General features: G+C 72.1%; 54 protein-coding genes, 1 tRNA gene and 3 pseudogenes (1 of these 58 only partly in view). 22 read left to right on the top strand and 36 right to left on the bottom strand.

The features are described 5' to 3' along the window. Window positions 1-115 precede the first annotated feature (115 nt). From ABZX85_RS43675 to ABZX85_RS43695, 5 genes are read right to left on the bottom strand one after another with little or no spacing between them, the layout of a single operon-like run. Window positions 116-1,072 carry a hypothetical protein gene (locus tag ABZX85_RS43675; RefSeq protein ID WP_355882592.1) on the bottom strand — a complete coding sequence of 319 codons (957 nt, stop codon included), beginning with the start codon at window positions 1,070-1,072 and terminating at the stop codon, window positions 116-118. After that, window positions 1,072-1,386 (bottom strand): WXG100 family type VII secretion target, encoded by a 315-nt coding sequence (locus ABZX85_RS43680; RefSeq protein ID WP_355882595.1) that lies wholly within the window; start codon window positions 1,384-1,386, stop codon window positions 1,072-1,074. The genes ABZX85_RS43675 and ABZX85_RS43680 overlap by 1 nt, the downstream gene beginning before the upstream one ends. A 31-nt stretch (window positions 1,387-1,417) precedes the next feature. Then, window positions 1,418-1,813 carry a WXG100 family type VII secretion target gene (locus tag ABZX85_RS43685; protein WP_355882598.1) on the bottom strand — a complete coding sequence of 132 codons (396 nt, stop codon included), beginning with the start codon at window positions 1,811-1,813 and terminating at the stop codon, window positions 1,418-1,420. 25 nt (window positions 1,814-1,838) lie between these two features. Beyond that, the gene (locus ABZX85_RS43690) at window positions 1,839-2,018 is read right to left on the bottom strand and encodes a DUF397 domain-containing protein (RefSeq protein WP_355882601.1); all 180 of its coding nucleotides are present in this window, start codon (window positions 2,016-2,018) and stop codon (window positions 1,839-1,841) included. Window positions 2,019-2,023: 5 nt separating this feature from the next. Then, window positions 2,024-2,902, bottom strand: a complete 879-nt coding sequence (locus ABZX85_RS43695) for a helix-turn-helix transcriptional regulator (protein ID WP_355882604.1) — start codon at window positions 2,900-2,902, stop codon at window positions 2,024-2,026. A gap of 156 nt (window positions 2,903-3,058) precedes the next feature. On the opposite strand from ABZX85_RS43695, the gene ABZX85_RS43700 reads away from it, so the two are divergent. Next, the gene (locus ABZX85_RS43700) at window positions 3,059-3,463 is read left to right on the top strand and encodes an ATP-binding protein (protein WP_355882607.1); all 405 of its coding nucleotides are present in this window, start codon (window positions 3,059-3,061) and stop codon (window positions 3,461-3,463) included. Here ABZX85_RS43700 and ABZX85_RS43705 read toward each other — a convergent pair. Continuing rightward, window positions 3,460-3,975, bottom strand: coding sequence for a hypothetical protein (locus tag ABZX85_RS43705; protein ID WP_355882609.1), 516 nt, complete (start codon window positions 3,973-3,975; stop codon window positions 3,460-3,462). The two genes, ABZX85_RS43700 and ABZX85_RS43705, sit on opposite strands and share 4 nt — an antisense overlap. Before the next feature lie 155 nt (window positions 3,976-4,130). On the opposite strand from ABZX85_RS43705, the gene ABZX85_RS43710 reads away from it, so the two are divergent. Continuing rightward, the gene (locus tag ABZX85_RS43710; RefSeq protein WP_355882612.1) at window positions 4,131-4,988 is read left to right on the top strand and encodes a hypothetical protein; all 858 of its coding nucleotides are present in this window, start codon (window positions 4,131-4,133) and stop codon (window positions 4,986-4,988) included. Between the two features lie 63 nt (window positions 4,989-5,051). On the opposite strand, the gene ABZX85_RS43715 is transcribed toward ABZX85_RS43710, so the two are convergent. From ABZX85_RS43715 to pdhA (ABZX85_RS43725), 3 genes are read right to left on the bottom strand one after another with little or no spacing between them, the layout of a single operon-like run. Continuing rightward, window positions 5,052-6,464 (bottom strand): dihydrolipoamide acetyltransferase family protein, encoded by a 1,413-nt coding sequence (locus ABZX85_RS43715; protein WP_355882615.1) that lies wholly within the window; start codon window positions 6,462-6,464, stop codon window positions 5,052-5,054. 10 nt (window positions 6,465-6,474) lie between these two features. Continuing rightward, window positions 6,475-7,455 carry an alpha-ketoacid dehydrogenase subunit beta gene (locus tag ABZX85_RS43720; protein ID WP_355882618.1) on the bottom strand — a complete coding sequence of 327 codons (981 nt, stop codon included), beginning with the start codon at window positions 7,453-7,455 and terminating at the stop codon, window positions 6,475-6,477. 3 nt (window positions 7,456-7,458) lie between these two features. Then, window positions 7,459-8,667: a pyruvate dehydrogenase (acetyl-transferring) E1 component subunit alpha gene (gene pdhA, locus ABZX85_RS43725; protein ID WP_355882621.1), complete on the bottom strand. Its 1,209-nt coding sequence runs from the start codon at window positions 8,665-8,667 to the stop codon at window positions 7,459-7,461. A 322-nt stretch (window positions 8,668-8,989) separates the two neighbouring features. Here pdhA (ABZX85_RS43725) and ABZX85_RS43730 point away from each other — a divergent pair, with 322 nt between their 5' ends. Both ABZX85_RS43730 and ABZX85_RS43735 read left to right on the top strand, forming a co-directional pair. Beyond that, the gene (locus ABZX85_RS43730) at window positions 8,990-9,649 is read left to right on the top strand and encodes a response regulator transcription factor (protein WP_355882624.1); all 660 of its coding nucleotides are present in this window, start codon (window positions 8,990-8,992) and stop codon (window positions 9,647-9,649) included. A 136-nt stretch (window positions 9,650-9,785) separates the two neighbouring features. Then, window positions 9,786-10,133 (top strand): pyridoxamine 5'-phosphate oxidase family protein, encoded by a 348-nt coding sequence (locus ABZX85_RS43735; protein WP_355882626.1) that lies wholly within the window; start codon window positions 9,786-9,788, stop codon window positions 10,131-10,133. Between the two features lie 7 nt (window positions 10,134-10,140). Here ABZX85_RS43735 and ABZX85_RS43740 read toward each other — a convergent pair whose 3' ends face one another. Then, window positions 10,141-11,760, bottom strand: a complete 1,620-nt coding sequence (locus tag ABZX85_RS43740; RefSeq protein ID WP_355882629.1) for a protein kinase — start codon at window positions 11,758-11,760, stop codon at window positions 10,141-10,143. A gap of 345 nt (window positions 11,761-12,105) precedes the next feature. Between ABZX85_RS43740 and ABZX85_RS43745 the strand changes: the two genes are divergently transcribed. Both ABZX85_RS43745 and ABZX85_RS43750 read left to right on the top strand, forming a co-directional pair. Next, a complete protein-coding gene (locus ABZX85_RS43745) occupies window positions 12,106-13,731 on the top strand; it encodes a protein kinase (RefSeq protein ID WP_355882632.1) in 1,626 nt (541 codons plus the stop codon). 49 nt (window positions 13,732-13,780) lie between these two features. Further along, window positions 13,781-14,200 (top strand): hypothetical protein, encoded by a 420-nt coding sequence (locus ABZX85_RS43750; RefSeq protein ID WP_355882635.1) that lies wholly within the window; start codon window positions 13,781-13,783, stop codon window positions 14,198-14,200. Between the two features lie 81 nt (window positions 14,201-14,281). Here the strand turns inward: ABZX85_RS43750 and ABZX85_RS43755 are convergent, their stop codons facing one another. The 3 genes and pseudogenes from ABZX85_RS43755 to ABZX85_RS43765 form a co-directional block, all read right to left on the bottom strand. After that, window positions 14,282-14,827, bottom strand: coding sequence for a bacterial proteasome activator family protein (locus ABZX85_RS43755; RefSeq protein WP_355882638.1), 546 nt, complete (start codon window positions 14,825-14,827; stop codon window positions 14,282-14,284). 519 nt (window positions 14,828-15,346) lie between these two features. Then, complete coding sequence (locus ABZX85_RS43760; RefSeq protein ID WP_355882641.1) at window positions 15,347-16,330, bottom strand: NAD(P)H-quinone oxidoreductase; 984 nt, start codon at window positions 16,328-16,330, stop codon at window positions 15,347-15,349. Window positions 16,331-16,369: 39 nt separating this feature from the next. Further along, window positions 16,370-17,011 (bottom strand): annotated as a pseudogene (locus tag ABZX85_RS43765) (NAD(P)-binding protein); the annotation flags it as partial. Window positions 17,012-17,088: 77 nt separating this feature from the next. On the opposite strand from ABZX85_RS43765, the gene ABZX85_RS43770 reads away from it, so the two are divergent. Next, on the top strand, window positions 17,089-18,204 hold the full coding sequence (locus ABZX85_RS43770; RefSeq protein WP_355882883.1) for a potassium channel family protein: 1,116 nt from the start codon (window positions 17,089-17,091) through the stop codon (window positions 18,202-18,204). A gap of 114 nt (window positions 18,205-18,318) precedes the next feature. Here ABZX85_RS43770 and ABZX85_RS43775 read toward each other — a convergent pair whose 3' ends face one another. The 5 genes from ABZX85_RS43775 to pdhA (ABZX85_RS43795) all read right to left on the bottom strand — a co-directional run bounded on the left by ABZX85_RS43775 (window position 18,319) and on the right by pdhA (ABZX85_RS43795) (window position 24,365). Continuing rightward, window positions 18,319-19,725 carry a molybdopterin molybdotransferase MoeA gene (locus ABZX85_RS43775; RefSeq protein ID WP_355882643.1) on the bottom strand — a complete coding sequence of 469 codons (1,407 nt, stop codon included), beginning with the start codon at window positions 19,723-19,725 and terminating at the stop codon, window positions 18,319-18,321. Further along, window positions 19,722-20,609 carry an NTP transferase domain-containing protein gene (locus tag ABZX85_RS43780; protein WP_355882646.1) on the bottom strand — a complete coding sequence of 296 codons (888 nt, stop codon included), beginning with the start codon at window positions 20,607-20,609 and terminating at the stop codon, window positions 19,722-19,724. The genes ABZX85_RS43775 and ABZX85_RS43780 overlap by 4 nt, the downstream gene beginning before the upstream one ends. Before the next feature lie 221 nt (window positions 20,610-20,830). Beyond that, complete coding sequence (locus ABZX85_RS43785; RefSeq protein ID WP_355882649.1) at window positions 20,831-22,222, bottom strand: dihydrolipoamide acetyltransferase family protein; 1,392 nt, start codon at window positions 22,220-22,222, stop codon at window positions 20,831-20,833. After that, entirely contained in the window at window positions 22,222-23,226 is a 1,005-nt protein-coding gene (locus ABZX85_RS43790) for an alpha-ketoacid dehydrogenase subunit beta (RefSeq protein ID WP_355882652.1), read from the bottom strand. The genes ABZX85_RS43785 and ABZX85_RS43790 overlap by 1 nt, the downstream gene beginning before the upstream one ends. Further along, on the bottom strand, window positions 23,223-24,365 hold the full coding sequence (gene pdhA, locus ABZX85_RS43795) for a pyruvate dehydrogenase (acetyl-transferring) E1 component subunit alpha (RefSeq protein ID WP_355882655.1): 1,143 nt from the start codon (window positions 24,363-24,365) through the stop codon (window positions 23,223-23,225). The genes ABZX85_RS43790 and pdhA (ABZX85_RS43795) overlap by 4 nt, the downstream gene beginning before the upstream one ends. 175 nt (window positions 24,366-24,540) lie before the next feature. On the opposite strand from pdhA (ABZX85_RS43795), the gene ABZX85_RS43800 reads away from it, so the two are divergent. Then, entirely contained in the window at window positions 24,541-25,113 is a 573-nt protein-coding gene (locus tag ABZX85_RS43800) for an Lrp/AsnC family transcriptional regulator (RefSeq protein WP_355882658.1), read from the top strand. A gap of 2 nt (window positions 25,114-25,115) precedes the next feature. Here ABZX85_RS43800 and ABZX85_RS43805 read toward each other — a convergent pair whose 3' ends face one another. Further along, entirely contained in the window at window positions 25,116-25,421 is a 306-nt protein-coding gene (locus ABZX85_RS43805; protein WP_355882661.1) for a hypothetical protein, read from the bottom strand. Between the two features lie 180 nt (window positions 25,422-25,601). On the opposite strand from ABZX85_RS43805, the gene ABZX85_RS43810 reads away from it, so the two are divergent. From ABZX85_RS43810 to ABZX85_RS43820, 3 genes are read left to right on the top strand one after another with little or no spacing between them, the layout of a single operon-like run. Beyond that, window positions 25,602-25,871, top strand: coding sequence for a hypothetical protein (locus ABZX85_RS43810; protein ID WP_355882664.1), 270 nt, complete (start codon window positions 25,602-25,604; stop codon window positions 25,869-25,871). Next, window positions 25,864-26,484 (top strand): DUF6879 family protein, encoded by a 621-nt coding sequence (locus ABZX85_RS43815; RefSeq protein ID WP_355882667.1) that lies wholly within the window; start codon window positions 25,864-25,866, stop codon window positions 26,482-26,484. The genes ABZX85_RS43810 and ABZX85_RS43815 overlap by 8 nt, the downstream gene beginning before the upstream one ends. Continuing rightward, window positions 26,481-28,751, top strand: coding sequence for a tetratricopeptide repeat protein (locus ABZX85_RS43820; RefSeq protein ID WP_355882670.1), 2,271 nt, complete (start codon window positions 26,481-26,483; stop codon window positions 28,749-28,751). The genes ABZX85_RS43815 and ABZX85_RS43820 overlap by 4 nt, the downstream gene beginning before the upstream one ends. Window positions 28,752-28,761: 10 nt before the next feature. Here the strand turns inward: ABZX85_RS43820 and ABZX85_RS43825 are convergent, their stop codons facing one another. Beyond that, a complete protein-coding gene (locus ABZX85_RS43825) occupies window positions 28,762-29,682 on the bottom strand; it encodes a formyltransferase family protein (protein WP_355882673.1) in 921 nt (306 codons plus the stop codon). Between the two features lie 25 nt (window positions 29,683-29,707). After that, a complete protein-coding gene (locus ABZX85_RS43830) occupies window positions 29,708-30,010 on the bottom strand; it encodes a hypothetical protein (protein WP_355882676.1) in 303 nt (100 codons plus the stop codon). A gap of 268 nt (window positions 30,011-30,278) precedes the next feature. On the opposite strand from ABZX85_RS43830, the pseudogene ABZX85_RS43835 reads away from it, so the two are divergent. Continuing rightward, window positions 30,279-30,542: pseudogene (locus ABZX85_RS43835) on the top strand (Scr1 family TA system antitoxin-like transcriptional regulator); the annotation flags it as partial. A gap of 88 nt (window positions 30,543-30,630) precedes the next feature. Here ABZX85_RS43835 and ABZX85_RS43840 read toward each other — a convergent pair. From ABZX85_RS43840 to ABZX85_RS43850, 3 genes and pseudogenes are all read right to left on the bottom strand, one after another. Continuing rightward, window positions 30,631-30,924, bottom strand: a pseudogene (locus tag ABZX85_RS43840) (hypothetical protein); the annotation flags it as partial. 19 nt (window positions 30,925-30,943) lie between these two features. Further along, window positions 30,944-31,276, bottom strand: coding sequence for an SH3 domain-containing protein (locus tag ABZX85_RS43845; RefSeq protein WP_355882679.1), 333 nt, complete (start codon window positions 31,274-31,276; stop codon window positions 30,944-30,946). An 862-nt stretch (window positions 31,277-32,138) separates the two neighbouring features. Then, window positions 32,139-32,732, bottom strand: a complete 594-nt coding sequence (locus tag ABZX85_RS43850) for a hypothetical protein (protein WP_355882681.1) — start codon at window positions 32,730-32,732, stop codon at window positions 32,139-32,141. A gap of 440 nt (window positions 32,733-33,172) precedes the next feature. On the opposite strand from ABZX85_RS43850, the gene ABZX85_RS43855 reads away from it, so the two are divergent. After that, window positions 33,173-33,535 carry a hypothetical protein gene (locus ABZX85_RS43855; protein ID WP_355882684.1) on the top strand — a complete coding sequence of 121 codons (363 nt, stop codon included), beginning with the start codon at window positions 33,173-33,175 and terminating at the stop codon, window positions 33,533-33,535. Between the two features lie 13 nt (window positions 33,536-33,548). Here ABZX85_RS43855 and ABZX85_RS43860 read toward each other — a convergent pair whose 3' ends face one another. From ABZX85_RS43860 to ABZX85_RS43875, 4 genes are all read right to left on the bottom strand, one after another. Further along, the gene (locus tag ABZX85_RS43860) at window positions 33,549-34,091 is read right to left on the bottom strand and encodes a Uma2 family endonuclease (protein ID WP_355882687.1); all 543 of its coding nucleotides are present in this window, start codon (window positions 34,089-34,091) and stop codon (window positions 33,549-33,551) included. Window positions 34,092-34,195: 104 nt separating this feature from the next. Continuing rightward, window positions 34,196-34,978 carry a VOC family protein gene (locus tag ABZX85_RS43865; protein WP_355882690.1) on the bottom strand — a complete coding sequence of 261 codons (783 nt, stop codon included), beginning with the start codon at window positions 34,976-34,978 and terminating at the stop codon, window positions 34,196-34,198. Window positions 34,979-35,116: 138 nt separating this feature from the next. Further along, window positions 35,117-35,716 carry a TetR/AcrR family transcriptional regulator gene (locus ABZX85_RS43870; RefSeq protein ID WP_355882693.1) on the bottom strand — a complete coding sequence of 200 codons (600 nt, stop codon included), beginning with the start codon at window positions 35,714-35,716 and terminating at the stop codon, window positions 35,117-35,119. Further along, the gene (locus ABZX85_RS43875) at window positions 35,713-37,230 is read right to left on the bottom strand and encodes a 3-hydroxyacyl-CoA dehydrogenase (RefSeq protein ID WP_355882696.1); all 1,518 of its coding nucleotides are present in this window, start codon (window positions 37,228-37,230) and stop codon (window positions 35,713-35,715) included. The genes ABZX85_RS43870 and ABZX85_RS43875 overlap by 4 nt, the downstream gene beginning before the upstream one ends. Before the next feature lie 138 nt (window positions 37,231-37,368). On the opposite strand from ABZX85_RS43875, the gene paaN reads away from it, so the two are divergent. Next, window positions 37,369-39,060 carry a phenylacetic acid degradation protein PaaN gene (paaN, locus tag ABZX85_RS43880; RefSeq protein ID WP_355882699.1) on the top strand — a complete coding sequence of 564 codons (1,692 nt, stop codon included), beginning with the start codon at window positions 37,369-37,371 and terminating at the stop codon, window positions 39,058-39,060. On the opposite strand, the gene ABZX85_RS43885 is transcribed toward paaN, so the two are convergent. The 3 genes from ABZX85_RS43885 to ABZX85_RS43895 are packed head-to-tail and all read right to left on the bottom strand — an operon-like array spanning window position 39,057 to window position 41,763. Continuing rightward, a complete protein-coding gene (locus tag ABZX85_RS43885; protein ID WP_355882702.1) occupies window positions 39,057-39,794 on the bottom strand; it encodes a TrmH family RNA methyltransferase in 738 nt (245 codons plus the stop codon). The two genes, paaN and ABZX85_RS43885, sit on opposite strands and share 4 nt — an antisense overlap. Continuing rightward, on the bottom strand, window positions 39,791-41,047 hold the full coding sequence (locus tag ABZX85_RS43890) for an HTTM domain-containing protein (RefSeq protein WP_355882705.1): 1,257 nt from the start codon (window positions 41,045-41,047) through the stop codon (window positions 39,791-39,793). The genes ABZX85_RS43885 and ABZX85_RS43890 overlap by 4 nt, the downstream gene beginning before the upstream one ends. 38 nt (window positions 41,048-41,085) lie before the next feature. Further along, window positions 41,086-41,763, bottom strand: coding sequence for a DUF5819 family protein (locus ABZX85_RS43895; protein ID WP_355882708.1), 678 nt, complete (start codon window positions 41,761-41,763; stop codon window positions 41,086-41,088). 1,466 nt (window positions 41,764-43,229) lie between these two features. Here ABZX85_RS43895 and paaA point away from each other — a divergent pair. From paaA to ABZX85_RS43925, 6 genes are all read left to right on the top strand, one after another. Next, complete coding sequence (gene paaA, locus ABZX85_RS43900; RefSeq protein ID WP_355882711.1) at window positions 43,230-44,201, top strand: 1,2-phenylacetyl-CoA epoxidase subunit PaaA; 972 nt, start codon at window positions 43,230-43,232, stop codon at window positions 44,199-44,201. Further along, on the top strand, window positions 44,198-44,482 hold the full coding sequence (paaB, locus tag ABZX85_RS43905) for a 1,2-phenylacetyl-CoA epoxidase subunit PaaB (RefSeq protein ID WP_355882714.1): 285 nt from the start codon (window positions 44,198-44,200) through the stop codon (window positions 44,480-44,482). Before paaA ends, paaB begins: the two co-directional genes overlap by 4 nt. 74 nt (window positions 44,483-44,556) lie before the next feature. After that, the gene (gene paaC, locus ABZX85_RS43910; RefSeq protein WP_355882886.1) at window positions 44,557-45,240 is read left to right on the top strand and encodes a 1,2-phenylacetyl-CoA epoxidase subunit PaaC; all 684 of its coding nucleotides are present in this window, start codon (window positions 44,557-44,559) and stop codon (window positions 45,238-45,240) included. Further along, the gene (paaD, locus tag ABZX85_RS43915; protein WP_355882716.1) at window positions 45,234-45,857 is read left to right on the top strand and encodes a 1,2-phenylacetyl-CoA epoxidase subunit PaaD; all 624 of its coding nucleotides are present in this window, start codon (window positions 45,234-45,236) and stop codon (window positions 45,855-45,857) included. The genes paaC and paaD overlap by 7 nt, the downstream gene beginning before the upstream one ends. Then, complete coding sequence (locus ABZX85_RS43920; RefSeq protein WP_355882719.1) at window positions 45,857-46,918, top strand: 2Fe-2S iron-sulfur cluster-binding protein; 1,062 nt, start codon at window positions 45,857-45,859, stop codon at window positions 46,916-46,918. The genes paaD and ABZX85_RS43920 overlap by 1 nt, the downstream gene beginning before the upstream one ends. Before the next feature lie 83 nt (window positions 46,919-47,001). After that, a complete protein-coding gene (locus ABZX85_RS43925; RefSeq protein WP_355882721.1) occupies window positions 47,002-48,132 on the top strand; it encodes an acyl-CoA dehydrogenase family protein in 1,131 nt (376 codons plus the stop codon). A gap of 281 nt (window positions 48,133-48,413) precedes the next feature. On the opposite strand, the gene ABZX85_RS43930 is transcribed toward ABZX85_RS43925, so the two are convergent. From ABZX85_RS43930 to ABZX85_RS43945, 4 genes are all read right to left on the bottom strand, one after another. Beyond that, window positions 48,414-48,743: a rhodanese-like domain-containing protein gene (locus tag ABZX85_RS43930; RefSeq protein ID WP_355882889.1), complete on the bottom strand. Its 330-nt coding sequence runs from the start codon at window positions 48,741-48,743 to the stop codon at window positions 48,414-48,416. Between the two features lie 92 nt (window positions 48,744-48,835). Further along, a complete protein-coding gene (locus tag ABZX85_RS43935) occupies window positions 48,836-49,651 on the bottom strand; it encodes a J domain-containing protein (RefSeq protein ID WP_355882724.1) in 816 nt (271 codons plus the stop codon). 136 nt (window positions 49,652-49,787) lie between these two features. Next, window positions 49,788-51,185: a DUF2252 domain-containing protein gene (locus ABZX85_RS43940; protein ID WP_355882727.1), complete on the bottom strand. Its 1,398-nt coding sequence runs from the start codon at window positions 51,183-51,185 to the stop codon at window positions 49,788-49,790. A gap of 147 nt (window positions 51,186-51,332) precedes the next feature. Further along, the gene (locus tag ABZX85_RS43945) at window positions 51,333-52,163 is read right to left on the bottom strand and encodes a DUF4232 domain-containing protein (RefSeq protein WP_355882729.1); all 831 of its coding nucleotides are present in this window, start codon (window positions 52,161-52,163) and stop codon (window positions 51,333-51,335) included. Between the two features lie 199 nt (window positions 52,164-52,362). Here ABZX85_RS43945 and ABZX85_RS43950 point away from each other — a divergent pair, with 199 nt between their 5' ends. Beyond that, window positions 52,363-53,748, top strand: a complete 1,386-nt coding sequence (locus ABZX85_RS43950; protein ID WP_355882732.1) for a helix-turn-helix domain-containing protein — start codon at window positions 52,363-52,365, stop codon at window positions 53,746-53,748. A gap of 131 nt (window positions 53,749-53,879) precedes the next feature. Here the strand turns inward: ABZX85_RS43950 and ABZX85_RS43955 are convergent. Continuing rightward, window positions 53,880-53,963 (bottom strand) — tRNA-Leu (locus ABZX85_RS43955). A 380-nt stretch (window positions 53,964-54,343) separates the two neighbouring features. Here ABZX85_RS43955 and ABZX85_RS43960 point away from each other — a divergent pair. Then, window positions 54,344-54,540 carry the 5' portion of a DUF3662 and FHA domain-containing protein gene (locus ABZX85_RS43960; RefSeq protein WP_355882735.1) on the top strand. The gene runs 664 nt beyond the window's last position, so 197 of the gene's 861 nt are visible here — the first part of the coding sequence; it begins with the start codon at window positions 54,344-54,346; its stop codon lies beyond the right edge, outside the window.

A 54,540-nucleotide genomic window follows, 5' to 3' on the forward strand; every position in this document is an offset into this window, starting at 1 on the left:
ACGAGGCCCCCAGGCTTGACGAGTTGAGACGTGAGATCTCTCGCTCATCTGCCCGGGGGCCTCGTCCACTACGTGCCCATCCCCGTCACTCGATCAGTGGCCACGCTGAAGATCCTTACTGATAGGTCTCGCGTTCCTTGCCCCACGCCGTCGTCCCCCACATCGCCGAGCAGAACTGCCGCATCGCGCCCTGCCACTCGTCGTTCCCCGGCGCCGGGTTCGTGATGGAGGCGAGGGCCGTGTCGAAGGCGGAGGCCGAGGTGGTCGCGTCGGTGGCGGCGCGGCGCCAGAGGGTCGCGATCTTCGGGAGGGCGGTGTCGTCGCCGCCGGGGGTGATCTGGGCGACCTTGCCGTGGCGGAGGGCGTGTTCGAGGATCGGGCGCAGGATGTGGGCGCCGATCTCGCTGAGGGCGCCGGAGACTTCGTCGATCACCGCGTTGCCCCAGCCGTCGTCGCCCTGGGAGGCTCCCCAGCCGAGTTGGGCGACGGGGCCGGTCGTGCCGGAGTTCTTCAGGACGTCCGGTGGGCGGGGGGTTGCGGGGACGGCCGGGACCAGGACGTTGGTGGCGTGGTCGGCGGCGGCGTAGTTGTTCGCGGTGACCGTCAGGCCGACGGCCGCGCCGCCCACCCCCGCGGTCGTCCGGTTCCACACGTCCAGGAAGAGCGCCGCGACCTCGGCGTACGCCTTCGCGAACGCCTCGGGGCCGCTGCCGCAGCCGACCGCGTGCTCGTAGCCGTCGAGCGCGCCGACCAGATTCCTCGCCTGATCGGCGAAGTCGTACTGCGCGTCGCGGAGTTGGTAGGACGCGTAGTAGACGTGCTGCGGCTGGACGTCGAAGCCGACGCCCACGGCGGGTGGGGCGGTGGGCTTCAGGGCCTCCAGTTCGGCGGCCCTGCGGTGCCGGTCGGAGTCGGTGTCGCCCTGGGAGATGTCCTTGCCGTCGGGGTCGGTGAGGCCGCCGGGGGAAGGGTGCGGGGTGGGACCCGTACCCGTCGTGGGCGCGGGGACCGCCGGGGTCGTCGAAGCAGGCGGTGCGGGAGTGGCCGAAGGGGCCGGTACGGGTGTCGCCATCAGCTCGCGCCCCAGCCCCGCAGCACCGCCCGGTGCGCCGCCGCGTAGTTCAGGTGGCCGGTGGTGACGTACCCGTGCAGCCACTTCTGGGCCGCCTCCAGGTCCTGCGCCGAGCGGTCCCACGTGTCGAGCTTGTCGACGAACACCTCGCGGGCCTCGCCCTTCCAGGACAGCACGACCGGCTCCACCCGCCCGTACAGCCCCTCCAGCTTCTCGTTGAGCTGCTTGAGGATGTCCTCCAGATCGGCGGTGAGTTCGTGGAGCGCCGCGAAGGACACGGTGATCGGTTCGTCGGGCGTGGTTCCGTTCGGCATGCTCTCCCCCTGAGTTCCGGCGTCGTGGTGATCAGTACGCGTCGAGTGTGCTGCGCGAAGGTGTGGACGACGGTGGCTCCGGGGTGTTCGGCGTGGACAGCCGCGCGACCTCGCTCGCGACGTCCACCCGCACCGCCCTGATCCGCTCCAGCACGTCCAGTTCCGTCGCGGAGAAGCCGTTCCGGCTCATCCGTACGGCCTCCGCCAGCAGCTTCACGACTTCGCGGATGCGTACGGCGTCCTCGGCGGCGGCGCGGTGGAACTCGCGGTAGGCCGTGCCCGCCGGGCCCCGCCAGCCGGCCTCGATGCGGTCGACGACGGCGTCCATGCGGACGACCTGGGCGTCGAGGTGGTCGCGCATGGCGTCGAGATCGTTCGCGAGCCGCGTCAGATCGTCGCGGGTCGCGTTCAGCTCCGGGGTGCTCATGCGTTTCCCTCCGGGAAGCGGCGGGTCAGCGGACGACGCGCAGAAGGCCGGACCAGGCGGAGGGGGTGAGGTGGAGGAGGGGGCCGGTGGGGTGTTTCGAGTCGCGGACGGCGACGGTGCCGGGGATGTTGCGGGCGACTTCCACGCACTCCTGTCCAGGGTTGCCGCCGCTGTAGCTGGACTTGACGAACTCGAAAGCGGGCATCCCTGCTACGTCTCCTTCAAGATCCCCTCGATCAGCCTGACCGAGTTCCGCTGCGCGAGGCTCACCCGTGCGATCCGGTCGAAGAGCCTGTTGTGGTGGTCGGCATCAGTATCGCTCTCCATCCACAGCGTTGACGAAGCGGTATCCACATGGACGACGTCCAGGGCACCCGGCTCCGCGAAGGAGACGATCGTGAAGGCACCGGTCATACCGGCGTGCGCGCCCGCGAGTGACGGCAGAACCTGCACCTTCACGTTGGGACGCCCCGCCACGTCGAGCAAATGCCTCAACTGTTCCCGCATCACCTCGCGTCCGCCGACCAGTTGGCGCAGAGCGCTCTCGTGCACGACGGCCCACAGCTCCAACGGGTTGGCACCGGTGAGCCGCGCCTGCCGAGTCATCCGGGACTCCACGAAGGGTTCGATCTCACCGGGGTCACCCCACGCCCCCGCCCCGACCGCCACCGCGCGCGCATAGTCGGGCGTCTGCAACAGCCCGGGGACGATGGCCAGTTGCCACGTACGGATGCCGGTGGCGATGTCCTCCAGCGCGACGTACTCGATCATCTGCGGCAGATTCGGGTACTGGTTCCACCAACCGCTGGCCTTACGTCGCTCCCGATCCGCCTTCGCCAACGCCAGCAACCTGCCGATCGCGCCCTCGTCGTCCTCCCCGTACAGATGGCACAGCGCCCGAACGTCCGGGTCCCGCAACGGCACTTGGCCCCGCTCGATCTTCGCGACCTTCGCCACCGACGCCGTGAGCGCCTCGGCGGCATGCGCCTGGCGCAGCTCACGGGCCTCGCGCATCTTCAGCAGCTCACCGCCGAGCCGGCGTCCCAGGACAGTGGTGATGGTCCGCCCGCGGTCCGGATTGTTCCCCACTCTGCGCCTCCACCCGTCGGGGCATCAATTTTTCTGCCATGTTCGATTGCTGCACGTGCGAACTCGACGCTACCTTAAGTGAACAACCCGCCACACGGCGAGACGAGTTGGGAACGGCACCGCGCTGCCCGCACCCCACCGCACGAGGAGCTCCCCATGACCGACTCCTGCCCCATCCCCACACACTTCGACGCCATCACCTACACCCCCACCCCCCGCACCATCCCCCTCGCCCGCCGCCGAGTCACCGACCTCCTCACCCGCTGGGGCCACCCCGAAGCCGCCCCCACCGCCGCCCTCCTCACCAGCGAGCTGTGCACGAACGCGATCCTGCACGGCAGACTCCCCGGCCGCCTCTACCGCGTCGAGACGTCCCTCACGGCCGGTTCCCTCCGTATCGCCGTCACCGACCCGAAGGGCGAGGCGCTGCCCCGGACGCGTACGCCGGCGCCGGACACCACCACCGGCCGAGGGCTGCTGATCGTCCAACGGCTGGCGTCCCGCTGGGCGGTGGAGACGCTGACGGTGGGCAAGACGGTGTGGGCCGAGCTGGACCTCTAGGACCCCGGCAGGACGAGGTCGTACAGGCACGCCCGGGTGCGGCGCACCACCACCGAGTCCTCGCCGTGCAGTTCCAGCGCGACCCGGAGCAACTCCGCGCCGAGATGGGGCCGTTCGGAGTTGTCGGCCGGGATCGCGCGCCACAGGCTGAACGCCCGTCGGGACGCCGCCTCGACGTCGGGGTGGTCGGCGCCCTGGATCGTCGCGCGGAGCCGGGCGCCGTGGAGGTACCAGGCGAGGCCGGTGGAGTGGTCGCCGGTGAGGGTGGCCAAGTAGCCGCGGACCTCGCGGACTTGGGCGGTGAAGAGGTGGAAGCCGCCGTATTCGCGGGTGACGTCCTGGTCGAGTCGCTCCGCGAGGACGGTCGCGTCCTGGGGGCTGCCGGACTGGGCGACCTCGGCGACCTTGACGAGGCGGGCGCGCAGCGTCTCGGGGGACAGGGACCGGGGCGTGCCCGTGGTCCAGAAGTCGGGGGTCACCGTGCCCCAGGGGCGGTACAGCGGCTCGGACATGACTCCCTCGGTTACGGTCGGGTGGTCGACCAGTTCACCACCGGTTCGTACTGCTGCGCGAACCGTACCGCCCGCACTTTCACACGATCCCCGCGCACCCACCCGGCCGGGCGGCGTAAAGTCGCACGTCGGAGACGTACGGCAAGGGGGGTTCGATGGGCACGGCACCCGTCGCGGTACCGCACCTCCCCGTCGGCTCCCGCCTGCTCGTCCCGGTCCTCGCCGCGACGGGCGGCAGCGGCCGTACGACGGTGGCGCACCTGCTGGCGCGGGGGCTCGCGGCGATCGCGGACACGGTCCTGCTGGACCTCTCCCCCCGGCTGGCCTCCTCCTGGCCCACCCACCTCGCGGCTCGACGGGCCACAGGGCTCGCGGCGTTGCCCCCGGACCAGCCCCTCACCCGTACGGCCGTCAGAGCGGCCTGCGCCGTCGAGGACACCGGCCCGCACATCCTCTCCGACAGCCGCGCCTGGCACGCCCCGCCGCTCCTGAACCTCCCCGAACTCCCCGCCGCCTGGTACCAGTTGGCGTCGATCGGCGGCTGGCAGGCGGTCGTCGCCGACACCCCGCACCCCCTCGCCCACGACCTCCTCACCGCTCGCCACACGGGCGAGCGCGCGCTGACCCGCGACTGGTACGAACTCCCGTACGCGATCCCGGTGTTGTGCGCCCCGGCCACGGCGGACGGCGTCCACGCCCTGATCCGGGCGACGAAGACCCTGGACGCCGAGGCCCTCCCCCTCGCCCGCACCGTCGTCGCCCTCACCGGCACGACGGACGGCCGCCTCCCGGCGTCGCTGCGCACCGCCCTCGCCGGCGCCACCGACCGCACCGCCGCGGTCGTCCACATCCCCCACGACCCCCGCATCCGCGCCCAGGGCCAGTCGACGGCCCATCCCCGGCCCCGGACCCGGCACGCGTCCACCCGCCTGACGGACGCGGTGCTGAGCGCGGCGCACCGGATGTGGGGGCGGCCGATGCCGCTCGCCCCGCAGCCGGCGGCTCTGCCCTGAACCCCCGGTCACAGCAAAGAGGGGCGGCCCGTACAGGCCGCCCCCTCTTCGGTCACCCCGGCATCACGCCCAGGTGATCAGCCGCTTCGGCCGCTCCAGGATCGCCGCGACATCCGCCAGCACCTTCGACCCCAACTCCCCGTCCACCAGCCGGTGGTCGAAGGAGAGTGCGAGGGTCGTCACCTGACGCGGCTTCACCTTGCCCTTGTGGACCCAGGGTTGCAGCCGGATCGCGCCGACGGCGAGGATCGCGGACTCCCCGGGGTTCAGGATCGGCGTACCGGTGTCGATGCCGAAGACGCCGACGTTGGTGATGGTGACGGTGCCGCCCTGCATGGCCGCCGGGGACGTCCTGCCGTCCCGCGCGGTCGTCACCAACTCGCCGAGCGCCTCCGCGAGTTGCGGCAGTGTCTTGTCCTGGGCGTCCTTGATGTTCGGGACGAGCAGGCCGCGCGGGGTGGCGGCGGCGATACCGAGGTTGACGTAGTGCTTGAGGACGATCTCCTGGGCGGCCTCGTCCCAGGAGGCGTTGATCTCGGGGTTGCGCCTGATGGCGACCAGGAGCGCCTTCGCGATCAGCAGGAGGGGGTTGATCCGCAGGCCCGCGAGGTCCTTGTCCCGCTTCATCTCCTCGACCAGCTTCATCGTCCGCGTCACGTCGACCGTCACGAACTCCGTGACATGCGGCGCGGTGAAGGCCGAGCCGACCATCGCCGAGGCCGTCGCCTTGCGGACGCCCTTGACGGGGATGCGGGTCTCGCGGGCGGCGGAGTCCCCGACGGCGACGGCCGGGGCCGGTTCGACGACGGGTGCCACCGGCGTGGCCGCCTTGTGCACGTCCTCCCGCGTGACGACGCCGTCGGGGCCGGTCGGCGTCACCGTCGCCAGATCGACGCCGAGGTCCTTCGCGAGCTTGCGCACGGGAGGCTTGGCCAGCGGTCGTTCAAGCGATACCTCTTGCACAGGGACGGGAACAGGCACAGGAACAGGCACGGCCCCGTGCCCGTTCAGCTCCGCCTGCACGGCGGGCGCGGCGGCCGTCGGCACCTCCGCGACCCCCTTTCGGGGCCGCCGCTTCGTGGACGACGCCGCCACCCCGTACCCGACGAGCACAGGCTGCCGCCCGGACCCCACGGACTCCTCGGCCACAACCGAGGACACGCTCGAAGACGCGCTCGAAGACGACTGGGCCGGCACCTCGGCGGCACCCGCCTCACCACCGACCGCCACGGAGATGATCGCCACCCCCACGTCCACGGTCGTCCCCTCCGGGAACCGCAGCTCCCGCACCACCCCGTCGTACGGGATCGGCAGCTCCACCGCCGCCTTCGCCGTCTCGACCTCGCACACCACCTGCCCGTCGGAGACCACGTCCCCGGGCTGGACGTACCACTTGAGGATCTCCGCCTCGGTGAGCCCCTCGCCCACGTCCGGCATCTTGAACTCGCGCACCCCGGCGTCCGTCATCGTCGTCACGTCCCTCTCCTCAGTACGCCAGGGCACGGTCGACGGTGTCGAGCACCCGGTCGAGACCCGGCAGATACTCCTCTTCGAGGCGGGCCGGCGGGTAGGGGGCGTGGTAGCCGCCGACCCTCAGCACCGGCGCCTCCAGGTGGTAGAAGCACCGCTCGGTGATCCGCGCTGCGATCTCCGCGCCGGAGCCGAAGAAGACGGGCGCCTCGTGGACGACGACGAGGCGCCGGGTCCGCTCCACGGACGCCTGGATCGCGTCGAAGTCGAGCGGCGAGACCGAGCGCAGGTCGAGGACCTCCAGGGACTTGCCCTCCTCGGCGGCGGCGTCGGCGGCCTCCTGGCAGACCTTCACCATCGGGCCGTACGCCACGAGGGTGAGGTCGGTGCCCGGCCGGACCACCCGGGCCTTGTGCAGGGGGCCGGGGATGGCGTCCGTGTCGACCTCGGAGCGGTCCCAGTAGCGGCGCTTCGGCTCGAAGAAGATCACCGGGTCGTCGCTCTGGATGGCCTGCTGCATCATCCAGTACGCGTCCGCCGCGTTCGACGGGCTGACGATCTTCAGCCCCGCGACGTGCGCGAAGAGCGCCTCGGGGGACTCGGAGTGGTGCTCGACGGCGCCGATGCCGCCGCCGTAGGGGATGCGGACGACGACGGGGAGCTTGATCTTGCCCAGCGAGCGCGCGTGCATCTTGGCGAGCTGGGTGACGATCTGGTCGTACGCCGGGAAGACGAAGCCGTCGAACTGGATCTCCACGACCGGGCGGTAGCCGCGCAGGGCCAGGCCGATGGCCGTGCCGACGATGCCGGACTCGGCGAGCGGGGTGTCGATGACGCGGCTCTCGCCGAAGTCCTTCTGGAGGCCGTCGGTGACCCGGAAGACGCCGCCGAGCTTGCCGACGTCCTCCCCCATGACGAGCACCTTGGGGTCCGTCTCCAGTGCGTGGCGCAGCGATTCGTTGATCGCCTTGGCCAACGCCAGCTTTTCGGTCGCCATGTGTCAGACCCCCTCTGCATCCGTGAACGACGCCTGGTAGGCGGCGAACTGGGCTCGCTCCTCGTCGACGAGCGCGTGACCGTCGGCGTACGCGTTCTCGAAGATCGCGAACCGGTCGGGGTCCGGCATCGCCCGGACCGCTTCCCGCACTCGCCTGCCCAACGCCTCGGACTCGGCCTCCAGTTCCTGGAAGAATCCCTCGTCCGTGTGGTTTGGCCCGGTCTGCGTCAGCAGATGGGCGCGCAGGCGCAGGATGGGGTCCTTGGCCTCCCAGGCGGCCCGTTCGTCGTCCAGCCGGTAGCGGGTGGGGTCGTCGGAGGTGGTGTGCGCGCCCATCCGGTACGTGTACGCCTCGACCAGCGTCGGCCCCTCGCCGGCCCGCGCCCGCTCCAGCGCCCACTTGGTGACCGCGAGACAGGCGAGGACGTCGTTGCCGTCGACCCGCACCCCCGGGAAGCCGAAGCCCTGCGCGCGCTGGTAGAGCGGGACGCGGGTCTGCTTCTCGGTCGGCTCCGAGATCGCCCACTGGTTGTTCTGGCAGAAGAACACCACGGGCGCGTTGTACACGGCTGAGAAGGTGAACGATTCGGCGACGTCACCCTGGCTGGAGGCGCCGTCACCGAAATAGGCGATGACGGCGCTGTCGGCGCCGTCCTTCGCGATGCCCATCGCGTACCCGGTCGCGTGCAGCGTCTGGGCGCCGATGACGATCGTGTAGAGGTGGAAGTTGTTGCTGTTCGGGTCCCAGCCGCCGTTGTTGACGCCCCGGAACATGCCGAGCAGGTTCGTCGGGTCGACGCCCCGGCACCAGGCGACGCCGTGCTCGCGGTAGGTCGGGAAGACGTAGTCGTCGTCGCGCAGGGCCCGGCCGGAGCCGATCTGGGCGGCCTCCTGGCCGAGCAGGGAGGCCCACAGGCCCAGTTCGCCTTGGCGCTGGAGGGCGGTCGCCTCGGCGTCGAAACGGCGGGTGAGGACCATGTCGCGGTAGAGGCCGCGGAGTTGTTCGGGGGTGATGTCGGCGACGTACTTGTCGTACTCGGCGTTCGCGACCCGCTCGCCCTCGGGGGTCAGCAGCTGGACGAGTTCGGGGTCGGTGCCGGTCTTCTTCTTCTCGGCAGCGGCGGCGGCACGGGTGCCGGTCTTACGGGTCGTACCGGCCTTGCCTGCGGCGCTGCGTCGCGGTGTGCGCGGGGCAGTGCTCTCCACGGTCACGTGTGCTCCTCCGTCGGTCCGGCTCCCGGGGTTGCCGGGGTCCAGTGCGGCCTACCTGTTTCCGGACACCCGTGCACGGGGTGGGTGCCACTCGGCCGGAACAGGCGTGACATGTGCTCCGGCGAGCGCCCTGAGGCGTTCACGTTACCCAGTGCTCCACATTTCTGTGAAACCCCTTCTGACCTGCGTTTTTACTCGGATTTCCAAGTAAATTCGGCAAAGCTGTGAAGGGCCCTGGTCACAGCCTCGCAGGAGGCCGGAGCAACGGCACGTTATCCCGTGCCCCCCGGCCACGGGAAGGGTTGTGTGTGAAACTGATCTCGTGCGTGAAAAGGCGGAAATCCGGGTATTTCTTCTCGATGACCACGAGGTCGTCCGGCGTGGCGTGCGGGAACTTCTGGCCGTCGAAGAGGGCGTCGAGGTGATCGGCGAGGCCGGTACGGCGGCCGAGGCGCTGGCCCGTATCCCGGCCCTGCGGCCGGACGTCGCCGTCCTCGACGTGCGGCTTCCGGACGGCAGCGGTGTCGAGGTGTGCCGGGAGATCCGCTCCCAGGACCCGTCCCTCAAGTGTCTGATACTGACCTCCTTCGCGGACGACGAGGCCCTGTTCGACGCGATCATGGCGGGCGCCTCCGGATACGTCCTGAAAGCGATCCGGGGTGACGAACTGCTGTCGGCCGTCCGGGACGTCGCCGAGGGCAGGTCGCTCCTCGACCCCGTCGCCACCGCGCGCGTCCTGGAACGGCTGCGGGACGGCGGGCCCAAGGAGGACGAGCGCCTCGCCCGCCTCACCGACCAGGAGCGCCGGATTCTGACGCTGATCGGCGACGGGCTCACGAACCGGCAGATCGGCGAGGAGCTGCACCTCGCCGAGAAGACCATCAAGAACTACGTGTCGAGCCTGCTGGCCAAACTGGGGATGCAGCGGCGGTCGCAGGCGGCGGCGTATGTGGCGCGCATGCAGGTGGGGCAGCAGCAGTAGCTGTCACCGCGGGGCCGGGAGCCGTGGCTTGTGCCGCCGGGCCGGGAGCCGTGGCTTTTATTCGGGACTTACGTCCCTTTCCCCAGGGGCGTCAGGCCCTGTCCCCGCCCGTGGGACCGCGCCCACAGTGGACGGCATGCCGCTCACCGCCGACACCCGGCACGCCCTCGACCTCCTCGCCCGCGCCGACCACGGACAGGTCGCGGCCAGCCTGCGCGCCCTGCCGTTCCTGGCCACCGCGCGCCACGCCGTCGTCGCGGACCGGCTCCTGCTGCGCCTGTGCGGCCACCAGAGCGCCTGCGCCGGCCAGATCGTCGCCTACGGCACCGGTACGGCCGACCACTGGTCCGTCCAGGTCGTCGGCCCCTGCGAGGCGGCCGAACCGACACCGGAGGAGCGCGCGCTGGTCCCGGGGGACGGGCACGGGGAGCCGGTGTACGTGTGGGTGACGCCGCAGTACGCGACGGTGCACACGGAGGAGTGAGCCCCCTCTACTGTGCGCCGCCGTTCGTCAACCCCAGCGTCCCTCCATCAGACGTACCGCTACTCGTGCCGCCGTCGGAAGTGCTGCCGTTGCTCGTGCTGCCGCTACTCGTACTGCCGTTAGTGGTACCCGTCGACGTGTCGCCCGTCGTCGGGTCCGAGGGCTCGGAGGAGCCGTTGTCCGTGGGGGTCGGGTCGGCGCTCTCCTCGTCCGTCTCGGTCGGCGTGGGCGTCGGCGTCGGGGTCGGCGTGGAGTAGCTGCCGCTCCCGCCCGACGTGCTGCTGTTCTGGGACGAGTCGTCGCTGGAGTCGTCCGACTCGGTCTCCGAGGGGGACGGGGAGGAGGAGCCCGCGGTCGCCGAGGAGGAGACGGACGGCGAGGGGCTCGTGTCCGTGCCGGGGTTCTTCTTGCCGTTGTTGACGGCGAGGGCGACGCCCGCCGCGATGGCGATCATCGCGAGGACCGCGAGAATCCACAGCTTGCCGCGCCCGCTGCCGTGGTTGCCGTGCCCCTCGAAGCCGCCGTCGTCGCCGGAGCCGTACCCCTGCGGCAGGATCGGCTGGGGGATCTGCGAGGTCGCGCCCGCGTGCCCCTGCGGCATCATCGTCGTGCTGGAGTAGCCGCCCGGGGACGGGTGCGCGGCGATCGGCGCGGTGACCGGGCCGGTGTTCCAGGTGCCGGTGTGCGCGCCCTGGTCGTACAGCATCTGAAGGCCGTACTGGACGAGGCCGCGCATCTCCTCGGCCGTCTGGAAGCGGTCGTCCGGCTCCTTCGCGAGCGCGCGCATCGCGAGCCCGTCGAGCTCCGGCGGGGAGGCGCCGCCGGACGCCTGCGAGGGGGGTACGGGGATGTCCTGGACGTGCTGGTAGACCACCGACAGCGGGGTCTCGCCGACGAACGGGGGCCGCAGCGCGAGGAGTTCGTACAGCATGCAGCCGGTGGCGTACAGGTCGGAGCGGTGGTCGACGGCCTTGCCGAGCGCCTGTTCGGGGGAGAGGTACTGCGGAGTGCCCATGACCATGCCGGTCTGCGTCATCGTCGTGGACGCGCCGTGCAGCGCGCGGGCGATGCCGAAGTCCATCACCTTGACCGCGCCGTTGTGCGTGATGATGACGTTCGCCGGCTTGATGTCCCGGTGCACGATGCCGTGCTGGTGCGAATAGGCGAGCGCCTCCAGCACCCCGGAGACGATGATCAGGGCCTGCTCGGGCCCCGGCGCCTCGGCGTTCATCAGCAGATCGCGGATCGTGCGGCCCTCGACGATCTCCATGACGATGTACGGCACGGCCTGGCCGCCCGCCATCACGTCCTCGCCGGAGTCGTACACGGCGACGATCGAGTGGTGGTTGAGACCGGCCACCGACTGGGCCTCGCGCGTGAAGCGGGCCTTGGACGTCGGGTCCTCGGCGAGGTCCGAGCGCAGCAGTTTGACGGCGACCATCCGCCCGAGACGTACGTCCTCGGCGGCGAACACCTCCGCCATGCCGCCCCGGCCGAGTCTGCGCGTGAGCCGGTAACGGCCCTCTCCGACCAGCCCGCCGTTGCCCCATTGTTCCGGCGCGTCCGACATACCGCCGTCAGTCGCCTCGGGGTCGGACGGGCCCTGAGAGCGCTGCTGCTGTGCCATCAGTCCTCGCCGTCGTTTCTGCCCGCGGTGCGCGCGGTGTTGTCACGGTCTCCGTCGGCCACGCTACAGCCTCCCGCCGCCCCCCTGATCCGGTAAGGGCCTTGTGCGGGGCCCTTCACACCCGCTCCCCGATGTGTGCTCGTGCACATTCCGTGTACCTGCGGTACCCCCGGTGTAACGCTCGTGCGGCTGTTCTTTCGCGTACGGTCACGGAACGGGCACCGAGCTTGACGTGAGAGGGGCCTGCGGCAGACTTGGCCGAGATTGACGCATGGGATCAACAGGGATCAACGCCGTCCGAGCACCGACGCACCGTTTGTGACGGCTTATGGGGGACACGCAGACATGAGTCACGACGGCGCTGAGGGCCGGTTCACGGGGCAGTCGCTCGCCGGCGGACGGTACCAGGTACGGGGGCTGCTGGGCGAGGGCGGCATGGCCTCCGTCCACCTCGCCTACGACTCGGTCCTCGACCGGCAGGTCGCGATCAAGACACTGCACTCCCAGCTCGGCCGCGAGGCCGCGTTCCGCGAGCGGTTCCGGCGCGAGGCGCAGGCCGTGGCCAAGCTCACCCACACCAACATCGTCTCCGTCTTCGACACCGGCGAGGACCAGGCGGACGGCGAGACGACGCCGTACATCGTCATGGAGTACATCGAGGGCAGCCCGCTCGGGTCGGTCCTCGACGCGGACGTCCGGCAGCAGGGTGCGATGCCCGCGGACAAGGCGCTCCAGATCACGGCGGACGTGCTGGCGGCGCTGGACATCAGCCACGAGATGGGGCTCGTCCACCGGGACATCAAGCCGGGCAACGTGATGATGACCAAGCGCGGGGTCGTCAAGGTCATGGACTTCGGCATCGCGCGGGCCATGCAGTCCGGGGTGACGTCGATGACGCAGACCGGGATGGTCGTTGGCACCCCGCAGTACCTCTCCCCCGAGCAGGCGCTCGGCCGTGCCGTGGACGCGCGCTCCGACCTCTACTCGGTCGGCATCATGCTGTTCCAGCTCGTCACCGGGCGGCTGCCGTTCGACGCGGACTCGCCGCTGGCGATCGCGTACGCGCACGTCCAGGAGGAGCCGCCGCGGGCCTCCTCCATCAACCGCGCGCTGCCGCCGGCCGTGGACGCGCTGATCTCCCGGGCGCTGAAGAAGAACCCCAACGACCGGTTCCCGAACGCCGTGGCCATGCGGGAGGAGTGCCTGCGGGTCGCCGCGTCGTTCCAGGCGGCGCCGCCGAGCATCGTGCCGGGGGTGACGACCGGCAGCGGGCAGGGGGTCGGGTCCGCGGTCTTCCCGCCGGTGGGGACGCAGGCGCCGGGGCCGATGGGTACGCCGCCGCCCGGTCCGTACGGTCCTCAGGCGGGGCCGTACGGCTCGACGCCGGCGCCCGCTCCGTCGTACGGGTATCCGCAGCAGGGGTTCCAGACGCCGGCACCGTCTTACGGGGCTCAGACGTACCCGATGGGTGGGGGTCCCTCGACGCCTCCGCCGCCCACCCGGTCCTCCGGGAGCGGGCGCAGCAACCGGCCCGTCGTCATCGGTTCCGTGATCGTCGCGGTCGTGGCGGTCAGCTCCCTGCTCATCGCCATCGCCTTCAACGGGGGCGGCGGGAAGAGCGACGAGGGCGGGGGCGGCACCGAGTCGGCGTCCGCCTCGGCGAGCACGGTCGCGGGGCACCGGGGGCCGGACACCTCGAAGACGATCGACTCCACCGAGTGCTCCGAGCCCGAGGAGTCGTACAACGACGCCGAGAAGATCCGGGTCCCGAACTTCAAGTTCAAGAACATCGACTCCGTCAAGGCGTGCCTCCAGGCGGCCGGCTGGCGGCCCAAGCTGGTCGACGTCGACGAGAACACCTTCGGGGAGGGGACAGTCATGAACCAGTTCCCGGCGGCCGACACGGACGTCGACCCGGAGAACATGCCGGAGATCCAGCTGAACGTCTCGACGGGCAACCCGCCGTCCTGACCCCGCCGCACACTTAGAGTGGTCACCCATCAACCAAGGGTGACCACTCATGCGCCGTCCCGTCCTCCCCGCCCTCGCCGTCCTCGCGGCCCTCTCCACCCTCGCCGCCGCCGCGCCCGTCACCGGGGCGGAGGTCGACTGCGACACGACCGGAGGGCGCGGCTGGGGCACCTGGATCTGGTCCGGCCGTACGGCGCTGAGTTCCGTCTCCCTCAAGGCCCGGGACACCGGCGCCGACTCCTACCATCCGGCCGTCCGCCTCGTCACGGTCACGGCTTCCGGCGCCGTCAAGCACTGGTCCTGGCATCACGTGTACGGCGGCAGCGGGGCGACGGAGACGTGGAACACGTCCGCGCGGGACGGCGCCGGGATCAAGCGGGCGTCGATCGAGGTGGGGATCTTCGACGGGGGCGAGCAGCTGAACTACTTCGGGTGTACGTCGCTCGGGCCGGCGAACCCCAGGTTCTGACGGGGGTTCGTGACCGGCCGGCACCTCGGTGAAGCGGGGTGCCGGCCGGGCTGACGTCGGTTTACGGGTACGGGCCGTTTTCTACAGGTAGGGGCCGCCCGTACGGGCCCCGAGGTGTCCTTCCTCGCCGCCCTCGTGGCCCACGCCCGGCGGGAGGGCCCGGCGCATCTGCTCCAGCTGGGCCCGCGCCGCCATCTGCTGGGCGAACAGGGTCGTCTGGATTCCGTGGAAGAGCCCTTCGAGCCAGCCCACGAGCTGGGCCTGCGCGATGCGGAGTTCCGCGTCGCTCGGGGTGGAGTCCTCGTTGAACGGCAGGGAGAGCCGTTCGAGTTCCTCGACGAGTTCGGGCGCGAGCCCGTCCTCCAGCTCCTTCACCGAACTCGCGTGGATCTCCTTGAGCCGCGCCCGGCTCGCCTCGTCGAGAGGAGCCGCCCGCACCTCCTCCAGCAACTGCTTGATCATGCTCCCGATCCGCATGACCTTCGCGGGCTGCTCCACCATCTCCGTCACGGGAATCTCCCGCGCGTCGTCGTCCGCGTCGACCCCGCCGAGCGCCATGCCGTCCTGGCCCACGACCAGGATCTTCTGGGCGTTCTCCGGCGACCTTTCGTTCCTCGGCATCTCCATGCCGTCATTCTCTCGCACCCACCCACTCCACCACCTGCCCACCCCCTCCACCAGTGATCAACCGGCCCGATCCCGAAATGCCGCGCCCCCCGCCCTGTGCGAGCCTGACCCCACCCCCCACCCCGAGGAGCCGCCCGTGAAAACGGCCACTCACGCGGCGGGCCTGCTCCTGTGCGCCACACTCACCCTCCCCGTCCCGGCCCACGCCGCCCCCACCCCCACCCCGGACCGAGCGGGAAGCGCGGCGGGCGAGGGGAGAGAACGCCCGGGGCGAGAGCCGGGGCCAGAGTCGGGAACGCCCAGCGAGCAACCCCCCGTACCCCCGACGAGGCACCCCGCAGTGGCCGTCCCTCTGACCTCGGTACGGGAGACCTTTCCCCGAGCCCCCTCGAAAACTTCGGCCCTCCAGATCCTCCCCCTCGGCACCGGCCTCATCCTCCTCGGCCTGGGCCTGGCCCTCACCCTGGCGGGCCTACACCTCCGCAAAACCTGACCCGCGCCCGGCGACCCACAGCCCCCCTACCGAGGCACCACCAACAGCACCTTCCCCACATGCCCGCTCCCCTCGACCACCCAATGCGCCTCAGCCGCCTCCGGCATGGGGATCTCGCGGTCGACGACGGGCTGGACGTGTCCGTCGGACAGGAGCGGCCAGACGTGTTCGCGGACGGCGGCGACGATCGCCGCCTTCTCCTCCAACGGCCGCGCCCGGAGGGACGTCGCGCTGACGGCGGCACGCTTCGCGAGCAGGGTGCCGATGTTGAGCTCGCCCTTCACACCCCCCTGCATCCCGATGATCGCGAGCCGCCCGTTGACGGCGAGCGCCTGGACGTTGCGGTCGAGATACTTCGCCCCCATGTTGTCGAGGATGACATCGGCCCCGGCACCCCCGGTCGCCTCCCGCACCTCGGCGACGAAGTCCTGCTCGCGGTAGTTGATGAGCACGTCGGCCCCCAGCTCACCGCACCGCCGCAGCTTCTCGGAAGACCCCGCGGTCACCGCGACCCGCGCCCCCACCGCCTTCCCGAGCTGGATCGCCATGGTCCCGATCCCACTGGACCCCCCATGAACGAGCAGCGTCTCCCCGGGCCGCAGATGGGAGATCATGAACACGTTGGACCAGACCGTGCAGGCGACCTCGGGCAACGCGGCGGCCCGGACGAGATCGACTCCCTCGGGCACCGGCAGCAACTGCCCGGCGGGCACGGCGACCTTCTCCGCGTACCCCCCGCCGGAGAGCAGCGCGCACACCTCGTCCCTGACGTGCCACCCGCTCACCCCGGGCCCCACCTCGACGATCCGCCCGGAACATTCGAGCCCGGGATAGGGCGAGGCCCCGGGCGGCGGATCGTAGAACCCCTGCCGCTGAAGGAGATCGGCCCGGTTGACGGCCCCGGCCACGACCTCGACCAGCACCTCCCCCTCACCGGCCACCGCATCCGGCACTTCCGCCCAGACCAACGCCTCGGGCCCACCAGGTTCCGAAATAGTGATCGCACGCATGGGCCCGACGCTACTCCTCGCGGTCCGGCCGAGCCCCGGTCACACCCCCGAAGCCCGCACGATCGTCACGATCCGGTCCGTCAGCTCCAACACCCCCACCGCCGGATCGTCGTACCCCAGCACCCGATGCCCCCGCACCACGCTGACCACGAGATCCTCGGTCTCCCGGGGCGTCTTCCCGGTCTCCGCCCGCGTCACGGGCCGCTCGACGATGTCCAGCCCGCTGCCCTGTCTCAGCAGCCCCTCCATGATCACCCCGGCAGCGGGGGAGAGGACGGAGAGACCGAGGAGCCGCCCGGCGGCACCGGCGCTGGTGATGACCTCGTCGGCCCCGGACTGCCGCAGCAGCGGCGCGTTCTCCTCCTCCCGGACGGCGGCCACGATCATCGCCCCCTGATTGAGCTGGCGGGCGGTCAGGGCGACCAGTACGGCGGTGTCGTCCCGCTGCGTCGCGATGATGATCCGCCCCGCCCTGTGCACCTCGGCCCGCCGCAGCACGTCACTGCGGGTCGCGTCCCCCACGACCCCCTCGTACCCCTCCCCGGTGGCCGCCTCGATCACCTTCGCGCTCGGGTCGACCACCACCACCTGCTCCTTGCGCAGCCCCGCCGCACAGGCGGTCCGGATCGCGGAACGCCCCTTCGTGCCGAATCCGACGACGACAGTGTGGTCACGCAAGGAGGGCCTCCGGGATACTCGGCGAGACGTAGACAACCATGGTGCCCACCGACCGCATCACCACCCCAGGGGGGCACGCGTTGAAGGACCAGCTACGACCGCCGACGAAGCTGAGCAGGCTCTCCCTGTTCCGCTCGCTCTGGTACCGCTCGCGCTCCGACATCCGTGACGACGCGGAGGCGAGCCGCGCGGTCACGATGCCCACCCGCGCCGGCGTCCCCCCGCTCGCGCAGGTCCTGCGGCGCCTCCTGCTGGCCCTGTTCGTCCTGGCCCTGACGACGTTCATCGTCTACATCGACCGTGAGGGCTACAACGACAACTCCGACGGCTCGGTGGACCTCCTGGACGCCGCCTACTACGCGACCGTCACCCTCTCGACGACCGGCTACGGCGACGTCACCCCCGTCAGCGACACGGCCCGCTTCATCAACATCGTGGTCATCACCCCGTTGCGCGTCGTCTTCCTGATCATCCTGGTCGGCACCACCCTGGAGGTCCTGACCGAACGCACCCGCCAACAGGTCCGCGTCCACCGCTGGCGCTCCCGCCTGCGCGACCACGTCGTGGTCGTCGGCTACGGCACGAAGGGCCGGCACGCGGCGGAGACCCTGGTCGGCCAGGGCATCGCGAAGGACAGGATCGTCGTCGTGGACGCCCAGAAGAAGGCGACCCTCACGGCGGCGGAGGACGGCCTCGTCTCGGTGCTCGGCGACGCCACCCGCTCGGAGACCCTCCTGAAGGCCGAGATCCACACCGCCTCGCAGGTCATCGTCTGCCCCCAGCGCGACGACACCACCGCCCTGGTCACCCTTACGGCCCGCCAGCTCAACCGCCGCGCCACGATCGTCGTCGCCGCCCGGGAGGACGAGAACGTGCCCCTGCTCAAGCAGAGCGGCGCCGACACCGTCATCACGAGTTCCAGCTCGGCCGGCCGGCTCCTCGGCGTCGCCATGGTCAGCCCGGTCGTCGCGGGCACGCTCGAAGACCTCATGACCCTCGGCAGCGGCCTCGACATCGTCGAACGCCCCGTGGAACACGCCGAGATCGGCCGGGCCCCCCGCGCCTGCGCCGACCTCATCGTCGCGGTCGTCCGGGGCAAGAAGCTCCTCGACTACGCGGACCCCGATCTCACCACGCTGGAGCGGGGGGACCGGGTCGTCACGGTCAGCCGGGCGAAGGTCGTGGAACCGGCGTAGGCCCGGCACCGACCTACCAGAGCGCACGTTTCACGTGAAACACCCTCACCCGGTCAAACGGGTGTTTCACGTGAAACATCCGGCGAGTCGGTAGCGGTGTTTCACGTGAAACATTCAGCCCATCAACCCCCAGGGCAGATCCAGCAGTTCGGCGTCCTCCCCCACCCGCACCCCGCCCGGCGGCACCACCGCCAACGCGTCCGCCACCGCGACCCCCCGCAGCATCGCGGGCCCGTTGTAGTGCAACGGCACGGCCCGCTCCCCGCGTACGACGACCGGGATCAGCCGGGTGTCGTACGGATGGCCCTGCACGGTCTCGTTCAGCGGCAGCGCGTACGGCTCGGGGGCCGGGCGGGCGGAGAGGGCGCGGAGCAGGGGTTCGGCGAGAGTGAGGAGGCCGGAGACGGCTGCGAGGGGGTTGCCGGGGAGGCCGACGAGGTGCTGGCCCTCCTTGACGCGGGCCAGCAGCATGGGGTGTCCGGGGCGGACCTTCACACCGTCGACCAGCAGCTCGGCGCCGATCCGGGCGAGGATCGGGTGGACGTGGTCCACGGGGCCCCCTGCGGTGCCGCCGGTCGTGACGATCAGGTCGGCCTCGGAGGCGGTGATCGCCTGGTGGAGCGCCTCCGCGTCGTCCCCGAGCCGCTTCACCACCGGCACCTCGGCGCCGAGCGCCCGTAGCCAGGGCGGCAGCATCGGGCCGAGGGCGTCGCGGATGAGGCCGTCGTGCGGGCGGCCCTTGGTCAGCAGTTCGTCGCCGAGGACCAGCACTTCGGCGCGCGGGCGGGCGGTGACGGCGAGGGTGTCATACCCGGCCGCCGCGGCGAGGCCCAGGGCCGCCGGGGTGACGACGGTGCCCTCGGGGAGCAGGAGATCGCCGGTCCGGCACTCCTGGCCCCGGGGGCGGATGTCCTGGCCGTGCTGGAGGTCCCGGGTGAGGTGCAGGCGGCCGTTGTCGTCGGTGCGGCCGTGCTCGCTGCGCAGGACCGCCGTCGTGTCCAGGGGAATGCGGGCGCCGGTCGCGATGCGGACGGCTTCGCCGTCGGCCAGCCGTTCGGGGGCGGGGTGTCCGGCGAGGACGCCCTCGTCCCGGACCGTCCAGGGGCCCGGTCCCGCGACCGCCCAGCCGTCCATCGCCGAGGTGTCGAAGGAGGGGAGGTCGGTGAGGGCGGTGAGGGGGGCGGCCAGGGGGAGGCCGAGGGTGTGGTCGAGGGGGAGGGAGAGGGGGGTGCGGCGGGCGGCGAGGGAGCGGGCGGCTCGGGCGGCGAGGGCGCGGGCCTGGGGCCAGGGGGTGGCTCGGTGGTGGGTGGGGGTGGGCGTGGAAGTGGGGGCCGGGGGTGTCGCCGGGGTCGAGGGGGTGCCGGTGGCTGGGGAGTCCCCGGTGCTCCGGCTGTCCCCGGCGTCGTCGGCGCGTCCCGTGTTCCCGGTGCTTGCGGTGTTCCCGGTGCTTCGGGGGTTTCTCACGAGGGCGAGCACCTCGTCGACGTCGAAGTCGTCCGCCATGGTGTCGGGGCCGCTCATCCGGTGGCCGGGCCGGAGTCGCCGGGCTTGCCGTCCGCCACGGCCTTGTCCGCCGCCTCCGCTTCCTCGGCCCAGCGCAGCGCCAGTGCCGTGGCCTTGCGGGCGGCTTCGGTGACGGCCTCGGGGGTGCCGTCGGTGCGGCCGGCCGCGTAGCCGACGAGGAACGTCGTCAGGGGGGCGGCGGGGCGGGCCACGCCGTGCGCGGCGTCGCGGGCGAGGTCCAGGAGGACCGTGGTGTCGACGTCGAGGTCGATGCCCAGTTCGTCCTTGACTGCGGAGATCCATTCATCCAACACGTGGTCATGCTCCCTGATCCGGGCCCTGGCGGCGGCGATGTCGTCCCAGGTGTCGCAGTCGAAGGACGCGACGGGGTCCGGGACACGGGTGAGGTCGAGTCCTGCGGTGAGCCTGCGCAGGGGCAGTCCGGCGAGGTTCGCGCCGAGGGCCGTCAGCTCCCGGCGCAGGGCGGCCGTACGGTAGGCGGCGACGAGGGGCTGGTCGCGGCCGTCGGCGTCGGCGAGGAGCGCTCCGTCCGCGCCGGTGTCCAGGGCGCTGAGCAGCCGGTGGACCGTGTCCGGCGCGAGGAAGGGGAGGTCGGCGGAGAGCACGACGACCCGCTCGGCCGTCGTCCCGCGCAGCCCGGCGTCCAGAGCGGCGACCGGGCCGCCGCCGGGCGGGTCCTCACGGGTCCAGCACACCGGGCGGGCGGTGGGCCGGGGCGCGGCCACGACGACCGTACGATCCGCGTCGGCGCAGGCCGCGAGCACCCGGTCCAGCAGCGACCGGCCACCGACCCGTACGCCCGGCTTGTCGGCACCCCCGAGACGCCTCGCCCCACCGCCCGCGAGGACGACGGCGTCGTAGGGGCGCGCGTTCGAGGTCATCCCCCGAGTATGCGCGCCGCCTCGATCACACGAAACACACCGTCAGGGAGCCGGAGCGGGCCGGCGGACCGCCCTGGACGGCCTGTGGCACGCCGGGGAGCACCACCGCACCCTGCGCCGGGGCACCGCGACCGGTTCCGGGTCCACGTCGTCCCGACGCGAGCCCCGGCCTTGCGCGGCGGCGCCACAACCTGCTCGGCGACCCGCGGGCCCCCACCCCGTCACAGCGTGCGCAGCAGTACCGCCGGCTGTTCGACGCAGTCCGCGACGTGGCGGAGGAAGCCGCCGGCGGTGCCGCCGTCGCAGACTCGGTGGTCGAAGGTGAGGGAGAGCTGGACGACCTGGCGGGCGGCGAGTTCGCCGTCGTGGACCCAGGGTTTGGGGACGATCCGGCCGACGCCGAGCATCGCGGCCTCGGGGTGGTTGATGATCGGCGTGGAGCCGTCCACCCCGAAGACGCCGTAGTTGTTCAGCGTGAACGTCCCGCCGGTCAGTTCGGTCGGCTTGAGGCCGCCGACGCGGGCCGCCTCGGTGAGCCGGGCGAACTCGGCACCGAGGCTCTCGGCACTCCGCGCGTGCGCGTCCCGGACGACCGGGACGACCAGCCCTCGTTCGGTCTGCGCGGCGAATCCGAGGTGTACGGCGTCCAGCAGGACGATCTCCCGCGCCTGCGTGTCCACGCGCGCGTTCAGCTCGGGGTACTTGGCGAGCGCGGCCGTGCAGATGCGGGCGAGCAGTGCGAGCAGCGAGATCTTCGGGCCGCCCACGGCGTTCATCGCCGCCCGCGCGCGCAGCAGTTCCGTCGCGTCGGCGTCCACCCAGCAGGTCGCGTCCGGGATCTCGCGGCGGCTGCGGGTGAGCTTGTCGGCGACGGTGCCGCGCAGGCCCTTGAGGGGGATGCGGGTCCCTTCGGCGACGGGGACGGAGGAAGGGGCCGGCGCCGGACGGTCGTTCACGTCGGCGGGCGGACCCGCCGTCGTCCGCCCCTGGACCGCCGCCACCCGCAGCACGTCCTCCACGTCGGCGCGCAGGATCAGGCCGTCGGGGCCGGAGCCCGTCAGTTCGCGGAGGTCCAGGCCGCCCTGGCGGGCGAGGCGGCGGACCAGGGGGGAGATGACGGGGACGGGTCCGTCGGCGCGGTCGGTGGTCTCCTCGACGCCCGCGCGGACGGCCGCCGTGCCGACCTCGGCGGACGCCTGGATCGCGACGACACCCGGACCGGCACCGCTCCCGTTCGCGGCCGCCGCACGCCCCGTACCGCTCGTGAGCCCCGTCGGCCGTACCCTGCGCCTGCGCGCCGGAGGCTCCGCCGTGCCGTAGCCCACCAGGACGTTGCCGGAGCCCTCCGCGGCGGAGCCCTCTTCCGCCGGGCCGACGGCGACCGTCAGCAGGGGGGCGCCGACGGGGAGTTCCGTACCCTCCTCGCCGAAGCGGGCGGTGACGACGCCGGCGTACGGGCAGGGCACCTCCACCATCGCCTTGGCCGTCTCGACCTCGACGACGGGCTGGTCGACGGCGACGACGTCGCCGACCTGGACCATCCAGGTGACGATGAGGGCCTCGGTGAGCCCCTCACCGAGGTCGGGCAGCTTGAACTCCAGGACCTGTGCCATCAGCTCTCGGCCTCCCATTGGAGACGCGCGACCGCGTCGAGAATCCGGTCGACACCGGGCAGGTGGTGCCGCTCCAGCATCGGCGGCGGATAGGGGATGTCGAAACCGCCGACGCGCAGGACGGGCGCCTCCAGGTGGTGGAAGCAGCGCTCCGTCACCCGCGCGGCGATCTCGCCCCCGGGCCCCCCGAAGGAGCCCGACTCGTGGACGACGACGGCCCGCCCGGTGCGTCGTACAGACGCGCAGACCGTGTCGTCGTCGAACGGCACCAGCGAGCGCAGATCGACCACCTCCAGGTCCCAGCCCTCCGCCTTCGCCGCCTCGGCCGCTTCGAGGCAGACGGGGAGCGAGGGCCCGTACGTGATGAGCGTGGCGCTCGCGCCCGGGCGCCGCACCGTCGCGCGTCCGATCGGTTCAACGGGCGACGGTTCCTCAGGGTTCCAGGTGTCCTTCGACCAGTACAGCCTTTTCGGCTCCAGGAAGACGACGGGGTCGTCGGAGGCGATGGCGGCGCGCAGCAGGCCGTACGCGTCGGCGACGGTCGCCGGGGTGACGACGTGCAGGCCGGGGGTGGCGGTGTAGTACGCCTCGGAGGAGTCGCTGTGGTGCTCGACGCCGCCGATGCCGCCGCCGTAGGGGACGCGGACGGTGATCGGCAGGGGCATGCGCCCGCGCGTGCGGTTGCGCATGCGGGCGACATGGCTGATGAGCTGCTCGAACGCGGGGTAGGCGAAGGCGTCGAACTGCATCTCGACGACCGGCCGCAGCCCGTACATGGCCATCCCGACGGCCGCGCCGAGGATGCCGGCCTCGGCGAGGGGCGTGTCCGTGCAGCGGTCCTCGCCGAACTCCTTCGCGAGGCCGTCGGTGACGCGGAAGACGCCGCCGAGGGCGCCGACGTCCTCGCCCATGACGTGGACGGTGGGGTCGGCGGCCATGGAGTCGCGCAGCGCGCGGGTGAGGGCCTGGGCGAAGGTGGCCGGTTTGACGGCGACGGTGGTCATCGGCGCTCCCCCTCGGCGTCCGTCCCGGCTTCGGTCTCGGCGTGCAGCAGCGCCCGCTGTTCGCGGAGCTGGGGTGTCGGCTCGGCGTAGACGTGGGCGAAGAGGTCGTCCGGGTCGAGCGCCGGGTCCTGGTTCATGCGTTCACGCAGGGACGCCGCCATCGCCTCCGCCGCGTCCTGGACGCCCTTGCGGCGGGCGTCGTCGAGCAGCCCGCGCGCGGTGAGCTCGCGTTCGACGAGGACGATCGGGTCGTGCTCGCGCCAGGCGGCCACCTCGGCGTCGTCCCGGTAGCGCGTCGCGTCGTCCGCGTTCGTGTGGGCCTCGACGCGGTACGTCACGGCCTCGACCAGCGTGGGCCCGCCGCCCGCGCGCGCGTGGCGTACGGCGTCGGTGAGGACCTCGTGGACGGCGAGGGCGTCGTTCCCGTCGACCAGGCGGCCCGGCATGCCGTACCCGACGGCCTTGTGGGCCAGGGAGGGGGCCGCCGTCTGCTTGGCGAGCGGCACCGAGATGGCGAAGCCGTTGTTCTGGACGAGGAAGACGACCGGCGCCTGCCAGACGGCGGCGAAGTTCAGCGCCTCGTGGAAGTCGCCCTCGCTGGTGCCGCCGTCGCCGACCAGGGCGAGGGCGACGACGTCGTCCCCCTTGAGGCGGGCGGCGTGGGCGAGGCCCACGGCGTGCGGGAGCTGGGTGGCGAGGGGGGTGCACAGGGGGGCGACGCGGTGGGCGTACGGGTCGTACCCGGTGTGCCAGTCGCCGCGCAGCAGCGTGAGGGCCTCGACGGGGTCCACGCCGCGTGCGACGACGGCGAGGGTGTCTCGGTAGCTCGGGAAGAGCCAGTCGCGCTCCTCCAGGGCGAGGGCGGCGGCGACCTCGCACGCCTCCTGGCCGGTGCTGGAGGGGTAGACGGCGAGCCGGCCCTGCCGGGTGAGGGCGGTGGCCTGCGTGTTGTAGCGCCGGCCGCGCACCAGTTGGACGTGGAGTCTCTTCAGCAGTTCCGGGTCGGCCTGCGCCGCCCTCTCGGTGCCGAGGACGCGGTACGGCTCGGCGTCCGGCAGCAGGGGCGCGGGGTCCATCCGGGGCTGCCAGGCGGGCGGCGGCGACGGCCGGTACGCGCCTCGCTGCTCCATGACCGTCATGACGGCACCTCCTCATGGGAGCGGCTTCGGGAGGCGCGTCGGATGTGAGGCGCCTCACCTACCGATTGTTCGGTCGTCGGCACAGTTTGGCTACGGGTGCCCTCAGGCTGTGGACAAACGGTTCTCCACAGCCTGTGATGGACGCAGTACGTCCATGGTAGGGAGGCGGGGGGACATGGCACCTGAACAAATGGCCGAGAACCAGGAAACCGGAATCCCGGCGCCCTCCGCTCCGGCGGCTCCCCCCGCTTCCCCGGCTCCCCCCGGCGCCTCCGCCGTCCCCGCCGCCCCTGCCGCCCCGGCCCGTCCGCTCGACGCGATCGACCACGACATCCTGCGGATGCTGCAATCCGACGGGCGGGCGTCGATCCGCTCGGTGGCCGAGCGGGTCCACGTCTCGCGCGCGAACGCGTACGCCCGCATCAACCGGCTCGTCGAGGACGGGGTGATCCGGGGGTTCGGCGCGCGCGTGGACCACGAGCGCGCCGGGCAGGGCACGAGCGCGTACATCACCCTGAAGATCGTCCAGAACTCCTGGCGCACGGTCCGCGAGCAGCTCCGCCAGCTCCCCGGCGCCTCCCACATCGCCCTGGTGGGCGGCGACTTCGACGTGTTGCTCCTGGTCCACACCCCCGACAACCGGGCCTTGCGGGAGCTGGTCCTGACGCGCCTCCAGGGCATCCCCGAGGTCCTCAGCAGCCGGACGCTGCTGGTCTTCGAGGAGGAGGACCTGGAGCCGCAGGTCTGAGGTCAGCCGGTCAGCATGATCGGGATCATCAGCACGAGCCACGCCGCGGGCAGCGCCCCGACCACGACACCCCCGTAGCCCACCAGGGCGCGCGCCCTCCGGTACGCCTCGTCGCGCGGCACCACCCAGGAGACGGCCACCAGCACGAACCCCACCCCGATCGCCCCCACGAACGGCAGGCTCTCCTCGTCACCCCACAGCCAGCTCAACTCCCAGAGGAACAACGGGAGTCCGATCAGCGTGGCGAGCAGCGGCACGTCCCGCCGGGCGGCGGGGCGAGCGGGGCGTCCAACGGTGTCCTGTGTCATGCCCCGATCCCATCGCGGCGGGCCCTCGCGGGGTATCGGCGGGCGTACTCAGGGGGCACGCGCGCGTACTCATCTCGGACATCGGCCTGTCTCATATCGGCAAAAAAAGGTGGTGACAACCTACAGGCGAGCGACTACTCTGAGTGACATTCCCGTCACGGGGCGGGACGAGGAGGGGGCATGGCCGAGAAGTGGGAAGCCGATCCAGGGGCGGCCTTCGCGCGGCGGCTGGGCAAGTCGTCGCACGAACTGGGGCAGACGTCCGGCAACGCGAGCTGCCCGGACATGTGGGAGCTGGACAACGGGGACGTGGCGGTGATCGGCGCGGACCTGACCGCCTCGTACGAGGGGCGGCTGCCGGCCGGGGTGAGCGTCGACCCCGGTGAGCGGCTGGTCGTCATCCCCCGGGCGACGATCCGCGCGGCGAAGACGGACATCCCGGATGAGTAGCCCGCTGTGCGGCGCGGTGGGTGAGCGCATGGAACTGGCGGACTACTACGCCGACTTCGAGAAGCACTTCTGGCACAGCGCGGGCCTCGGCTTCTGGAAACTGGAGCGGGGGCAGACCTTCAGGGAACCCGGTTACGACAGCTGGCGGGCGTTCGCCCGGGGCGACTGGGCGCAGTCGCTGCGGCTGCTGGAGGCGGGCCGCGCGGACATGGCGGAGTACCACCGCAGGATCGACCGCCACGGCTTCGCCGCCCGCCGCGTCCGCGTCGTCGAGGAACCCCTCAGCGCCTACATGCAGTGGGAGTTGCACGCGCTGCGCGTCCGCGACGAGTGCGGAGGCCCCGTACACGTCATCGGGGCGGACCGGGTGGCCCGCTTCGAGACGGAGGACCCGCTCCCGGAGATCTACACGCTCGGCTCACAGGTGGCGTACCGGGCGGTCTACGACGACGAGGGTGTCCTGGAGTCCGCACGGAAGTTCACCGACCCCGAACTCGTCCTGCGCTGCCAGGAGTTCATCGAGAATCTCTACGACACCGGCGAGCCCCTCGCGGGCTGGTTCGCCGGACACGTGGCCCCCCTCCCGCCTCCACCGGGCCAGGCGCGCGCATGACCGACGCCTCGGAACCCACCGGCAACGGGCCCGTCGACAACCGCTTCGGCGGCACGGCCTCGGCCCACACCGTCGTCCAGGCGGGCGACGTCCGGGGCGGCGTCCACGTCCACCAGCCGCCGCCCCCGGGACCGTCCGTTGTCCCTCACCAACTCCGCGCCGCCGTAGGCCATTTCGTCAACCGCTCCGGGGAACTGGCCCGCCTCGCCGGTCTCGTGGCGGACGGCCGGGACGAACCGCACGGCGTCCGCGTCGCGGCGATCACCGGAACCGCCGGGGTCGGGAAGACCTCGCTCGCCCTGCACTGGGCGCACAGCGTGCGCCCGCACTTCCCGGGCGGCGCGTTCTACGCCGACCTCCACGGCTACGGCGCCGGTTCCCCGGTGTCCCCGCAGGACGTGCTGGGCCGGTTCCTGGAAGATCTCGGCGTCCCCCTCCCGCAGGTGCCGTCCGGGCGGGAGCGCCGGGAGACGCTGTTCCGCTCGCTCCTCGCGGACCGGCGCATGCTGATGGTGCTCGACAACGCGGTGGACAGCGCGCAGGTCCGCCCGCTGCTGCCGGCCGCCCCGGGCTGCCTCACCGTCGTGACCAGCCGGGACGACCTGTCGGGTCTGGTCGCCCAGGAGGGCGCGCTGCGCCTGGAGGTCTCGACCTTCCCGACGCCGGACGCCGTCGACCTGCTGCGCGCGGCCACCGCCGGATACCGCGCCCGCGACCGGCGCGGGGACCTGGCGGCGCTGGCCGGGCTGTGCGCGGGACTGCCGCTGGCCCTGCGCATCGCGGCCCGGCTGTTCCGGCTCCTCGGCCTGCATCCCGGGGGCGAGTTCGGCCTGCCGGCCGTCGCCGCCCTCGCCGGGGGCGAACCGCCACGCGTACGCGCGCTGTTGGACACGCTGGTCCGCGCCCACCTGCTGGAGCGCCGCCCGGCCGGACGCCACGAGTTCCACGACCTGCTGCGCGCCTACGCGGCCGAGCGGGTCCGCCAGGAGGAGGACGAGATGGACCGGGCCGAACTCCTCGGGCGCTGCCTCGCCTGGTACCTCCACACCGCGTACGCGGCACAGCGCGCCATGGCGCCGTACGACCGCTACGACCTGGACGACCGGGTCCCGGCGCCCGCGACGGCCCTGAGCTTCGACGGCTACCGGCCCGCGTACGAGTGGTACCGCGCGGAGAGCGCGAACCTCGTCACCGCCACCCGTACCGCCTCCGACGCCGGTTTCCCGGAGATCGCCTGGCGGCTCGCCGTGACGCTGCGGGCCGTCTACATGCACCAGAACGCGTTCGACGACTGGGAGACGACCGCCCGGATCGGTCTCGCCGCGGCCCTGCGCACCGGGGAGGCGCCCGGGGAGGCGGAGGCGCTGGACAACCTGGGCCGGGCCGCCTTCCAGGCGCTGCGGCTCGACGAGGCCGAGGAGCACCACCGCGCGGCGCTCGCCGTCCGCCGCCGCATCGGGGACCGCCGGGGTACGGCGGTGTCGGTCAACGCGCTCGGGCTGCTCGGGCTGCGCCGACGGGAGCTGGCCGAGGCCCGGTCCCGGTTCGAGGAGAGCGCGGAGCTGTTCGGCGCGCTCGGCGACCGCCGCTGGTCGGCCCTCATCCGGGGCAACCTCGCGGAGACGCTGTGCGAACTGGGCCGGGGTGCGGAGGCCGCGGAGATCGTCGAGCGGGCGCTGACCGACTTCCGCGCGCTGGGGGACCGGTTCGGCGAGGGCAACGCGCTGTTCCTGCTGAGCTGGGCGCGGCGGGAGTCCGGGGAGTTCGACGCGGCCGGCCTGGCGATCCAGGACGCCCTGGCGATCGCCGCCGACGAGAGCAACCCGGTGTGGCGCGGGCACTGGCTGGCGGAGGCGGCACGGGTGGAGCGGGCGCGGGAGAATCCGGCGGAGGCCCTGCGGCTGTTCCGGGAGTCCGCCTCCGTGCAGCGAAAGCTGGGGGACACGGCTCGGGAGGCCGCCGCGCTGGCCGGGGCCGGTGAGGCGTGCCGGGAGCTGGGCCGCCCCGAGGAGGCGGTGAAGCTGCTGCGCCGTGCGGTGGCCGGGTTCCGGGGAGTGGATGCGCCGTGGCAGCTCGCGGGGGCGCTGGGGGGTCTGGCGGACGCGCTCGACGCGGGGACCGGGGCCGGGGGCCAGGAGGCGTACGAAGCGGCGCGCGCCGCCCGCGAGGAGGCACTGCGGCTGCTCGGCCCGTTCGACTCACCGGACGATCCGCGGGCGGCGGCACTGGTGGAACGGCTGGGGGGACTGTTGGGGGGCGGGGCCTGAGGGTTGGTGCTTACGGGATGGGGTTCGAGAATCCGCGCTCGGGAGACCTCGGCTGGGCGTCCGCAACCACCTCCTCCGCCGCCACCGGCACCACCTCCGAGTCCGTGATCCAGACAGGCCCGTCCGCGCAGGCCAGTCGAGGGCCGTCGGCCGGGGTCAGGCTGGTGCGCAGGATTCTCAGCGGGCGGCCGTCGACCGTGGCGAGGGGACCTCGGCCGGGGCCCATGAAGCGGAACGTCCGTACCTGGTCGTGCACTTCCCGCGCGGTCCTCGCGGTGTCGACGACGGCGAACTCCGGTTCCATCAGCCCCGCGTGGGAGGCCCCCGCGGCGGACTGGGGTTCACCGGCCGCCGGGTCCCGTACCCGTTCCAGGGCGACGGCGAGCACGCCGCGCAGGACCGGCGCCAGCCCCTCCCACAGACTCTCCGGCGTCACGTCGTCCGGAATCGGCACACCGCCTCGCTGGGCGAGCACCGGGCCGGTGTCGAAGTCCTCGTCCATCCGGTGGGCCGTCACGCCGAGGTACGGGTCGCCGTTGCGGATCGCCCACAACACCGGTGCCGGGCCCCGGTACTTGGGAAGTGTCGAGCAGTGGATGTTGACGACGCCGTACCGAGGGGCGGTCAGTACGGACGGCGGCAGCCGCCACGAGAACCCGTAACAGACGAGCAGGTCGAGCCCGTACCCGCGCACCGCCGCGCCCAACCCCGCCGGACTGCCCGGGAGCAGCAGGTCCACCCCGGCGGGCAGCGCGGCGACGATCCGCCGCACGGCGTCCGCCGCGCCCGCCTCCGGCGCCGAACGCGGGCGCATGGAGCGGGAGTAGGCGTAGACGACGGCCTCGTGCCCGGCCTCGGCGCACGTCTCGTGCAACGCGGTGAACTCCGCCGGGCCGAAGGAGATCAGGCCGATGCGCATACGTTCCGTCATGACCCCACAGCCTAGTGTGACGCCCTCAGCCGTCCGACGAGATCCGCGCACCCCTGCTCACCGCGACGAGCAGGACGTCCGCGAGGCACTCCGTGGCCCGGCCCAGCGCGAAACGAACGGCCCGTTCGCCGGCCCTGTCGTCCGCGAGGACCTCCTTCGCACCGGCCAACACGTCCTGGCTGTTGGTGAGATGGGCGTCCTCGATGTCGTCGGCGAGGAGGGAGAGGCGGCTGTGGGGGTTGTCCGTACTGAGGTGACAAGGGTTGCCCTCGGGGGTGGTCCAGGGGAGGAGGCGCATTCCGGGGAGAGGGGTGGGGAGTTCGCGCATCGGGGTTCCGATCAGGGTCGTCCGTGTGCGGAAGGGGGAGGCTGTTGACCGGCCTTCGGGGCAATGAGGAGGGGTGACGTGTCCGAACAGCGCGACGAAGCGCCGGACCCGGATTCCGGTCGAGGTGTGCTGGCCAAGCTGACCGTCATGGAGGATCGCTCAACTCGACCGTTCAAAAACCCCTTGAAGACGTTCCTGAAATTGGAGGCGACCGCTCGGACCCTGTGGAAGTTGTCCCTCGGCGTGCCGGGGCGACGAACTCACCGAGGAGAGAGTGGCCGTACGGCTCGCTCGGCAGAGCGCCCTGCACCGCAGTCCACGGCCGGTCGTCCGCGTCCTCCTCGACGAGACGGCACTCCGACGCGCGGGCGCCGGCCCGAAGGTCTGGGAGGAGCAACTCCTGCACCTCGTGGATGTCGCGACGTGGCCGAACGTCACCTTCCAGGTGCTCTCCGCCGCCTCGCCTACGACCGTCTCCGTGACCTGGCGCTGCCCCCGCCGGAGTCCCTCGCATTCCTCAGGGACGTCCTGACGGAACACAGAACACGAGCCGCACAACTGCCTTGAGGTCGCCGACGGTCACCCCGCCGTCATCCCGGTCCGCGACAGCAAGACCCCCGCCACCACCCCGGCATCACCCTCCGCACGGACGGCACCAGCCACAGCCCTCCCGCAACTCCAGCCGTCGCGATGGTGACGACGCACGACAGGACGATGCCCGCGTACGCGTCGTCGTCCCAGGTGCCCGAGGGGCGGATGGTCAGGGCCGTCCGGCAGAAGTACCCGGCGATGAGGGTGAGCACGGCGAGGGGAACGGCGAGGACCAGTCGGAGGCAGCCGCGGTCGTCGTCCGTGCGGACGGACAGCCGGGCTCTCCTCGCGCGACGCGAAGGGAGCCCGGCTGGCTTGGTCATGTGGGGTTCGGCGAGTGGGTCACTTCTCGATGGGGTTCAGGAGGGAGTACTTGACCCACCCCGTCTTCCCCTTGTTCGCCCCGCTCGTGACCTTGCCGTAGCTCCAGGCGTAGTCCTTCGTGCAGTACTCGGTGAACTTGACGCCCGTGGCGAGGATGCCGAGGGAGGTGTAGCTCGTGCCGGGGCCGCTGCGGAGGTTGAGGGAGGTGGAGGCTTCCTTGGTCAGGGTGAGGACCAGGTTGCACTGGGAGGGCAGGGAGGCCGCGGAGGCGGTGGGGGCCGTCAGGGCGGTGGTGCCGAGGAGGACGGCGACGGAGGCCGTTGCGGTCGCTATGGTCCGGACGATACGCAAGTTTCAGGTCCTTGAGTCGTAGGTGCGCATGAAGATGCGCCGGCTCGGGGGACGCGCAGCGCGTTGCTCGTGCCTGGTCGTTCGCACGAGCGAAACCAGACTGTACCGGACCGGATGAGCGGTGTTTCGGCCAACACCCTTGCCCCCAGGGGGGCTTGAGGCGGTTTGGGGGCGGATGGGCCCGCGGCGACGACAGCGTCGTACGTATCTGTCGTCGCCTTCTCGGAAGCGAACGTACGGATAAGCGTTCAGCCTTTCGGCGGGGCTATTACCACGAAACGCCAGATCACTGAATTGTCGGCCGAGAATTTCCACGTCAGTTCGGTCAAATCGGCGTGTGGGATCTGGGCGGTGAATACGCCGGTCCCGTCGCCGCACTCGGAGCCGATGAGGGGTTTTCCGGAGGAGAGGACGGTGAAACGGGACGGGCCCGCGCAGGTCCACATCGCGGTGACGGTGGAGGCATTTCCCGCGGCGGCGGGGAGGGTGGTGCCGCCCGCGCCACGACCCGAACCCGAGTACAGGGTTTTCGAGCCGACGGGGAGGGCGGATTGGATCGGGTCGGGGAGCCGGTCCGGGGCGGTCGGGATGCTCGGGGCGCTCGGGGTGCTCGGGGTTTCGGCAACGGTTGAATTTTGTGCCGACGAAACCCCCGCGGTCGAAACCCCCGCCGCCGAAGACCCCGACGCCAGGCCCCCTGCCGCCGAGGCTCCCGCCCCCGAAACCCCCGCCGTCGAGACCCCCGTCCCCGACGGCGCGACCCCCCGCCCGCCCCCGGCCCCCGAGCACGCCGACGCCAGCGACACCGTCGTCAGCAGCACCGCCGCCACGCCGACCCCCCGCACTCCCCCCACCGCACGCCTCACGAGTGCGCGATGTACGGCGAGAGCGCGGGCAGTTTCGCGGTGCCGTGGTTCGAGACGATCCACTTGCAGGCGCCGTTGTAGGAGCCCCGCTGCCACTTGAAGGAGTACCCCTTCGAGCCCAGCGCGAGCCACCCGTCCTTCTGGTTCGCCGGGACCTTCCAGGTGCCGCCGAGGGTGACGGTCGTGGTCTTGGCGTACGAGATCGACCCGCTGATCGTCTCCTCGGCGGACGCGACGAGGATCGACTCGCTCAGCTTGGCCGCGTAGCTGATCGTGCCGGTCCAGGTGTGCCCCTTGGCCACCGAGACGGAGAGCGTGACGCCGGACTGCCCGTAGACGGTCTTGCTCTTGTCGCCGACGAACGTGCTCTTGACGTTGCTGAACGAGAACGTCGGGTCGGGCGGGCAGCCGTCCGGGTGGACGGTCGTGTCGGCGGCGTCCGCGTCGGCCGGCGCCTGCGGGATCGCCTTGCCGCTCTGGTCGGTGCCGACGGACGTCACCGTGTCCGCCGCGAAAGCGGGACCTGCCCCCACCGCGAGAAATGCGGTGAGCGCGGCGGCCGTGCAGACTCGGGCGAATGACGCATTCATGGTTCCCTCTCTTTCGCTCCCTCCCCTGGGAGCGCCATGAGCAGAACAATCATGGAGCGCCGGGCCGACCGTCAAGGAAATTCGAGCGATCTGAGTAAGACCTGAGGTTGGTGCTCGGAAGGCTCCTTCCGGCCGAATGCGATAACGCCGGAGCATTACCTTTTCCATTCCTCGTTTACCCGATCCAGGGGAATTCCAGGCTTGACCCTTGGGCCTACGATGGCCCGCCCGTCACCGACCGCCCCCGGGGTCCGCCGGCCCCAACCCACCCCGCCCCAGGGCACGTTGTCCGCCAAGATCCGCCGATCTGGCTTTGCGGACCGAATCTTGGTGCTACCGTGACCCGCACAACACAAAAATGGGCCCCACCAGAGCTCGGAGTGTTACCAGCACTCCGCTGATGGGGCCGTGACGACAACTCTCTCGAAAGGTCTGTCGCCGTGCGCCAGTCTACCGCGCGCGCCATTTCGGCGTGCCTGCGTACCCTGCTCGCCCTCTGCTTCCCCGGCACGGGCTGCCGACGCCGCGCCTCCGCGCCGCCCGCCCCGGCCCCCGCTCCCGCCGCCCCTTCCGTTCCGTACGTGAGCCCCTGGTCCCGTCCCTGGACCAGCCCCACCAAGGAAGAAGCCGCCGAACTCTTCCGCCTCCAGGCCGAACGCCACGACCGGACCGAGGCCGCCTGGGAACTCCGCCTCCAGTGGGAACGCCGCCGCGCCGCCACCCTCGCGACCATGGGCGTCGACCACCCGTACACGTACGAAGGGGCTCCGTTCGGCGCGGACGACTTCAGGGCCAGCGCGTGAACCGGGGCGCTGCTCAGTCCGCTTCGGGGCGCGGCAGCTCGTCCAGGTCGAGCGTGAACGTCCGTCCGTCGGCCAGCTCGATCGGCAGCTTGCCGGTGCCGTACTTGTGCGTGTGTGCCGCGATGTAGCCGTCGCCGGTGGGGAGGGTGTGGACGACCACCTCAGCGGCGTAGGGGTCGATGATCAGGTAGACGGGGATGCTGTGGCGGCCGTACTTCGCTGTGCAGTCGTCGTAGTCCTTGCGGGCGGAGGAGAGAGACACGACCTCCGCGATCAGAAGGACGTCCTCGAAGCTGTAGCGCTTGCCTTCCCTGCTGGCGTCCTCTCTGAGGATGGCCAGGTCGGGGGCGGAGTTCTCATCGGCGGGGAAGTCGATATAGACGTCGGAAGCCGTCTTCGCGTGGAGTCCGAGCGAGACGATCGCGTGGTACAAGATCGTCTTGATCGTGCTGGAGTGCTCGAAGCTCCGCGGGGTCAAGATCACCTTCCCGTCGGCACCGAAAAATACCGTGTACCCCTCGGGAAACTCGGTGTGCATGATCGCATCGACGCTCATCAACAGCTCCTTCCCGTCGGCTCCCAGAACAGGGCCGTCCGCCGCTGGTGCGGGCGCCGGACGTACGTCCCCGTACCCCGCGCCCGCACCTGCTCCGACTGCCGTTACGCCAGCGGCTGGGGCGTGATCATGGCGAACGTGCCGCCCTGGGGGTCGGCGACGACCGTCATCCGTCCGGCGATCATGTCGAACGGCGGGGCGAGAACCGTACCGCCGCTCCTGACCAGCGCGTCGACGGTGGAGTCGACGTCGTCGACGGAGAAGTAGGTCAACCAGTGCGCGGGCGTGCCGGGCGGGTCGTTGGCGAGGAGGGTGACGCCGCCGACCGCCCGGCCGCCGATCCGGAACTCCCAGTAGGAGTCGGCGCCGTCGAACGCCACGATCTCGGCGCCGAACACCGCGCCGTAGAAGGCGGTCGCGGCGGGGACGTCGCTGGTGTGCAGCTCGTTCCACGTCAGCGCGCTCGCCTCGTTGACGATCTGCGCGCCGGGGAACTCACCGGCCTGCCAGACGCCGAACACGGCGCCCTGGGGGTCGGCGGCGATGAGCATCCGGCCGAGGTCGCCGACGTCCATGACGGGGGCGAGCACGGTGCCCCCGGCGGCGGTGATCGCGTCCTGCGTGGCCTCGGCGTCGCCGCTCGCGAGGTAGGTCGTCCAGACGGTCGGCGGCTGCGGGGCGCCTTCGGGGGCCATCTTCGGGCCGATCCCGGCGACGGCCTTCCCGTGCAGCTCGCAGACCGCGTACCCGCCGAACTCCGCCGGTCCGGGCTGCCCCTGCCAGCCGAGCAGATCCCGGTAGAAGTCCAGCGCGGCCTGCTGGTCGTCGGCCATCAGATCGACCCAGCAGGGGGTTCCGGTCGCGTACGGGGTGGTCACTTCGGGCATGTTCCGTCCTCCGCTGTCCGTTTATGTCCGGAACAGCCTTCCGAGAGGAACGCCGATCAGCCGTTCGACACGCCGCTCCGGAGAGCTTCAACCGCCAAGGAGTCCGGGGGCCGCTCCACCACGACCGTGGCTTCGATCTCAGAGGGGGACGCCGCCTCCCCGCAGCCCCTCGAACACCAGCCGGGCCACCGCGTCCGCGACCTCCCGCTCCCCCGCTCCCCGCCCGTCCGGGCGGTACCACTCGGCGATGGAGTTGATCATCCCGAAGACGAGGCGGGTGGCGAGGCGGACGTCGATGTCGGTGCGGACGTCACCGTCGGCGGAGGCCGCTTTCAGCAACTCGGCCACCCGGTGGTCGAATTCGCGGCGGCGGTCGAGGGCCCAGCGCTCGGTGTCCGTGTTGCCGCGGACGCGGAGAAGAAGCGTCACATACGGAAGCTCGGTGATCAGAACGTCGACCATGCGGCGGACGACATGCTCAAGACGGCCGATCGCGGGCCCCACGCGCGCGTGCTCCTCGTCGAGGATCGCGAAGAGCCCGTCCAGCGCGCGCGAGACGGCCCGCCGGAGCAACTCCTCCTTGCCCGCGACGTGGTGGTAGATCGACGACTTGGAGATCCCGGCGGCCTTGGAGAGGTGCTCCATGGACGTGCCGTCGTAGCCGCGCTCGTTGAAGACCTGGACGGCGACGGACAGCAGCGACTCGGGTGTGTACGTGTCCCGCTTGGCGGTCGTCATGACGTGCTCCCCTCGCGCTTGTCGGAGGCGTACGCGTGCCGGTACAGCGCGAGGGAGGGCGCGTACCGCCCGGAGGGGTCGCGCAGGTGGAGGTCGTCCAGCAGCGCGTACGCCCAGTTCCGGCCGAGGCGGCGGCTCCACTCGAAGGGCCCCAGCGGGTAGTTGACGCCGAGCCGCATCGCCGTGTCGATGTCCTCCTCGGTGGCGACGCCCTTGGCGACCGCGTCGTGCGCGAGGTCGACGATCCGGGCGATCGTCCGGGCGACGATCATCCCGGGGACGTCCCCGAGGACGCTGACGTCCTTGCCGAGCGCCTGGAAGAGGCCGATCGCCTCGGAGAGGGTCTGCGGGGAGGTGTCCTGGGAGGCGGAGAGGGCGATCCGGGTGGCCTTGCGGTAGTCGAGGGCGAGGTCGAAGTAGACGACGTCCCGGAACTCGACGGACGTCTGCCCGTCGGCGAGGGCGAGCTGACCGCCGCCGGGCAGGACGAGCCGGGTGCCGTGGTCCTCGTCGTCCTCACGGACCTGGACGCCCGCCTCGCGGATCAGCGCGAGGAGTTCGGCGGCGGGGCCCAGGTCGCCCTCGGCGGTGACGTACGCGGGCGGCTGGGCCGGTTCCGCGGTGTGGGGCTCGGGAGCGGCGGCGCCCTCGCCGTGGTCGTACCAGCCGTGGCCCGTCTTGCGGCCGAGGCGGCCCGACTCGACGAGCCGCCGCTGCGCGAGGGAGGGCGCGAAACGGACGTCCCGGAAGAACGACTCCCACACGGAGTGCGTCACCGACTCGTTGACGTCCTGGCCGATCAGGTCGGTGAGTTCGAAGGCGCCCATCCGGAAGCCGCCGGACTCGCGCAGGACGGCGTCCAGGGTCGCCGGGTCGCCGCCCTGCGCCTCGTACACGGCGAACGCCTCGCCGTAGAAGGGCCGGGCGATGCGGTTGACGATGAACCCGGGCGTGTCGGCGCAGGCGACGGGGGTCTTGCCCCACGCGCGGGCCGTCTCGTACGCGCGCGTGGCCGACGAGACGTCCGTCGCGTACCCGGAGACGACCTCGACGAGCGGGAGCAGCGGCGCGGGGTTGAAGAAGTGCAGGCCGACGAAGCGGCCGGGGTGGCGCAGGGCGCCGCCGATCGCGGTGACCGACAGGGAGGACGTGTTGGTCGCGAGCAGACAGTCGTCCGCGACGATCTCCTCCAGCTCGCGCAGCAGCTCCTGCTTGACGTCCAGCCGCTCCAGGACGGCCTCGACGACCAAGGCGCAGTCCGCGAGGTCGGCGAGGCTCTCCGCGGCCGTCAGACGGGCGCGTGCGGCGTCGCGGTCGGCGGCGGTGAGGCGGTCCTTCTCGACGAGCCGGTCGAGCCGGGCGCCGATCGCGTCGGCGGCCTCCCGCGCGCGTCCGGGCAGCGCGTCGTGCAGCCGGACCGGGTGCCCGGCGACCAGAGCGACCTGGGCGATGCCCTGGCCCATGGTTCCGGCGCCGACGACGGCCACGGGGCTGCTGAGGTCGATAGCTGTCATGTGCGCGATCCTCCCGCACGGGGTTTTCCACAGATGCGGCAGGCCCCCTTGTCCCGACCGATCGTTCGGTTACTCTAGCGGTGACCGGCTGTTCCTGCCCAGACACACAGACACATCCACCCCAGGAGTTGGTCCCGCATGGCCGCCGAACTCACCGCCGCCGACCTCATCGCCAAGCACCGCCCCACCCTCGACCAGGCGCTGGAAGCGATCCGCACGCGCGCTTACTGGTCCCCCCACCCCGAACACCCCAAGGCGTACGGCGAGAACGGCAGCCTGGACATCGCGGCGGGCAAATCGGCGTACGACGCCCTCCTGAACACCCGCTTCGACCTGGACCAGCCCGGTACGGACGACTGGGTGGGCGGCGAGGTCTCGCCCTACGGGCCCGCGTTGGGCATCACGTACCCGCACGCGGACGCGGACGTGCTGCTCCCCGCGATGAAGTCCGGCCAGAAGGCGTGGCGGGACGCGGGCGCGGAGGTGCGCGCGGTGGTCTCCCTGGAGATCCTCAAGCGCGTCTCGGACCGGTCGCACGAGTTCGCACACGCGGTGATGCACACCTCCGGCCAGGCGTTCATGATGGCGTTCCAGGCGGGCGGCCCGCACGCGCAGGACCGCGGCCTGGAGGCCGTGGCGTACGCGTACGCGGAGCAGGTCCGCACGCCGGGCACGGCGGAGTGGTCGAAGCCGCAGGGCAAGCGCGACCCCCTGGAGCTGCACAAGGCGTTCACGCCCGTCCCGCGCGGCATCGGCCTGGTCATCGGCTGCAACACGTTCCCGACGTGGAACGGCTTCCCGGGCCTCTTCGCCTCCCTCGCCACCGGTAACGCGGTCCTGGTGAAGCCGCACCCCCGCGCGGTGCTGCCGCTCGCGCTGACCGTGCGCATCGCGCGCGAGGTGCTCGCCGAGTCCGGCTTCGACCCGAACCTCGTCGCCCTGGCCGCCGAGCGCCCCGGGGAGGGCATCGCGAAGACCCTCGCGACCCGCCCCGAGATCCGCATCGTCGACTACACCGGCTCGACCGCCTTCGGCGACTGGCTGGAGGCCAACGCCCGCCAGGCGCAGGTCTACACCGAGAAGGCCGGCGTCAACACGGTCCTCGTCGACTCCACCGCGAACTACAAGGGCATGCTCGCCAACCTGGCGTTCTCCCTGTCCCTCTACAGCGGCCAGATGTGCACCACCCCGCAGAACTTCCTGATCCCCCGGGACGGCATCGGCACGGACGAGGGCCTGAAGTCCTACGACGACGTCGTCGCGGACCTCGCGCGCGCGGTGGACGGCCTGCTGGGCGACGACGCCCGCGCGAACGGCGTCCTGGGCGCGCTGGTCAACCCGGACGTGAAGGCGCGTCTGGAGGCCGCCGCGAGCCTCGGAGAGGTCGCCCTCGCCTCCCGCGCGGTCACCAACCCCGAGTTCCCCGACGCCGTCGTCCGCACGCCCCTGATCGTCAAGCTGGACGGCACCAAGCCGGACGCCGAGTCCGCGTACCTCAGCGAGTGCTTCGGGCCGGTCTCCTTCGCCGTCGCCGTCGACTCCTCCGTCGACGCGGTCGCCCTCCTGAAGCGCACGATCCGGGAGAAGGGCGCGATGACGGTCGGCGCGTACACCACCGACGCGAGCGTCGAGGCGGCGATCGAGGAGGCGTGCCTGGAGGAGGCCGCGCAGCTGTCCCTAAACCTCACGGGAGGCGTGTACGTCAACCAGACGGCCGCGTTCTCCGACTTCCACGGCTCCGGGGGGAACCCGGCGGCCAACGCGGCGCTGACGGACGGGGCGTTCGTCGCGAACCGGTTCCGGGTGGTGGAGGTCCGCCGGGAGGGCTAGGAGGCGCCGGCGCTCCAGTGGTACAGCGTCATCGCCACGCTCGTGGCGAGGTTGTAGCTGGAGACCTGCGGGCGCATCGGGAGCGCCAGCAGATGGTCGGTACGCGCGCGCAGGGCCTCGGAAAGGCCGCTGCGCTCCGAGCCGAACGCGAGGACGGCGTCGTCCGGGAGCTTGACGCCCCGGATGTCGTCGCCCTCCGCGTCGAACGCGAACACCGGGCCCGGGGGCAGCTCCTCGACGTCCAGGTGCTCGACGGCGGTCGCGAAGTGCAGGCCCGCGCCGCCGCGCACGACCGTGGGGTGCCAGGGGTCGAGCGTGCCGGTCGTGACCACTCCGGTCGCGCCGAAACCGGCGGCCAGCCGGATCACCGCGCCCGCGTTCCCGAGGTTGCGGGGGTTGTCGAGGACGACCACCGGGGCCGTGCGCGCCGTCGCCGTCAGCGCGTCCAGGTTGGCCGCGCGGGACGGCCGTACGGCCAGGGCGGCGACGCCCGTCGGGTGGGGGCGCGGGACCAGCGCGCGGTACGCCTCCTCGCCGACCTCCGTCAGCAGCGTCTCCAGGGCCGGGCGGACGTCCGGGGCGAGGTCGTCCGCGAGGGCCAGCGCGGCGGCACGGTCTGCGGCCACCGCGAGGGGGACGTCCGCGGAGAAGCGCAGGGCGTGTTTGAGGGCGTGGAAGCCGTCGAGGAGGACGGCGGTAGCGGCGAGGCTGTGCCAGGCGGCCGGGGTGGTCATGTGGGGGAGCCTACGGGGAGTTTCCGAGGACTGTCCGGGTCGCCTTCGGCCTGTACGCCGGCTCGCGTGCCCCCTCTCCTCGTCCCCGTCCCGAACAGGCGTCCACGCGCGCGTGCCGCCCGTCCCCCCAGCCACAGCAGGAACGCCGTCGGCAGGAAGACCGCGTCCGTCGCGATCATCGCCAGGGAGAAGAACGGCAGCCCCAGGACGACCGCGATGGCCGCGTGCTCCATCATCATCACGGCCAGCAGGACGTTCTTGACGCGCCGGTTGAACAGGGTGAACGGGAAGGCGACCTGCGCGATGACCGTCCCGTACGTCGCGATCATCACCAGCGTGCCGCTCGCCGCGAGGACGTCCGCGAGCGCCGGCCAGGGGGAGAACGAGTCGAGCTGGAGCGGGTAGTACACGGCCGTGCCGTCCTGCCAGCGCGAGCCCTGGATCTTGTACCAGCCCGCCGTCGCGTAGATCAGGCACGCCTCCGCCATGACGACCAGCAGCGCGGCGTTGTGCAGCACGTTCCCGGTGATGTCGCACAGGGCCCGCAGCTCGCCCGTACGCCGCTGGGCGAACCACCACACCCCCTGCGCGGCCCACACGGCCCACAGGAGCGCCGGGACGAACCACTCGCCGTCCGTGAGCCACCCGGCGCCCGTCGCGACGCCCAGCGTGGCGCCCAGGGCGAACCAGAGCGCCGGGCCGACGCGGTCGACGACGCGTTCCCCACGCGCGCGTGCGTCCTCGTCACGCCGCTCCCTGCGCGCGTCGAGCGACCACACGCGCGCGCAGCGGGTGAACACCAGGTAGATCGACATCAGGTGCAGGACGTTGTCGCCGCCGTCGCCCATGAAGACGCTGCGGTTCTGGAGCGACAGCACGCCGACCATGAAGACGACCGACATCGCGCGCGTGCGCCAGCCGAGCAGGAGCAGGGCGCTGGAGAGAATCGCCAGCAGGTAGACGATCTCGAACCAGAGCCGCGAGTCCGACCACATCAGCACGGTGAACGCGCCGTTGACGTCGATCAGGCGGCGGCCCAGCTGCCAGCTCCAGGGGCCGTCGGGGCCGTACAGCTCCGCGCGGTGCGGGAGTTCACGCAGCAGGAAGAGCAGCCAGGTCGCGCTGAAGCCGATCCGGACGACCGCGCTCTGGTAGGGGCCGAGGGCGGACTCGGTGATGCGGGCGAGGCCCTTGGAGACGTACGAGGAGGGGTGGTGGCCGGGCGGCTGGTGGCTCGCGAGGCGATCGCTCACCGGCTGACCGGCCGGCTGCCGACCGGCTGACTCGTGGCTCACTTGACGCCCCCGTTCGTCTCGTCGGCGGAGACCCGCCACCACGGGAGCACCTGGTACGTCGGTTGCGTCGACACCTTCTCGTTGCTCCACTTCGGCGGGGACACGTTCGACGTCCGGGACCTGACCTGCACGCGCGCGAGCGTGCCGCCGTCCTGCACGGCCCCGGCCCGCTCCAAGCGCATCACGACGATCCGCCGCAGGTACTCCTCCGACAGCGCCCCCCTCATCCCCACCGCCCGGTTGTCGTTGTCATGAGTCCCGGTGAAGAAATCCCAGGCCCGCCTGAGTTCGTTCTGCTGCGTGTGGCTCGGCAGCAGGTTCCCGTCGATCGCCCTCCCGTCCGCCGCCGACAGGTCGTACCACCCCGTCGTCCGGTACCCCCCGTCCGACGACCTCACCTCCGCCCTCACCTGCACCGCGATGTCCTGCTGCAACGGATTCGGCGCGAACAGCTTCCAGTTCTGCTCGAATTCCGGATAAATCCAGTCGTCAATCGCCTCCGCATGCGCCTTACTGACCGTGTTCGACGGCGCGACATGCAAAAACACCATCCCCACATGCACCACCGCCACCGCCGCGACCACCGCCACCACCCCGGCCACCGCGATCTGCGCCCGCAACGAGAGCGCGGCCAACGCAACCGGCCGACGGGCCTCCGTCTGCGGCTCGTCCACGAAGAGGGGCGTCCCGACGGAGTACCGGGTGGGCTCCTGGGGACCATCGCCGGGCGACGGGGGGTCGGGGGGCGGGTCTTGGGGGGGTACGAGGCCGGCGAGCGCGGGGGCGTCGGGGGTGGGGGGCTTGGCGAGGGCCGGGGTTCCGGAGTCGGCGGGGCTCTCGGCGAGGGCCGGCTTGGAGGAGGCCGGGGTTCCCGAGGGGGCCGACTCGGCCGGAGCCGGAGGCTCGGGGGAAGACGAAGGGTCGGCTGGAGCGTCGGTTTCCGCAGCCGCCTCGCTGTGCGGCTCCTCCCGGGCGGGTGAGTCCGGGGACGGCGAGTCCAGGGCGGACCGGTCGGAGGCCACCTCCGCCGTGCCGGGCACCTCGCCACGTGCCGCGTCTCCCTCGCCCGAGGTCACGCCGACCTCTGCCGACGACTCAGCGGCCGTCTTCCCTCGCACCGGCTCCTCGCTCGGCGTCGGAAGAGCCGATGCATCCGGCGACGCAGCCGTGGTCGCCCCTTCTCCGCCGGACGCCTGGGCTCGCGTCGGGGCCCCCGCCGAGGGCACGTTGCGCTCACTCGACGCCTCAGCCGCCGTCTCCTCCCGCACCGGCTCCCCACTCGGCGTCGCAAGGGCCGACGCGTCCGCAGTGGCCCCTTCCCCGCCAGGCGTCTCGGCTCGCGGTGTCGGGGGCTCCGTCGAAGGCGTGCCGGTCGTCTCCGGCTCCTCGTCGGTCGGTCCGCCGGGCTTCGGGGGGTGTTCGGGGGCGGTCGGGGTCGGGCCCTCTGTGGCTCCGAGCGGAGCGTCGTCGCGCGTGTTCATTCCGCCCCGTTTCCGGTGGTTCAGGTCTGTGTGTCGGGTGACCGTCAAGGGACGGCTCCACGGCACGGTACTCAGGCGGTGGGGTGTGTGCAGCCTTCGGGCCCGGGTGATGGGGGTTCGGGGAGTTATGGACGGGAAGCCGGGCCGGGCAGTCTCCACTGCTGCCGGGCATGACATCGCCGTCGCCCCGACCGCATCTCTTCGCGGGGCGTTCGACGTCGGCGCACCCGCCGCGCCATGCCCCGGCCGCGTCCCGCCTCGCGGTGCGAGCGGCCTCGCTCGACGTGTTCGGGTGAGCCCCGCGTCGGCCACCCGACGGCGCACGGCGCCCACGTCGCGCGGCGACCGACCCGCCGTCGGCGCCATGCGCGGCCCCGAACCACGCCGATGCGGCGACGCGCCTTGGTCCGCCGCACCACCTGGCGGGACGACGCCCATGCCCCGTCGGGACGGCCAGATCGACCGGCGTTCCCGAGGGCGCGCCGGAAACCCGCCCCCTCACCCCGCACGCCCCCAGCCCCCGCCCCAGAACGGTTCGGGGAGTTATCCACAGGGGGGCGGGGAGCGGTTGACACGTCAGGGCGGGCGTCTCACCATGGAAGCGGAACGGACCGAACGATCGGTCGGGAAGTGCGGCCGGGACGGGTGAGGGGGATCGGATGGCGACGGTGGCGGAGCAGGACCGCTCCGAGGTGAGCGACAGGCAGCGGGTGTTCGACGAGGCCGTCGCGGCGGACGACCGCATCGAGCCGCGCGACTGGATGCCGGACGCCTACCGGGCGACGCTGGTGCGGCAGATCGCACAGCACGCGCACTCGGAGATCATCGGCATGCAGCCGGAGGCCAACTGGATCACGCGAGCGCCCTCCCTGCGCCGCAAGGCGATCCTGATGGCGAAGGTGCAGGACGAGGCGGGACACGGCCTGTACCTGTACAGCGCGGCGGAAACACTGGGCACGGGCCGCGACGAACTGCTCGACAAACTGCACACGGGCCGCCAGAAGTACTCCTCGATCTTCAACTACCCCACCCTGACCTGGGCGGACGTCGGAGCGATCGGCTGGCTGGTGGACGGCGCGGCGATCACGAACCAGGTCCCCCTCTGCCGCTGCTCCTACGGCCCGTACGCGCGAGCGATGGTGCGGATCTGCAAGGAGGAGTCGTTCCACCAGCGCCAGGGCTACGAACTCCTGCTCGCCCTGAGCAACGGCACCGCCGACCAGCACGCGATGGCCCAGGACGCGGTGGACCGCTGGTGGTGGCCGTCCCTGATGATGTTCGGCCCGCCGGACGACGAGTCGGCGCACTCCGCGCAGTCGATGGAGTGGAAGATCAAGCGCCATTCGAACGACGAACTGCGCCAGCGCTTCGTCGACATCTGCGTCCCCCAGGCGGAGTCCCTCGGCCTCACCCTCCCCGACCCGGACCTGAGGTGGAACGAGGCGCGGGGCCACCACGACTTCGGCCCGATCGACTGGTCGGAGTTCAAGGAGGTCCTGAAGGGCAACGGCCCGTGCAACGACCAGCGCATCACCCAGCGCCGCCGGGCCCACGAAGAGGGCGCCTGGGTCAGGGAGGCCGCCGCGGCCTACGCGGCGAAGCACACCGGCGAGACAGGAGCGCGCGCATGAACACCGACTGGCCCCTCTGGGAGGTCTTCGTCCGCTCCCGCCGCGGCCTCGCCCACACCCACGCGGGCAGCCTCCACGCCCCGGACGCGGAGCTGGCCCTGCGCAACGCCCGGGACCTCTACACCCGCCGGGGCGAGGGCGTCTCCCTCTGGGTCGTCCCCTCCGCCGCGATCACCGCCTCCTCCCCCGACGAGAAGGACCCCTTCTTCGACCCGTCCGCCGACAAGCCCTACCGCCACCCGACGTTCTACGACATCCCGGAGGGGGTGAAGCACCTGTGACCCCGCCCCGCACGACACCCCCGGCCACGACACCCCCGCCCCCGGCCCCCACCCCGACACCGGCCGCCCTCGCCCTGGGCGACGACGCGCTGATCCTCTCCCACCGCCTCGGCGAATGGCTGGGCCACGCCCCGGTCCTGGAGGAGGAGCTCGCCCTCGCCAACATCGCCCTCGACCTCCTCGGCCAGGCCCGCGTCCTCCTCTCGATGACCGGCGACGAGGACGAGCTGGCGTACCTCCGCGAGGAGCGCGCCTTCCGCAACCTCCAGCTCGTGGAACAGCCGAACGGCGACTTCGCCCACACCATCGCCCGCCAGCTGTACTTCTCGACGTACCAGCACCTCCTGTACGACGAACTGGCGCGCGGAACGGGCGAGTTCAGCGGCCTCGCCGCTAAGGCCGTCAAGGAGACCGCGTACCACCGCGACCACGCCGAGCAGTGGACGCTGCGCCTGGGCGACGGCACCGAGGAGAGCCACGCGCGGATGCGCACGGCGTGCGAGGCGCTGTGGCGGTACACCGGCGAGATGTTCCAGCCGGTCGCCGGTCTCGGCGTCGACCCGGAGCCCCTGGAGGCGGCCTGGCGGGCCTCGGTCGAGACGGTCCTCGGCCGCGCCGGCCTCCCCGTCCCGCAGGGCCCCCGCACCGGCGCCTGGACCGCCGGCGCGGGCCGCCAGGGCCTGCACACCGAGTCGTTCGGCCGGATGCTCGCCGAGATGCAGCACCTCCACCGCAGCCACCCGGGGGCGACATGGTGACGGCCCTGGAGGAGCGGCTCCTCGCGGTCGCGGGCTCCGTCCCCGACCCCGAGCTGCCCGTCCTCACCCTCGGCGAACTCGGCGTCGTCCGCGCGGTGCACGTCCAGGACGCGGGCGCGGTCGAGGTCGACCTCACCCCCACGTACACCGGCTGCCCCGCGATCGAGGCGATGACCGCCGACATCGAACAGGCCCTGCGCGCCCAGGGAGTCGGCGAGGTGACGGTCCGCCGCGTCCTGACCCCCGCGTGGTCCACGGACGACATCACGGAGGAGGGCCGCCGGAAACTACGGGAGTTCGGCATCGCCCCACCGAGGGTGAGGGGGGCGGCGGGGCCGGTACCGGTGACGCTGGGGCCGATACGCGAGCCGGGGAACGCCGGGCCGGGAGTGCCGTCGGCCGGGCCGGCGTACCAGGCCGTGCGGGAGCCGTCCGCCGGTGCGCCGGACGCTCGCCCCCGCCTCGGCACCCCGGACATCACCGGCGCGCCCGTCCCCTGCCCCCTCTGCGGCTCCCCCGACACGGAACTGCTCAGCCGGTTCTCGTCGACCGCCTGCAAGGCGCTGCGCCGCTGCCGGGCCTGTCTCGAACCGTTCGACCACTTCAAGGAGTTGTGATGGCCCGTTTCCACGCGCTCCGGGTGGCCGAGGTGGAGCGGCTGACGGACGACTCGGTGGCGCTGACGTTCACGGTGCCCGAGGAGCTGCGGGAGGCGTACCGGCACACGGCGGGCCAGCATCTGGCGCTGCGGCGCCGGGTGGCCGGGGAAGAGGTCCGGCGGACGTACTCGATCTGCTCCCCGGCGCCGGACCCGGGCGGAGCGGGTCCGCGGACGCTGCGGGTGGGGGTGCGGCTGGTGGAGGGCGGCGCGTTCTCGACGTACGCACTGAAGGAACTGGCCGCCGGGGACGAGGTGGAGGTGATGACCCCGGCCGGCCGTTTCACGCTGGAACCGGCGCCGGGGCTGTACGCGGCGGTCGTCGGGGGCAGCGGCATCACCCCGGTGCTGTCGATCGCCGCGACCCTCCTCGCGCGGGAGCGCACGGCCCGGTTCTGCCTGGTCCGCGGCGACCGCACGGCGGCGTCGACGATGTTCCTGGAGGAAGTCGCCGACCTCAAGGACCGCTACCCGGACCGGTTCCAGCTGGTGACGGCGCTGTCGCGGGAGGAGCAGCAGGCGGGCCTGCCCTCCGGCCGGCTGGACCGCGAACGGCTGACCGCGCTGCTCCCGGCGCTGCTCCCGGTGGGGGCCGTCGCGGGCTGGTTCCTGTGCGGGCCGTACGGGCTGGTGACGGGCGCGGAGCAGGCGCTGCGCACGCTGGGGGTGCCGCGCGACCGGGTCCACCAGGAGATCTTCCACGTGACCGACGCCCCCGCCTCGCCCCGGCCCGCCGGCCCCGCGCACAGCACGCTCACGGCCCGCCTGGACGGCCGTAGCGGCACCTGGCCCGTGCAGGACGGCGAGTCCGTGCTGGAGACGGTCCTGCGGGTCCGCTCCGACGCGCCGTACGCCTGCAAGGGCGGCGTCTGCGGCACCTGCCGCGCCTTCCTCGTCTCCGGCGAGGTGCGGATGGACCGCAACTTCGCGCTGGAGCCGGAGGAGACGGAGGCGGGATACGTCCTGGCGTGCCAGTCGCATCCGGTGACGGAGGGGGTGGAGGTGGACTTCGACCGCTGAGCCGCTGAGCCGTTCCCTTCTTCTAGAACCTGTTCTATCTTGACGGACCGTCAGACGCCGGTTCCCGTCGGGAGGACAACGCCGTGGACTTCACCTTCAGCGAGGAACAGCAGGCGGCGGCGGAGGCGGCCCGGGGCGTGTTCGCGGGGGTCGCGCCGGACGGGGTGCCGTCACCGGCGAAGACCCAGGGGCGGCCGGTGGCCGAGGGGTTCGACCGCGAGCTGTGGGCGAAGCTGGCCGACGCGGACCTGTTGAGCCTGCTGCTCACCGAGGAGTACGGCGGCGCCGGGCTCGACGTGATCGCGCTGTGCCTGGTGCTGCGGGAGTCCGCGCGGGTGCTGGCGCGGGTGCCGCTGCTGGAGAGCGTCGCCGCCTCCGCCGCCGTCCAGGCGTACGGCTCGGCCGAGTTGAAGGGGGCGGTGCTCGCGCGGGCCGGCCGGGGGGAGACGGTCCTGACGGTCGCCGCGAACGGCCGTACCGGGCATGACGGGGCCGAACTCGCGGTGAGCGCCCGGCCGGAGGGGACGGGGTGGGTGCTCGACGGGGTGCAGACGGCGGTGCCGTGGGCGTACGACGTGGACTTCGTCGTCGTACCGGCGCACACCTCGGACGGGCGGGCGGTGCTGGCGGTCGTGCCGCGCGGGGACGTCGCTCTGGCGGAGCAGGTGTCGACCGCCGGGGAGCGGTTGGGGGAGGTGCGGCTGGAGTCGGTGCGGGTCGCGGGGGCGTACGTCGTGGAGGGGGAGGGGGCGTGGGAGTGGCTGCGGGGGGTGCTGGCGACGGGGACCTGTGCGGTGGCGTTGGGGCTGGGGGAGCGGGTGCTGCGGATGACCGCCGACTACACCGCGAAGCGGGAGCAGTTCGGGTATCCCGTCGCGACGTTCCAGGCGGTCGCCGTGCAGGCCGCCGACCGGTACGTCGATCTGCGGGCGATGGAGGCGACGCTGTGGCAGGCCGCGTGGCGGATCGCCTCCGGGACGCGGGGGGCGCTGCCGGTCGCCGGGGATGTGGCCGTGGCGAAGGTGTGGGCGGCGGAGGGGGTGCGGAGGGTTGTGCAGACGGCTCAGCATCTGCACGGGGGGTTCGGGGCCGACGCGGACTACTCGTTGCACCGGTATCACGCCTGGGCGAAACAGGTCGAGCTGTCGCTCGGGGCCGCGGGGGCGCATGAGGAGGCGTTGGGGGAACTGCTGGCGGCACATGCGCTTGGGTGACGCCGTTCGGGGTGCCGGGAAGCGTCGTACGCCGGGTGCGGGACCGTCGTGGCTGATCGCGCAGTTCCCCGCGCCCCTGAAAGACGTGGGTGACGGCCGGGGATTCGCTGCGGGTCGTTCACGGCCGGTCGCGCCCACGCGGCGAAGCCGCACATCAAACACAGCCCCGCGCCCCTGAAAGACGAAGAGCCTGGCGGCCTCGGTCGATGCGCCCCGCCCCGCGGCCCCCGAAAAGACGCTGCCGATCCGGCGACGACGCGGCCCGCCCTGTACCCCCCGCCTCAGACCACCGTGCCCGGGTCTCCCGACGGCCTGATGACCGGGCGGCCCGCTGCTTCCCAGACCTGCATGCCGCCGATGACGTTGACCGCGTCGATGCCCTGTTGGACGAGGTAGGCGGTGACCTGGGCGGAACGGCCGCCGGAGCGGCAGATGACGTTGACGGGGGCGTCCTGGGGGGCGGCCTCGGTGAGGTCGCCGTAGCGGGCCATGAAGTCGCTCATGGGGATGTGCAGCGCCCCGGCGGCGTGACCCGCCTGCCACTCGTCGTCCTCGCGGACGTCCAGCAGGAAGTCGCCGTCCTTGAGGTCAGCGACCTCGACCGTGGGCACACCAGCTCCGAAACTCATGCCCCGACGCTACCCGACCCCCACCCGCGCCGGACCGACGACCACCGATCCCACACTGCGGGAACCGGAAAAGGTCACGCCGACGAGGAGCCGAGCAGCTCCGCCAACTCGCGCTCGCGGTTCGCCACGTCCGTCAGGAGCTGTTCGGCGATCTCCTCCAGGAGGCGGTCGGGGTCGTCCGGGGCCAGCTTCAGCATGGAGCCGATCGCGCTCTCCTCCAGCTCCCGGGCGAGCGCCGCGAGCATCTCCTTGCGCTGGGCGAGCCATTCGAGACGGGCGTACAGGACGTCACCGGGGGCGGGTTCGCGCTCCGGGGGGACGGGACCGGCGGCCCACTCCTCGGAGAGCTCCCGCAGCAGCGCCTCGTCGCCACGGGCGTACGCGGCGTTCACGCGGGTGATGAACTCCTCCCTGCGCAGCCGTTCCGAATCCTCCTGGGCGAGGTCGGGGTGGGCCTTGCGGGCGAGGTCGCGGTACAGCTTGCGGGCCTCGTCGCTGGGGCGGACCCGCTCCGGAGGGCGGACCGGCTGTTCCGTGAGCATCGCGACGGCCTCCGGGAAGAGGCCGTCGCCGTCCATCCAGCCGTGGAACAGCTCCTCGACGCCGGGCATGGGCATGACGCGGGCCCTGGCCTCCTCGGCTCGGCGCAGGTCCTCGGGGTCACCGGTGCGGGCGGCTCTCGCCTCGGCGATCTGGGCGTCCAGTTCGTCGAGGCGGGTGTACATCGGGCCGAGTTTCTGGTGGTGGAGGCGGGAGAAGTTGTCGACCTCCACCCGGAAGGTCTCCACCGCGATCTCGAACTCGATCAGTGCCTGCTCGGCGGCTCGGACGGCCTGCTCAAGCCGCTCCTCGGGCCGCGCGGGCTCAGCCTCAGCTTCGGGGGTCGTCACCCGCCCAGCGTAATCGCTCCGCTGGGAGGGCCGGGTTGGGTTGTACTTCGGGTGCGGGTCGTACGTGGTTGTTCGCGCCGTTCCCCGCGCCCCTGAAAAGCAGCTCCGCTGCCTCCCCACAACTGCACCGCCCCCCTCACACCCCCGTCTCCGCCTCCACCTTCCCCGCCCGAACCGCCTCCACCAGCGCCCCGTGGTCCGCCTCCGTGCGGTCCGCGTAGCTCACCGCGAACGCCGCCACCGCCTCGTCCAGTTCCTCTCCCTTGCCGCAGTAGCCGGCGATGAGGCGGGGGTCGGCGCTGTGGGAGTGGGCGCGGGCCAGGAGGGCGCCGGTCATGCGGGCGTAGTCGTCGAGCTGGTCGACCGCGAGGGCCGCCGGGTCGACGCTGCCCTTGCGGTTGCGGAACTGGCGGACCTGGTAGGGGCGGTCCTCAACGGTCGTCCAGCCGAGCAGGATGTCGCTGACGACCTGCATCCGCTTCTGGCCGAGGACGACGCGCCGCCCCTCGTGCTCGACGGGATCGACCGGGAAACCGGCGGTGACGAGGTGGGGGACGAGGGCCGAGGGGCGGGCCTCCTTCACCTGGAGGATGAGCGGCTCGCCCCGGTGGTCGAGGAGGAGGACGACGTAGGACCGGGTCCCCACGCTGCCCGTGCCGACGATGCGGAACGCGACGTCGTGGACGGAGTGCCGGGCGAGGAGGGGGAGGCGGTCCTCGGAGAGGGTCGCGACGTACGGCTCCAGGCCCGCGACGACGGCCGCCGCCTCCGCGTCACCGACCCGCCGCAACACCGGCAGCGCGTCCACGAACCGGCGACCCCCGTCCTCCGCCGGCTCCGTCGACTTCGCCGCGAACCGCCCGCTCGTGTTGGCGCGGGCCTTCTCGGAGACCCGCTCCAGCGTGCCCAGCAGATCGCGGGCGTCGCTGTGGGAGACCAGCTCCTCGTCCGCGATGGCGTTCCACGCGTCCAGGACGGGCAGCTTGGCCAGCAGCCGCATCGTGCGCCGGTAGGCGCCGACCGCGCCGTGCGCCGCCTCACGGCACGTGCCCTCCCCGGCCCCGGCCTCGCGGCCGGCGAGGACGAGGGACGCGGCGAGACGCTTGAGGTCCCACTCCCAGGGGCCGAGGACCGTCTCGTCGAAGTCGTTCAGGTCGATGACCAGACGGCCCCGCGCGTCGCCGTACAGACCGAAGTTCGCGGCGTGCGCGTCGCCGCAGATCTGGGCCGGGATTCTCGTCGCGGGGGTGCGCGCCAGGTCGTACGCCATGAGTCCGGCGGAGCCGCGCAGGAAGGCGAACGGGGAGGCGGCCATCCGCCCGACCCTTATCGGCGTCAGCTCGGCGATCCGCCCGCGGTTGGACTCCTCGACCACGGCCGCCACCTCGGGCCGCCCGCCGTCCACCTCGAACCCGGCGTGCGCCGCGCGGGGCACCGCGCGCCGCAGCTCCTTCCCGGCCTCCTTCGGCGACCCCTCGGAGCCACCGCCCCACTCCGCGAACCCCGCCACCCGAGGAATCCGAACCCCGCTCACGACCGACCGCCTCCCCCGTGCACCCGCACGATCATCAACTCGCCCCGACCGTACAGCCCTCCGCCGAAAACCGTCACTCCCTGTGGATAACTCCCGACTTGTGGACAACTCCGTCACGCCGCCCACCCCCCGCACCCCGATCCCCGTTCACCACATGAGCGCGTCCTCCATCTCCTGCTGCCAGTACGTCACCTTGAGGGAGTCGTCGATGTACACACCCCCGGCGGGCAGCTTCGGCTTGGCCCCGGAACCGACGCTCCCGTTGTCCATGTCCCGGCCGAAGAAGTACACCGACAGGGACTTGACGGTCCGTCCGCCGGACGCGCTCCCGTCGGTCGCCGACAGAGCCACCCCCGCGTACCCGGACTGCCCCGGTTCGAGCGTCACGACCGCCTGCGGCTGCGAGTCCTCGATGACCGGCGGCGCGGCCTGCGCGCCGGTGAAGGCGACCGCCGGGTAGTAGTACAGGAAGCACGGCTTGCTGCCGGTGTTGGTGACCGTGAGCAGCATGTGGTTGACCGGCCGGTTGACGGGCGCCGCGACGGTCTTGGTGTTGGACCCCTCACAGGTGACGGGCGAGGCGGCCTTCCCGGAGGACGACCCGGACGACCCCGACCCCGACGTACCCGTAGACCCTGAGGTACCCGTGGACCCCGTAGACCCCGTGGCCCCCGAAGTCCCCGCCTGCGCCGGCGCCTTGCCCGCCGAGGACCCCCCGGTCGAGGAGGACCCGCCACCCGAGGCCGACCCCCCGGTGGACCCTCCGGTGGACCCCCCGGTCGACGCGGAAGCCGGCGAGGGAACCGCCGAGGGCGTCCCCGCGGGGCCCGCCGGGGACGACGCCGGCACCGGCGCCCCGGTGACATCGAGCCCCGTCCCGTCCTTGCAGGCGGTCATCGACAACGCGGCGATCACGACGCCCGCCGCGGCGCTCACGAGACGGACACGACGGGTACGGGAGGTACGGATGCTGGACATGACTGAGCTACCCCTTGGTGGTTCGGGCCGGTGTGGTGCTTGGATGACCCGAGCTTGTGGGGTGATCCGTCCCAACCGCCACGCCCAGCGGGCAGTTGGGAACGCTGGAACGGCGAAACACACTCTCACCTGCTGAAACGCGGTTCCCCTGGAACGCGCGAACGGGACACGGGAAGAGATCGGGAAGAGGGAGCGACGGGTGTCAGCGACGGTGGGGGCCGACGACATGGAGGAGTTCGCGGCGCGGCTCCGCGATCTGAAGGACCGCTCGGGACTCAGCTACGGCACCCTCGCCAAGCGCCTCCACATGAGCACCTCGACCCTCCACCGCTACTGCAACGGCACCGCCGTACCCACGGAGTACGCCCCCGTCGAACGCCTCGCCCGAGCCTGCAAGGCCACCCCCGAGGAACTCGTCGCCCTCCACCGCCACTGGATTCTGGCGGACACGGCCCGCCGCCGCCGAGCCGACCAGACCCGCACAAGTACTACGGGTACGACACCGGCCTCACCCGACACGGACGACGCCGGCGAGCCACCCCGTACCCGTAGTACCGGCACCGCTGGCACCGCCACCGCCCCCACCCCGAGCTGGGCCACCCCTGACCCGGCCCCGGAGACCCCCGCACCGACCGACACCCCCGCCACCCCCCTCGTCCCCCTCACCCCCGACACCCCACCCCCGCCCTCACCCCCCAACCGCCGCCGCCGAACCCTCCTCCTGGCCACCGCCGCCGCCGTGGTCGCCATCGCCCTCGGCGCCGCGGCCCTCGTCGCGAACGACCCGGACAGCACGCGGGACGGCAGGACGGCCGGCGCGGGCGCCCCGACCCCCACACCCCCCTCGACCACCGGCACCGGCACCCCCTCCCCCACCCCGAGCGGGCAGAGCCCCTCCCCGACCCCCTCGGCCACCCCCTCCCGCCCGGCGGCGGCCCCCGCCCCCACGGCCGTCCCCCTGACCGTCGGCGTCCGCCCCTTCGTCTACGACACCCCGTGCAGCCAGGAGTTCCTGGTGAACAGCGAGCCGGAACAGGTCGGCCCGCCCGCGACGGAACCGGACGCCCCCCGCTGGGCGGCGGCGTACGGCGCGGTCTCCGCGAACCAGCAGATGATCGCGCTGACGATCCAGGGCACCGGCGCGCAGACCGTCGTCCTGGAGTCCCTGAACGTCCGCATCCTCTCCAAGAACGCCCCCCTCGCCTGGAACGTCTACGGCATGGGCTCGGGCTGCGGCGGCGGCGTGGAGACCAAGTCGTTCACGGTCGACCTGGACCAGGGCAGCCCGGCGGTGGCGGTCAAGGGCGGTCAGCGGAAGTTCCCGTACAAGGTCAGCGAGTCCGACCCCGAGGTCTTCTACGTCACCGCGACCACGAAGGCGCACGACGTCCGCTGGGACCTCACCCTGAACTGGTCCAGCGGCAGCCGCAGCGGCACCCTCCGCGTCGACGACTCCGGCACCCCGTTCCGCACGAGCGCCGACGACGGCCGCCACATCTGGGACTACCCCCTGGGCGGCAACGAGTGGATCGACACGGACGCGGTGAACGGCGTCCAGAACGACCAGGCCACCCAGACCCCCTGATCCCCACCCCCACCCCCCTGATCCGGCCTGGTCGACCCCGGTGAGAGACACCTCACACCGGGGCGAACATCACACCGCGCACCAGGGCATGAAGAAACCCCCCAGATCGATGATCTGGGGGGTTCTCGCTGTGCGCGAGGGGGGAGTTGAACCCCCACGCCCTTTCGGGCACTGGAACCTGAATCCAGCGCGTCTGCCTATTCCGCCACCCGCGCATTGGGTGTGTCTTCCGGCTTCAGACCCTGTGTGGGCTGGCCCCTTCCGACGTGGAAAACATTACCACGGTGCAACCGGCCCCCTCACCTCACTTGTCGCGGCCCGGTACCCACCGTCCCGCCCCGGTGAGTGACACGTATCAACCTCGTACCGGTGTTCCCCCATCTCCCAGGAAGCCGGACGAGGTCCACAGTCAGGTGCGGGACACTGGTCCTTGAGCGCCTCTACGATCCTCGGCAGGCACGGCGCGAAAGGGGAACCGGCTGTTTCACCGCCGCGTGGATACGATCAGTAAGCAGTACGAGCAACAGCACGAGACGTTCGAACAGCACGGCCCGCAGCGACAACGACGAAGCCGTCACGACGGAGGAGGTGCCCCATGGGAGTCCTGAAGAAGTTCGAACAACGCCTGGAAGGGCTGGTCAACGGCACCTTCGCCAAGGTCTTCAAGTCCGAGGTCCAGCCCGTGGAGATCGCCGGCGCGCTCCAGCGCGAATGCGACAACAACGCCCAGATCTGGAACCGCGACCGCACCGTCGTCCCCAACGACTTCATCGTCGAACTGAGCACGCCGGA

The sequence above is a fragment of the Streptomyces sp. NPDC004539 genome (assembly GCF_040610055.1).
Taxonomy (GTDB): Bacteria; Actinomycetota; Actinomycetes; order Streptomycetales; family Streptomycetaceae; genus Streptomyces.

Bases quoted from the DNA above. Each gene is read 5' to 3' on its own strand.
- ABZX85_RS43750 (WP_355882635.1), top strand. From the start codon at position 13,781: ATGCGCCGTCCCGTCCTCCCCGCCCTCGCCGTCCTCGCGGCCCTCTCC.
- ABZX85_RS43850 (WP_355882681.1), bottom strand. From the start codon at position 32,732: ATGAATGCGTCATTCGCCCGAGTCTGCACGGCCGCCGCGCTCACCGCA.
- ABZX85_RS43735 (WP_355882626.1), top strand. From the start codon at position 9,786: ATGCCGCTCACCGCCGACACCCGGCACGCCCTCGACCTCCTCGCCCGC.
- ABZX85_RS43860 (WP_355882687.1), bottom strand. From the start codon at position 34,091: ATGAGCGTCGATGCGATCATGCACACCGAGTTTCCCGAGGGGTACACG.
- ABZX85_RS43815 (WP_355882667.1), top strand. From the start codon at position 25,864: ATGAGTAGCCCGCTGTGCGGCGCGGTGGGTGAGCGCATGGAACTGGCG.
- ABZX85_RS43720 (WP_355882618.1), bottom strand. From the start codon at position 7,455: ATGGCGACCGAAAAGCTGGCGTTGGCCAAGGCGATCAACGAATCGCTG.
- ABZX85_RS43830 (WP_355882676.1), bottom strand. From the start codon at position 30,010: ATGCGCGAACTCCCCACCCCTCTCCCCGGAATGCGCCTCCTCCCCTGG.
- ABZX85_RS43800 (WP_355882658.1), top strand. From the start codon at position 24,541: ATGGCACCTGAACAAATGGCCGAGAACCAGGAAACCGGAATCCCGGCG.
- ABZX85_RS43920 (WP_355882719.1), top strand. From the start codon at position 45,857: ATGGCCCGTTTCCACGCGCTCCGGGTGGCCGAGGTGGAGCGGCTGACG.
- ABZX85_RS43825 (WP_355882673.1), bottom strand. From the start codon at position 29,682: ATGACGGAACGTATGCGCATCGGCCTGATCTCCTTCGGCCCGGCGGAG.
- paaB (WP_355882714.1), top strand. From the start codon at position 44,198: ATGAACACCGACTGGCCCCTCTGGGAGGTCTTCGTCCGCTCCCGCCGC.
- ABZX85_RS43680 (WP_355882595.1), bottom strand. From the start codon at position 1,386: ATGCCGAACGGAACCACGCCCGACGAACCGATCACCGTGTCCTTCGCG.
- ABZX85_RS43865 (WP_355882690.1), bottom strand. From the start codon at position 34,978: ATGCCCGAAGTGACCACCCCGTACGCGACCGGAACCCCCTGCTGGGTC.
- ABZX85_RS43805 (WP_355882661.1), bottom strand. From the start codon at position 25,421: ATGACACAGGACACCGTTGGACGCCCCGCTCGCCCCGCCGCCCGGCGG.
- paaN (WP_355882699.1), top strand. From the start codon at position 37,369: ATGGCCGCCGAACTCACCGCCGCCGACCTCATCGCCAAGCACCGCCCC.
- ABZX85_RS43785 (WP_355882649.1), bottom strand. From the start codon at position 22,222: ATGGCACAGGTCCTGGAGTTCAAGCTGCCCGACCTCGGTGAGGGGCTC.
- ABZX85_RS43740 (WP_355882629.1), bottom strand. From the start codon at position 11,760: ATGGCACAGCAGCAGCGCTCTCAGGGCCCGTCCGACCCCGAGGCGACT.
- ABZX85_RS43700 (WP_355882607.1), top strand. From the start codon at position 3,059: ATGACCGACTCCTGCCCCATCCCCACACACTTCGACGCCATCACCTAC.
- ABZX85_RS43710 (WP_355882612.1), top strand. From the start codon at position 4,131: ATGGGCACGGCACCCGTCGCGGTACCGCACCTCCCCGTCGGCTCCCGC.
- ABZX85_RS43760 (WP_355882641.1), bottom strand. From the start codon at position 16,330: ATGCGTGCGATCACTATTTCGGAACCTGGTGGGCCCGAGGCGTTGGTC.
- ABZX85_RS43705 (WP_355882609.1), bottom strand. From the start codon at position 3,975: ATGTCCGAGCCGCTGTACCGCCCCTGGGGCACGGTGACCCCCGACTTC.
- ABZX85_RS43810 (WP_355882664.1), top strand. From the start codon at position 25,602: ATGGCCGAGAAGTGGGAAGCCGATCCAGGGGCGGCCTTCGCGCGGCGG.
- ABZX85_RS43885 (WP_355882702.1), bottom strand. From the start codon at position 39,794: ATGACCACCCCGGCCGCCTGGCACAGCCTCGCCGCTACCGCCGTCCTC.
- ABZX85_RS43755 (WP_355882638.1), bottom strand. From the start codon at position 14,827: ATGGAGATGCCGAGGAACGAAAGGTCGCCGGAGAACGCCCAGAAGATC.
- ABZX85_RS43790 (WP_355882652.1), bottom strand. From the start codon at position 23,226: ATGACCACCGTCGCCGTCAAACCGGCCACCTTCGCCCAGGCCCTCACC.
- ABZX85_RS43685 (WP_355882598.1), bottom strand. From the start codon at position 1,813: ATGAGCACCCCGGAGCTGAACGCGACCCGCGACGATCTGACGCGGCTC.
- ABZX85_RS43820 (WP_355882670.1), top strand. From the start codon at position 26,481: ATGACCGACGCCTCGGAACCCACCGGCAACGGGCCCGTCGACAACCGC.
- ABZX85_RS43780 (WP_355882646.1), bottom strand. From the start codon at position 20,609: ATGACCTCGAACGCGCGCCCCTACGACGCCGTCGTCCTCGCGGGCGGT.
- pdhA (WP_355882655.1), bottom strand. From the start codon at position 24,365: ATGACGGTCATGGAGCAGCGAGGCGCGTACCGGCCGTCGCCGCCGCCC.
- ABZX85_RS43690 (WP_355882601.1), bottom strand. From the start codon at position 2,018: ATGCCCGCTTTCGAGTTCGTCAAGTCCAGCTACAGCGGCGGCAACCCT.
- paaD (WP_355882716.1), top strand. From the start codon at position 45,234: ATGGTGACGGCCCTGGAGGAGCGGCTCCTCGCGGTCGCGGGCTCCGTC.
- ABZX85_RS43870 (WP_355882693.1), bottom strand. From the start codon at position 35,716: ATGACGACCGCCAAGCGGGACACGTACACACCCGAGTCGCTGCTGTCC.
- ABZX85_RS43745 (WP_355882632.1), top strand. From the start codon at position 12,106: ATGAGTCACGACGGCGCTGAGGGCCGGTTCACGGGGCAGTCGCTCGCC.
- ABZX85_RS43875 (WP_355882696.1), bottom strand. From the start codon at position 37,230: ATGACAGCTATCGACCTCAGCAGCCCCGTGGCCGTCGTCGGCGCCGGA.
- paaA (WP_355882711.1), top strand. From the start codon at position 43,230: ATGGCGACGGTGGCGGAGCAGGACCGCTCCGAGGTGAGCGACAGGCAG.
- ABZX85_RS43775 (WP_355882643.1), bottom strand. From the start codon at position 19,725: ATGAGCGGCCCCGACACCATGGCGGACGACTTCGACGTCGACGAGGTG.
- ABZX85_RS43945 (WP_355882729.1), bottom strand. From the start codon at position 52,163: ATGTCCAGCATCCGTACCTCCCGTACCCGTCGTGTCCGTCTCGTGAGC.
- ABZX85_RS43675 (WP_355882592.1), bottom strand. From the start codon at position 1,072: ATGGCGACACCCGTACCGGCCCCTTCGGCCACTCCCGCACCGCCTGCT.